We start from the raw sequence: 57671 nt of genomic DNA on the forward strand, positions 1-57671 counted from the left end.
AGCATTTGATCCGGATGTGGTCATTGCATTACCAACTGCTCAAATTGCTGTAATGGGTCCTGAGGCGGCTGTGAATGCAGTGTATTCAAAAAAAATTGAAGTGATTGAAGACCCTAAAGAGCGCATGCAGTTTGTGAAGCGAAAAATCGAAGAGTACAAAGAAGAAATCGATTTATACAAACTAGCATCAGAAATGGTCATTGATGATATCGTCGCTCCAAACGATCTACGCAACGTATTAATTCAGCGCTTTGGTTACTATAATTCCAAGCAAATGGTGTTACCATATCGAAAACATCCTGTGTATCCAGTATAATAATGTTAGCTGAAGGTCTGTCTTGAAGGCAGACCTTTTTAATTCGAAATAAATATGAGGTATAATAAATGCGTATCGAAATTATTGGAGCAGGTTCAGTAGGATTATTAATTGCAAGTTATTTAATAGAGCAGCAAACAGATGTGACTTTAGTGAAGCGCCAACAATACCAAAAAGAGCAAAGCATCGCACGCACAAATATTGATGGCAACATAACAAGCGATTTACATGTGTCAATAGCGTCTCGCCCTTCAAGTAAAGCTGATTTAATTATTGTGGCTGTTAAATATGGACAATTACAAGCTGTTTATCCAATGTTAGCGGATATTCCAGTGAATATCCCGATATTATTTGTCCAAAATGGATTGGCTCATTTTGAAGAGGCATTACAGTTACCGCAACAACAAATCGCGTTTAGCTCTATTCAATTTGGTGCACAAAAAATCGAGGAATTCCATGTTGCACATAAAGGAATAGGTGTGATGAAAGTTGCAGTAGCACGTGGAGATTTGACATCATTTACTTTTTTTAAAAAGTTTTCCAAAATGAATTTTCCAATCGATTTTGAGCAAGATGCAGAATTAATGCTTTTAGAAAAGGCATTGTTAAATTGCTTTATTAACCCGTTAACTGCTATTTTGCAATTAAAAAATGGACAATTAATAACCGAAAACAATCCTTTTCAATTGCTAAAAAATTTATATAATGAAGTAATGACGGTATTTCCACAATATGAAAAAATCATTCAATTTGGGCAAGTTGTAGCGCTATGTGAAAAGACAGCTGCAAATACCTCATCTATGTTGGGAGATCGCTTGGCAGGTAGAAAAACTGAAATTGATACAATCGTAGCGCCGATTTTGAAAAAGGCAGCCCTGCAAAATCAAACGATGCCGATGTTACAAACGGTATACTTACTTGTCAAAGCCTTTGAAGAGAGCGGTGAGAAAATGTGATCTTATTTCTTCAGTTCATGTTAGCGACCATTATTGTTTTTCCGATAATCGCTTTTTTGATTATGCTAATAGTTTGCCGGAAACTGAAATTTAATAAGCGTAAAGCGATAGGATTAGCAGCGGATGTGACGACATTGATTTTGTTATTTTCAGTCCCAATTGCTATTCGTAGCCTATGGGAGCTGTCGATTTGGATTCCGATGCTTGTCGTTTTGCTTGTTGTTGCAATAATCTTTACATATATGGATTGGCGAACAAAAAAAGAAATCGAAGTAAGGCCGTTATTAAAGAAGATTTGGCGTGTAGATTTTTTACTGCTAAGTTTGGCTTATTTCACAGTTTGGCTTGTTGGTATTACTCATTCCGTAATGATTTTTATGATGATTGAATAAGAGTATATTCTTTTGTTATGCCGAAATACTAGATACAATAGAACAGCAAGTTGAAAAGTGAAGGACTATTAGAACCGCGTAGAGTGAAGTAGAGGAGAATTTTCATGGAACTGGAACAAATCCAACCCCCAGTCAGCAATAAACTATTAGTAGACTATTGGTCAAATGATGCTGAAATTCATGCATTTTTTGATCATGTATATAATGATGAAGCATTTATCGCGCGTGCGGATTATTTACAACAACGAAATTATCGTACGGCAGAACTAGCACAAATTATTCGTGGATATATGGCGCCGTTTGGTATTTCACAACAAACTGAATCGCATTTACAGCAGCTAGAGCAAGGAGCGCTTGTTGTTGTTGGTGGTCAACAAACAGGGCTACTTACAGGCCCTTTATATTCTGTACATAAAGCGATTTCGGTTATATTATTAGCGAAAGAAAAACGTGTACAGCTAAATATAAATGTAGTGCCTATGTTCTGGATTGCGGGTGAAGACCACGATATCGAAGAAATAAATCATACGTATACAATCGTGGATGCACAAACAAAAAAGCGTGGCTATAGTGAGCGCTCAAAATATAAAACAATGGCCTCAACAACCGTTTTAAATCAAGAAGCATTAACACAATTCATTAAAACAACATTTAAAGATTTCGGTGAGACGGAATATACAGAGAGCTTATTAGCAAGTGTGTTAGCGCATGCTCAAAAAAGTACAACGTTTACGGATTTCTTTAGTCGCTTGATGAATGACTTATTTAAAAACCATGGATTACTTATGCTGGATGCTACTTATGCACCGTTCCGTGACTATGAAAAAGCGTATTTTGGAGCGTTAATCGAAAAAAATGAGGATATCGCATATGGGGTTGTCGCACAAGAGCAAAAACTAGCTGAAGTAGGATACAATAAACCAATTGAAGCGACGGAAAACAATGCAAACTTATTTTATGTAAAAGATGGCGAGCGCTTTTTATTAGAGCGTAAGGATACCCACTTTAGAAATGTATTAGCGCATGTGAACTTTACAAAACAAGAGTTATTGCAGCTTGCAAACGAAACACCACAAGCGTTAAGTAATAATGTTGTGACACGTCCATTGATGCAGGAAATGACCATTCCGGTGTTAGCCTTTGTTGGTGGACCGGGGGAGTTAGCGTACTGGGCCACATTGAAACCTGCATTCCATACATTAGATTTGCAAATGCCGATTTTTGCGCCACGTATCAATATTACGTTTGTTACACGCCAAGTGCAGGCATTGTTAAAGCAAAAAAATATGACTGTCGCAGATGTGTTAGATAGTAAAATTGACACGAAATTAGCTGACTTTATTGAAACGATTCGTGACGATGAATCTCGACAGTTTATCGAATCGATGCAACAGCAATTACAAGTGCAGTACGAGCAATTCCAACAACAATTTCAACAGCGCTATCAATTGAACGACTTACTTGAAAAAAATATGAATTATCATCTACGTCAGTTCCAATACTTGCAAGCAAAAATTGAACAGCAAAATATTGAACAGCATGGTGTAGCAATTCGCCAATATAATACACTGCAGGCGCAATTGTACCCAAATAAGGGGTATCAAGAACGTGTATATAGCCCATATGTATACCTAAATGAATATGGGGAGGCATTAATTGATGAGTTACTATCATTACAGATGAGTATTTCAGATCATCATAAAATTGTATATCTATAAAGGGTAAGAGTTATCTCATAGAGGGGTAACTCTTTTTTTATATCTTTTGACACCGAACTAATGTACTGGAATGAGTGCATTTTCGTGATTTCTTTTTATTGGTAGTGGATTACATGAAATAAGTGGTGGAAAGTGGGGGCATGTGGTACATTATTTAGTAAAGTGGGGTGAGTAGCATGTTCATGGGTGAATATCAACATTCAATCGATGCAAAAGGCCGTATGATTGTACCAGCAAAATTTCGTGAATTACTTGGCGAAACATTTGTACTGACACGCGGATTGGATCATTGTATTCTTGGATACCCTATGGATGAATGGCGAAAACTCGAACAAAAATTAAAAGATTTACCGATGACGAAAAAAGATGCCCGTGCATTTGCCCGCTTTTTCTTTTCTGGGGCAAGCGAGGTAGAACTCGACAAGCAAGGTCGAATTAACATTCCTTCTACCCTAATAAACCATGCTAATCTTGAAAAAGAGTGCATCATATTAGGAGTATCAAGTAAAATAGAGATTTGGGCAAAAGACGCTTGGGATTCATATTTGGATGAATCATCGGAGTCATTTAATGATATTGCAGAAAATTTAATTGGATTTGATTTTTAAGTTTAAGTTTAAGAGGTGCTTTAATAATGTTCGATCATACAACCGTATTATTGAAAGAAACTGTTGATGGATTGAACATCAACCCGGATGGTATTTATGTAGACTGTACTTTAGGTGGTGCAGGTCATAGTGAATATCTAGTAAAGCAATTGTCAAAAAAAGGTCGTTTGATTTGTTTTGACCAAGATACAATTGCAATTGAAAATGCAAAAGTAAGATTAGCGGATTATTTAGATCGTGTGACATTCGTACATTCAAATTTTCGTTACTTAAAAGAAGAACTATACAACTTGAATATTCATCAAGTAGATGGAATTTTATATGATTTAGGTGTTTCATCTCCACAGCTAGATACACCAGAGCGTGGCTTTAGTTATCATCACGATGCACCACTTGATATGCGAATGGATCAAACTGCAGAATTAACAGCTTATCATGTTGTAAACGATTGGTCTTATGAGGATTTGGTACGTATTTTTTTCCGTTATGGGGAAGAAAAATTTTCAAAACAAGTTGCACGTAAAATTGAACAAGCCCGCGAAATTGCACCAGTAGAAACAACGGGGCAGCTAGTAGAGCTCATTAAAGATGGTATTCCAGCTCCTGCGCGTCGTAAAGGTGGACATCCCGCAAAACGAATTTTCCAAGCAATCCGAATCGCTGTAAATGATGAGCTAGGCGCAGCTGAAGATTCGTTAGTAGATGCAATCGACTTATTAAAGATCGGCGGTCGCATTAGTGTGATTACATTCCATTCTTTAGAAGACCGATTAACAAAAACGCTCTTTAAAGAGGCTTCATCACTTCCAGATTTACCACCTGGATTACCGGTAATTCCAGACCATATGAAACCGGTACTTAAATTAGTAACGAGAAAGCCGATTTTACCATCAGATGAGGAGTTAGCTGCGAATAATCGTTCGCGTTCAGCAAAATTACGTGTCGCTGAAAAAATTAACGATAAAGGGCGTGGGTAAGTAATGGCCGTAAGAGTCCGCCAAACATATATTCAACAACAGCCTGAAATACTTGAACAAGAACAAAGGCAAATGCAGCAAGCCGTAAAGAAAAAGCCACAAGTGAAGTTTTTTACGGCAGGTGAAAAGTTTTTATTCATTATCTTTGCAGTGGTCGTAGCATCTTTCGCAATTTCCATATTACATATACAAGGTGAAATTCAAGCTGTAAGTATGGAAATCCAATCGATTGAACGAGAAATAATAGAAGTTAATAATAATAATGTTGATTTAAAAGTACGAGTTAGTGAGCTATCAACTCATGAGCGTATTTGGGAAAAAGCGAAAGAACTCGGTTTAACACTAAATGAAAAAAATGTGAAGGTAGTGCCGGGGGAATGAAAAAGAGAAAATTTCGTTACCAGTATGGGGCCTTTCTAATGTTTTTATTATTTGGAGGGCTCTTTTTACTGTTATATTGGCGTTTTGTATCCATTCAGGCTACAGGAGTTGTAAAAGGACACGAACTAGAAACAGAGGCGCTATCAAAATATGAATCGGGTTATGCCTTGTCTGCGGATCGTGGGAAAATATTAGATCGAAACGCAAATGTTATTGCAGAGGATACATTGAGCTATCGTCTAGTAGCGGTTATTTCAGAAGAGGCAACGGAAAATGAAAAAAATCCTAGACATGTTGTCGATACTGCCAAAACGGCGAGTGAATTAGCAAAGTATATCCCAATGGATGAGGATAAAATTTATGAGCGTTTAAATCCGAGTAAACAATTATATCAAGTAGAATTCGGGCTTGCAGGTCGAGGAATTAGCCACGATGTGAAAAAGCAAATTGAAGCACTGAATTTACCAGGGATTATTTTCTTTAGCGATAAAAAGCGCTACTATCCAAATGGCGTATTTGCCTCGCATTTAATTGGTTTTGCGTTGCGAGAAACCGATGAAGAAGGAAAATCGGAAGTAGTAGGAAAAATGGGGCTTGAATCCATCTACGATAAGCAACTGACAGGTACCGATGGCAAATTGACTTATCAACGTGATGCGCGAAACTATCTGTTGCCGAATAGTAATAATATCGTGCAAGAGGCGCAGCATGGTAATGACATTTATTTAACGCTTGATAAAACGATCCAAAACTTTTTAGAAGATGCAATGAGCCGAGTGAATACAAAATATACCCCTCAGTCCATGATTGGCGTTGTTGCAGACCCAAAAACGGGCGAAATTTTGGCCATGTCACAACGCCCGACATTTAATCCAGATACGCGTGAAGGGCTAGATGGCAACTGGTTAAATGATGTTGTAGAAAACACAATTGAGCCAGGTTCAACATTCAAAACCTTTACCGTAGCAGCAGCAATGGATTCGGATAATTGGTTTCCAAACGCAAAATATAAATCAGGTCAATATACAGTTTATAAAGATGTAATTCGAGACCATAACAGGTATGGTTGGGGAACGATTTCTTATTTAGAAGGTTTCCAGCGTTCATCTAATACCGCAATGACCAATTTACTTGATGTAATGGGCTGGGACACATTAGAAAAGTATTTAGATGATTTTGGTTTCGGTCAAAAGACAGGGATTGATCTACCGAATGAGGCAAGTGGGATTATCAACTCACGCTATCCAATTGATAAGTATACAACGACATTTGGTCAAGGTTCTACGGTGACGCCAATTCAGCTAATTCAGGCATTATCAGCTATCGCAAATGACGGTAAAATGATGCAGCCATACGTCATCGATAAGATTGTGAATCCAAATACGGGTGAAGTCGTTATGAATTCGGAGCCTGTAGAGAAGGGGCAACCAATTAAAGCAGAAACTGCGAAAAAAATGCGTGAATTACTAGCTTCTACTATTTACGGTGAAGCTGGGAACGCAAAACGCTTCCAAATTGAAGGTTATGAAGTGGCAGGGAAAACAGGTACGGCCCAAATGCCAAAAGCAAATGGGCGTGGTTACGACTGGGGTAAAAATGAATTCTTGTATTCGTTTTTAGGTATGGCACCAGCGGACGACCCGCAATTAATTGTTTATATTGCAGTTGCGAAACCGAAATTAGGTGCAACAGAGGCTGGTTCTGACCCAGTGTCACAAGTATTTAATTCCGTTGTGCAAAACAGTTTAAAATATATGAACATTAATCCAACTGATACAGCAGAGGTAAAAAAGAAGGAATTAGCCAATTATGTTGGTGAACATTCAGATTCAATTATTACCGAACTAGAAGCAGATGGTCTGCATCCAGTGCTAATTGGAGAAAGTGGCGAAATTACTGAGCAATTTCCGGCACAAGGGAAAGTGTTAACGCAAGGTGGCATAGTCTTTTTAAAGACAGCTGGCGCGATAACTGTACCATCTTTTGAAAAGTGGTCATTACGTAATTTACTCGTATATAAATCTTTATCTAATTTACCAATCGAAATATTTGGTGAGGGCTTTGTCGAAAGTCAAAGTGTGTCACAAGGTACGATAATTTCTGATGGTGCACCAATTGTCGTTAAATTAAAAACACCCGAAGAACAGTATTTAACTCCGCCTGCAGAGGATATGGAGTTAGAAGACGAGATTGTTGAAGGGGAAGAACAACAACTACCAGAAGAATAAAACGCTTAGAATACAACCATTCCTTAAGACATACGCTGTTGTTAGTGAGGTGTTTTAATGAAATGGGTACAAAAAAGTTCTAAAAATCGATTAACATGGATCGCCATCGCATTTGTATTATACGGCGTGGCGATTTTTGTTAAATTATTGTATGTTCAAATTGTTCAATATGACGAATTGTCAACATTGGCAAAGGAAAACTGGGACCGAGAAATACCTTTTAATGCAGAGCGCGGTGAAATAGTTGACCGTAATGGCGAAGTAATCGTTACGAATGCTTTAGCACCAACTTTGTATTTTATGCCTGCGCAAAATGAAAACAAGGAACAAGTTGCGGATGCCATTAGCGAAGTGTTGAACAAAGATCGAACACAAGTTTTAAAAAAGCTTCAGCAGCGGATAAACCTTGTTAAACTTGCACCCGAAGCAAAAAACATTACCTATGATGAAGCAATTACATTGCAGCAAATGCAAATACCAGGACTTTATAGTGGGATTGATTATGTAAGAGCGTATCCTAATGGAAATTTATTGTCGCGGTTTTTAGGGTTCACTGGCGTCGACAACCAAGGCTTAGCAGGGATTGAATATGAGTATAATGATATATTAACAAGCTCTAGCGCGGCTATTCGATTATATACTGACGCAAAGGGAACTCCACTTGATCATGTTGATGATGAATGGAAAGACGGTAAAGATGGTGCTACATTACAATTAACGATGGATATCGAAATTCAGAAAATTGTTGAAAGAGCATTATCTCAAGCAATGCTACAATACGACGCTGACCAAGCTCTTGCAATTGCTATGGATCCAAATAGTGGTGAAATTTTAGCACTATCATCGTTCCCAACGTATGACCCGACAAATTTTTCTGAAGTCGATTCAAGCATTTATAACCGTAACTTACCAGTGTTTATGTCGTATGAGCCAGGCTCAACCTTTAAAATCATTACATTAAGCGCAGCGATTGAAGAAGGTGTGGTCGATATGGAACATGATGAGTTTTATGATCAGGGGTATACGATGGTCGAAGGGGCAAAATTACGCTGCTGGAATCGATCTGGACATAAACATCAAACCTTTTCTGAAGTTGTACAAAATTCATGTAATCCAGGCTTTGTAGAGCTCGGACAACGTCTTGGTCCTGACAGATTACTCGATTATATACACCGATTCGGCTTTGGGAAAAAAACAGGCTCGAATATTGCTGGTGAGTCTTCGGGGATTCTATTTTCAAGAGAAGGCTTTGGTCCTGTAGAGCAGGCTACAACGTCCTTTGGGCAAGGAATATCAGTTACTCCGATTCAACAAATGCAAGCAGTAGCGGCAGTCATTAATGGTGGTACATTATATCAGCCGTATGCGGTATCAAAAATTGTGGATAGTCAAACAAAAGAAGTCATTAAGGAGCAACAGCCAATTGCAAAAGCACAGGTAATCAGTGAGGAAACATCTGAGCAAGTGCGTCATGCTTTAGAATTGGTTGTAGCAAATGGTTCTGGGCGTCAGGCATACCGTGATGGTCTACGGATTGCAGGGAAGACAGGTACAGCACAAAAGGTAGAAAATGGACGCTATAAAGAAGGCGATTATATCGTGTCATTTATCGGGTTTGCACCTGCAAATGACCCTAAAATTCTTGTTTATGTAGCGATAGATCATCCGAAAAGCGCCTTACAATTTGGTAGTGTTATTGCTGCGCCAATCGTTGGTCAGATTATAGAAGATGCGGCACCGATTCTACAAATCGAAAAACAAACGGAGCAAATCGAGCGACGTTATGTTTGGGGTGATGAACTAACAGAACGTATCCCAAATTTTGTTGGACTTAAAAAAGATGAAGTCGTTGATAAATTACATCCTTATAAAATTGTGTGGCACGGTGAAGGTAAGAGCGTCATTCAGCAAATTCCTAGCGAAAACAGTCGAATTTTGCAGAATGACACAGTCCATTTATATTTAGGTGATTAAATTGCAATTCAACCTTTAAAAATCCAACTAAAAGAACTATTATAGTGAATGACGTTTTTGTAACGATATAGTAAAAAAATATTGAAACATACGACGCCAACGTATTTCAAACAGAAGTTTTAAAGGAGATTTTTTATGACACTATCAACAACATTGACCATACTCGTTTCTTCGTTTTTAGTAACGGTCATTTTAGCGCCAATCGGTATTCCGATTTTGCGTCGATTGAAGTTTGGCCAAAGCATCCGTGAGGAAGGCCCTCAATCACATTTGAAAAAAGCAGGCACACCGACAATGGGTGGCTTAATTTTCATATTAGCAATCATTGTTTCGACAATCGTTGTGGCGATGATTTTTGATTTATTTACAACACAAACCGTTGTACTATTACTTGTTTTAGTTGGATTTGGTGTCATTGGCTTTTTAGATGATGGTTTAAAAGTAATTTTTAAACGTAATTTAGGATTAACGTCATTACAGAAGCTCATCGGACAAATTGTTCTTGCAGTGGCAGCATTCTTATTATTACGTTTAGGTTCATTTGATACAACAGTCGGAATTCCATATACGGATATCTCAATTGATTTAGGTGTACTATACGTAGCATTTTTAATTTTCTGGCTTGTTGGGTTCTCTAACGCAGTGAATTTAACAGACGGGCTAGACGGTCTTGTTTCAGGTACAGCCTCTATTGCGTTTGCAGCATTTGGTGTGATTGCATTATTTAATGAGCAAGCAGATATCGCATTATTTGCATTTGCCGTTACAGGTGCATTATTAGGTTTCTTAATTTTCAATGCAAATCCTGCGAAAGTTTTCATGGGTGATACTGGTTCGTTAGCTCTTGGTGGTGCACTAGCGATGATTTCTGTCCTTGTGAAGCAAGAGCTATTGCTACTATTGGTCGGCATAGTATTCGTTGTTGAAACATTATCCGTTATTTTACAAGTAGGTAGCTTCAAGTTACGTAAAAAGCGTATTTTCAAAATGAGTCCAATTCATCACCATTTTGAATTGTCAGGATGGTCTGAATGGAAAGTCGTAATCGTATTTTGGTCAACAGGTTGTATCGTAGCACTTATTGCAGTATTAGCGGAGGCGTTATTATGATTCAGTATGAAGGATTACAGTCTAAAAAAGTTTTAGTATTAGGATTAGCTAAAAGTGGTGTCGCAGCTGCAGAGCTTTTACATGAGCTAGGAGCGTTTGTAACAGTAAACGATGCTAAACCATTTGATGCTAATCCTGAAGCGCAAGAGCTATTATCAAAGGGAATTACCGTTATTTGCGGTCGTCATCCAGAAGACTTATTAGATGAGGGCTTCGAATTTGTAGTAAAAAACCCAGGGATTCCTTATACAAACCCAATCGTGGCAGATGCAGTTGGGCGAGGGCTACCGGTACTTACGGAAGTAGAGCTTGCATATTTAGTAAGTGAAGCGCCGTTTATCGGTATTACAGGTTCAAATGGTAAAACAACCACGACGACTATTATTTTTGAAATGCTACAACAAGGCAATTTAAAGCCGTTAATCGCAGGGAATATTGGAACGGTTGCATGTGGCGTTGCTGCAGAAGCAAAAGCAGATAATGTTATCGTAACGGAATTATCGTCGTTTCAACTAATGGGAACACGTGATTTCCGTCCACGCATTGCAATTTTAACTAACCTTTATGAAGCACATTTAGATTATCACGGAACATTTGAAGAATACGCCGAAGCAAAGTTCTGCGTAACAAAAAATCAAACAGCTGAAGACTATTTTATCTATAATGCAGACCAACAAATTGTCGTTGATTATGCTAAAAAATCAAAGGCACAACTTGTACCATTTACTACGAAAGGTCGTTCAGAAACGGGCATTAGTGCAGACGCTGAAACCATCTACTGGCAAGGTGAAGCCATTTTAAACCGTGTTAATATCGTTTTACCCGGCAATCATAACTTAGAAAATATTTTATGTGCAGTAGCTGCGGCTAAATTATCAAACTGTCCAATCGAAGCAATTGAAAACGTTCTTGCAACATTTGTAGGTGTGCGTCATCGTACACAATTTGTTCGTGAATGGCAAGGCCGTAAAATGTACAACGATTCAAAAGCGACAAATGTATTGGCTACGAAAAGTGCATTAACAGCATTTACAGCGCCGATTGTGTTATTAGCAGGCGGTTTAGATCGTGGTCATTCATTTGAAGAGCTACGTGAAGAAATGAAAGGTGTTAAAGGTGTAGTTGCATTTGGTGAAACGGCGTTACGCTTTATCGAATTTGCGAAGTCTTGTGGCGTTGAAAATATTGTCCGTGCAATTGATGTAGAAGATGCTGTTGGCTATGCTGCAAAAATGTCAGCAGACGGCGATATTATTTTACTATCTCCTGCATGTGCAAGCTGGGATCAGCATGAAAGCTTCGAAATTCGAGGCGACTTATTTATCGAACGTGTAATGAAACTTTCTTAAAGAAAGGATAGCGACACTGTCACAGCACTTAAAGGGATATTTTTTCGTCAGTGCCTTTTTGTTATCGATTATTGGTATTGTTTTTATTTATTCAGCCGGAACATATTGGGGTGAGGTACATTATTTTGGACAAACCCCGTTTTATATCAAACAGGCAATCTATTTTGGAGTAGCACTCGTTTGCTGCATAACGGTCATGAATATTCCAGCATTTCAAAATCCGAAATTGTGGGCCGTTTTTTATATTGTATCCCTTGTATTATTAGTTGCTGTATTAATACCTGGGATAGGTATCGTACGAAATGGCTCACAAAGCTGGATTGGCGTAGGGGCATTAACTGTTCAGCCAGCTGAACTTGCTAAAGTGACAACTCTTACGTATTTAAGTGCGATATTATCTAAGCGAAAAACATATGAACGTGTAGTTCAAATCCGACATTTTGCCGTTATTTTTATGCCGGTATTTCTAATTATGCTGCAGCCGGATTTTGGGGCCGTGTTTATATTAGTTGTTGTGGCGTTTATATTGCTTTTTATTGCGAAATATCCGATTCGTTTATATGTTGCATTAATAGTAATTGGAATGGCAGGACTTGCGGTGTTAATTGCTGCGGCACCGTATCGTTTAAAGCGGATTGAAGCTTTTATCAATCCATGGGCCGATCCTTTAGGAAGTGGATTTCAGGCGGTACAATCACTTTTTGCAATCGGACCTGCAGGGTTATTTGGACATGGGTTATTAAAAAGTAGACAAAAGTATTTATATTTGCCTGAACCGCAAAATGACTTTATTTTTGCCATTATTTTAGAAGAAATAGGGCTTGTTGGCGGATTAGGATTGCTGCTTATTTTTGCGTGCTTTTTAATAACAGGCTACCGTTTAGCGCTTCGTTGTAATGAGGCATTTCATTTTTATGTAATATGCGCATTAACAACAATTATTGCAGTGCAAGCATGTCTAAATGTGGGGGTAGTGATTAATTTATTACCAGTAACAGGCGTAACGCTACCATTTATCAGCTATGGAGGTACGTCGTTAGTTGTTGTGTGGTTGACTGTGGCGCTCATTTTAAATTTTTCAAGTGAAGAAAGGAGGAAAAATGATGGAAAAAGTGATTGATATTACAGAACGTGTACCCGCCATGAAAAAAAGAAGAAAAAGAAGAACCAATTTTAAGTTTGTTGCTTTAATCACAGTTTTCCTCCTAATCATTTTAGTACTGCTTTATTTTCAATTACCTTATAGCAATATAAAAAAAATTGACATTAAAGGTGCAGAACTTCGAGAAGAGGCATTCTATTTGCAACAGTCTACGTTGCAAATAGATGACTCATTATGGGGATTCAAAACGTCTGAAGTGGAACAAACTATTGCTGAAAATGAATGGATTAAATCTGTTCATGTAAAACGAAAATTTTTAAATGATGTAGAAATTACAATTGATGAATGGCACAAGGTAGCATACATTTCAAAAGATGGCGAGTTTTATCCGATGCTTGAAAATGGTGTGATATTTAATGAGGTTAATGAAATCACACCAATTGACGCGCCGATTTTTTTGGATTTTGAAGATGAAGCACTTCGTAAAAAGCTTTTAACGCAACTAGTTAAGTTAAAGCCAGAAGTACTGTCACTCATTTCTCAAATAAATTCCAATTCAACAGAAGCCGACCCATATGCCATTACATTATTTATGAATGATGGCTATGAAGTACGAGCTGATGCCAATACATTGGGGGAAAAGTTAAATTATTATCCTTCAATCATTGCACAAATTGAGCAACAAGAAGGGTTTGAAAAAGGGATAATTGATATTGAAGTGGGTTCGTATTATCGTCCTTTTTCAGATGAGTATTCACTAATTGGTGATGTTAAAGCGGAGTCTGAGGAAGGGGGGCAAGAAGAAAATCAAAATGATGAACAACAAGAGCAACAAACAGGGGAAGAATAAGTCATCTTTGTTTTCACGTAAATATTTGATGTTATTTATTGTATGTATCATTACCGGATTTATTATTGGGTTTTCGTATAATTTATCTAAGGATAAGCGTACCTTGAGCTCAGCCTCCTCACAATACGAGAAAGAAAATCAGTATATGGAAGAATTAATAAGCCAAAAAGAACGTAGTAAAGAGCTTGTAAATGAGCTTGCCGAACTTGAAGAAAAAATACGCACATATGAGAAAAAGTACTCTTCCAATGAAGCAGATTATGAACAAAATATACAAGATGCCGAACAGCTTAGATTATTACTAGGCTTATCAGCGGCTGTTGGTAAAGGCATCAAAATTACACTACAAGATGGCGATTATAATCCACAATCGACGAATCCGAATGAGTATATTGTCCATGAAAGTCACATTTTCAAAGTATTAAATGAGCTAAAAATTGCGGGAGCAGAGGCAATTTCGATAAACGGCCAACGCTTGAAGACCAATTCTTATATTAGCTGTAATGGCCCTGTAATTACGATTGATGGTCAGCAATACCCAGCACCCTTTGTCATTGAAGCAGTTGGCAATCAGGATGCATTAATTTCTTCGTTAGAGTTAACGGGTGGTGTGTTTGATCAACTATTAAATGAACAAGTTGTCGTGACAATTGAGCGCAGCAGTTTAGTTGAAATGGCAACAATCAATGAAGATTAAAGTAGTGAAAAATCATTCGGAGGGGTCATGATGACGAAAAAAATGTACCGTAATATAACGATTATCTCGTTCATCATTGGTTTTATGTTAGCGGTACAATACAATACTGTTCAAAACCCAACCGAACGAAATACAGTAGATATATGGGAAATTCGCCAGCAATTATCGGAAGAAAAAGAGCGACATTTAGATTTACTAACTACGATTGCGGAAGTGACGGAAACAGTTAATAAATATGAGGATGCCGAGTTCGATAATCCAGAGCTACTTTTACAGCAAACAGTGGATAACTTGAAGGCGCAGGCAGGGATTTTACCGATAAAGGGTCCCGGTGTTACGCTTTCAATTGAACCGGCTGCCGAATTGCTACAATTTGGATATGAAATAAAGCCCATTTCACCAGAATTGTTGATCCGACTAATCAATGAATTATATCGATATAACGCTCAGGCGATCGAAATTGGAGGGAAACGGCTAACATATAATAGTGCTATCCGTGATATCAATGGAAAAACAATGGTGAATAGTGAGCCACTCGATGATCTTAATGTCGAAATTAACATTATTACACAATCATATGATCAAGCTGAAAAACTAAAAAACCATTTATTAGCTTCATCATTTCCAGAGCAATTTTATATTGATAATCTCGTTTTAAATGTCCATGAACCTTCTGAAAATATACGCATTAATTCAACGGTTGATGTCAAAAAGAGCAACTATTTATTAGAGAAGTAAAAGGGGATGCGAATATGTGGTTACCACTTTTAGGGTTGATTTTTGGCGTGGTATTAGGAATTTTTACAAATATTCAAATTCCATCTGTTTATGAAAACTATTTGTCAATTGCTGTACTAGCAGCACTTGATACGATGGTTGGAGGAATTCGTGCTCAATTACAACAGGTTTACGATGATAAAGTTTTTATTTCGGGCTTTTTCTTTAATATACTTTTAGCAGCAGGACTTGCTTTTTTAGGTGTTCATATTGGAGTAGACTTGTATTTAGCGGCAATTTTCGCGTTTGGTGTACGTCTTTTCCAAAATATTGCTGTAATTCGACGTATCTTATTAACAAAGTTAGAAAATAGACGAATAAAAAAAGGTGAAAACTAGTAACAATCACGTTAAAATATCATTACAATTTATTGATTTACTTAGACAATCACATGATTTTACAATAGAATGAACTATAGGGAGTAATTCGAAGGAGGTGCAGAATTTTGAATCATCAAGAAATTTATGTTTCGCTCGATATTGGTTCGTCTTCTATTAAAGTATTGATCGGGGAAATGAGCGATGATCAATTGCACGTAATTGGTGTAGGGCATGTTAAATCAACAGGAGTTCGTAAAGGGGCCATTGTTGATATTGATGCAACCGTACAATCAATTAAAAAAGCGGTAGACCAGGCTGAGCGTATGACGGGTATTAAAATAGATGAAGTAATTCTCGGAGTACCTGCAAACCAAACGCTTTTACAATCTGTAAAAGGTGTGGTAGCAGTTAATAGTGAAAACCGTGAAATCACAGATGATGATTTGGCACGTGTAATAGACTCTGCACAGGTAATGTCTATTCCACCTGAACGAGAGCTAGTAAACTTAATTCCTAAACAATTTATCGTAGACAATTTAGATGAGATTAAAGATCCACGCGGTATGATAGGAATTCGTTTAGAAATGGATGCAGCAATGATTACTACATCTAAAACGCTAGTACATAATGTGTTGCGTTGTGTAGAACGTGCTGGCCTCCAAATTCGTGAAATTTATTTGCAACCGTTAGCGGCAGGAACGTTTGCTTTAACGGAAGACGAAAAGAATCAGGGGACGGCATACATCGATTTAGGTGGTGGTTCTACTACAATTGCGGTATTCCAAGATGGATTGTTAACGAATACAGCAGTAATTCCAGTTGGTGGAGATCATATTACAAAAGATTTATCAATCGTTTTAAAGACACCAACAGAGCAAGCTGAAAAAATCAAAAAACAATATGGACATGCCTTTTATGATGATGCTTCTGATGAACAACTATTCGAAGTACCAGTTGTCGGAACAGATTCAACAGATCAATATAGTCAACGCTATATTTCTGAAATCATCGGTGTTCGTTTAGAAGAATTATTTGAACTTGTTTTAGACGAACTTGCTCGCATGGGCATTCAAGATTTACCTGGTGGTATTGTAATTTCAGGTGGGGTAGCACAGTTAGAAGGTATTGCTCAGCTCGCACGTCAAATGATGCTAACGCGCGTACGAATTTATACGCCGGATTATATCGGTGTTCGTGAACCGGCATTCACAACTTCGGTTGGTTTAATTCGTCATGCGTATGCAGATGACGAATTTTATGGACATAGCGAGCCAGTAAATGCGATACCGTATCCTACTCAACCAGCTCCTTCTAAAAAGCAAGCTGCTAATGTATCGGAGAGAGTAGATAGCGCTAATGCTAATAAAGTAAGTGTTATTGATCGCGCAAAAAACATATTAAATAAATTTTTCGATTAAGACGAAAAGTATGACGTGAACAATTAGGAGGAGAACTGTATGTTAGAATTTGAAACGGGTATGGACCAACTAGCCGTAATTAAAGTAATCGGCGTTGGTGGTGGCGGTAATAACGCTGTTAACCGTATGATTGAACATGGTGTTCAAGGTGTAGATTTTATCGCTGTAAACACAGATTCACAAGCTTTGAACTTATCAAAAGCTGAATATAAATTACAAATTGGTGGCAAATTAACGCGTGGTCTTGGCGCTGGTGCAAACCCTGAAGTAGGTAAAAAAGCAGCAGAAGAAAGCCGTGAACAATTAGAAGAAGTACTAAGAGGTGCCGATATGGTATTCGTCACTGCTGGTATGGGTGGCGGTACTGGAACTGGTGCAGCGCCTGTAATCGCTTCTATTGCACGTGAATTAGGCGCATTAACTGTAGGGGTTGTAACACGCCCATTTACATTTGAAGGTCGTAAACGTCAAACTCAAGCGATGGGCGGCATTTCTACAATGAAGGAAGCCGTAGATACACTGATTGTTATTCCTAATGATAAGTTATTACAAATCGTTGATAAATCTACACCGATGTTAGAAGCGTTCCGTGAAGCGGATAACGTTTTACGTCAAGGTGTACAAGGTATTTCAGATTTAATCGCAACACCTGGTTTAATCAACCTTGACTTTGCCGATGTAAAAACGATTATGTCTGATAAAGGTTCAGCGTTAATGGGAATCGGTATTGCTTCAGGTGAAAATCGCGCTATAGAAGCAGCGAAAAAAGCTATTTCATCTCCACTTTTAGAAACATCAATTGATGGTGCTAAAGGGGTTATTATGAACATTACTGGTGGCGTAAACTTAAGTCTTTACGAAGTACAAGAGGCAGCAGATATCGTTCAATTAGCTTCTGATGAAGAAGTGAATATGATTTTCGGTTCGGTAATTAATGACAACTTAAATGACGAAATTATTGTAACGGTTATTGCGACAGGGTTCTCTGATGATTTTACTGCGCCAAAACCACAGCCGGTTCGTCCGTCGTTAGGTGCACGCCAGCAAGCTGCGACGCACCAAACACCCCAACCGCAGCCATCTACTCGTGCTCAAGAATCAGTACAACAAGAGGTTCCACGTCAGCAACAACAAACGAACTATCAACAAGAAGATGCTTTAGACATTCCAACATTCTTACGTAATCGTCGTAATCGATAAGTTTTTCTTTTAAACTAGTGCAACGCTTAAAAGCGGTGCGCTAGTTTTTTTGTTGTCTATTTTTTGATTGCTATAACTGTCGAAAAGATTCAGAAGATTAAATAAATTGTCAAACGATTTCTTAAAATAGGTGAGCTTGTTTGACAAAAAGCGCAACCCTACATTTGCTAGTCTTATTAGCAGGAGGACAAAGCATGTATGCAGAGTGGATACTGTTATTTAATTTTCTTATAAATGTGGCGCTTTTAAAATTCATAGAAGCAATGACTTCTTCAACGATTCCAATATGGAGATTAGTAGTAAGTGCATTTAGTAGTGCGCTCATTGCGATCGTATTTTATGGTCATATACTTAGCATCTTCCTTTGCTTTATTGTGCTTATTGGTATTGCGTATTCTTTTCGCTTCACAGCACTTTTACTGTATGGTCGCTGGCTTGTTGTAGCGACGCTATTAGTAGGCGGCTTATTAACAGCGTTGCAACCCTTATTAAGTTCAGATGCATTTTTTGTATATATTTTGCTGTGTGTTGGCATAGTATGTAGTAGTTTACTAGCATTTAAACTTGGTTGGATGAAAAAGCTACAACAAATTGTGCAGCAACGATTTATTACACCATGTACCGCACAGTTTCTTCATGAACAATGGGAGCTCGTTGCCTACATCGATACCGGCAACGAATGCGTAGAACCAATTAGCCTAGCACCTGTTCATTTTATCGCATTTGATGCGGTGCAATCATCAATGACACCTGAGTTAAGAAATGGGTTACTTGCGTGGGATGAGGCGCGGCCATATGAGTTGTCAATGTTTGCAACACAGCATCAAAAATACATTCGAATGGTGGCCATTTCAACTGTACAAAAAACGACTACATTTGTTCCAGCGTTTCGCATGACGCTTACAATTCACGAACACACTTATGTGAATCATTATGTTGTTTTTACGAAAAGTGCGACAAAGTTTCCACAAAGTGCACATCTGATTGCACATGTTTCTGTTCTAACCAATTCATAAGGGAGGCTCGATATTGTTACAAAAACTAAAATCATGGATTGTTAAACTATTTAGCTATTTTACGAAAAAAGGGACATACTATATAGGAGGACATGATTCATTGCCAATTCCATTAACACGAGAAGAAGAAGTTGTTGTCGTTGAAGCTTTTATGAATGGGGACTTACACGCGAGAGATATGCTGATAGAACGTAATTTACGTTTAGTTGTTTATATTGCAAGACGTTTTGATAATACAACGACACCAATCGAGGATTTAATAAGCATTGGTTCGATCGGGCTAATTAAAGCAATTGAAACTTTTAATTTAGACAAAAATATTAAGTTAGCGACTTACGCATCTCGCTGCATTGAAAATGAAATATTAATGCATTTACGTAAGACAAGCCGCATGAAGGGGGAAGTGTCTTTTGACGAACCGCTCAATGCTGATGCAGATGGCAATGAATTATTACTGTCCGACATTTTAGGGACAGAAGAACATATAATTACAATGGATGTTGAACGAAAAATTGAACGCCAGCATATGTTTATGGCGATCAATCAATTAACACCACGTGAAAAATATATTATGGAGTGTCGCTTTGGTTTAAATGGTAAAGAAGAAATGACACAAAAGGAAGTGGCGGATCACTTAGGTATTTCTCAGTCATATATTTCGCGTTTAGAAAAGAAAATTATTTTAGATTTACGTGAATATTTAAATGAACCAATTGCGTAATACTGGCTAATTTTGGCGTGCATAGTGTAACTAATTCCGGACAAACTGATGTTAATCATGAAGTTCGAAAGGTGAAATGCTATGCGGACGAAAGTAGAATTATGTGGTGTTGATACTTCAACCTTACCAGTTTTAAAACCTGAGGAAATGAAGCAATTATTTATTCGATTACAACAAGGAGAGCTGTATGTACGTGACGAGCTTGTCTTTTGTAATTTACGGCTTGTGTTAAGTATTGTAGGTCGTTATGCGTATCGAGGGGAACAGGCAGATGATTTGTTCCAGGTGGGTTGTATAGGCTTATTGAAGGCGATTGATAACTTTGATTTAAAACATAATGTACGTTTTTCAACGTACGCAGTGCCAATGATTATGGGGGAAATTCGCCGCCATTTACGTGACCATCATGCTTTACGTGTATCACGTTCACTACGAGATATTGCTTATAAGGCGATGCAAGCAAAGGAACGTTATATTGCTGAGCATTTACGTGAACCGACAATTGAGCAGCTAGCACAGGAAATCGAGATGAAAAAAGAGGATGTGCTATTTGCACTTGATGCGATTCAAGATCCGATGTCACTGCAAGAACCGATTTATTCGGATGGCGGCGATGCTATCTATATGATGGATCAAATTAAAGATAAAGTAACGGAAGAACAATGGGTAGGTACGATTTCGCTACAGGAGAGCATGAAGCGTTTGAATAGTCGTCAAAAGATGATTATTGAAAAACGATTTTTCCTCGGTGAAACACAAACTGAAATTGCTCAAAGCTTAGGGATATCACAAGCACAAATTTCTAGATTAGAAAAAAGCGCGGTTGAATTATTACAGCGGGATTTTCGTTAAAGTTTTTGAAAGAGGGACTGTCCGTGATAAGGGCTGTCCCTTTTAGTTCATAGAAAGGATGGGAACATGAGGTTTTCTTCTGTACAGGAAAAGGAGATTATTGATTCTGTTAGTGGGAAATTTATCGGGTATATTGTAGATGCAGAAATTGACGAGGCGCGTGGAGAAATAGTAGCACTAATTATTTCTGCACCAAAAAAGTTTTACCACTTATTTCAAGGGGAAGAGACAGTTAAGAAGATAGCCTTTAGTCATATTCTCACAGTAGGAAAAGATGTTATATTAGTGAAAACCCATGATGAATAGGTCAGCCTATTCATTGTAAATTGCCACTACGCTTGTTACAATGAAAGAAACTGTAGTAAAGTTGGGAAAAAAGTGGCAAAAATCGAAAATAATTTAGAAGTTATTCAACAACATATAGAACAGGCAAAGCAACGTGGAAAAGTACAGCAGCAGGTAAATATTATCGCTGTGACAAAAGAGGTAGATGTAGCGCGCACGAAAGAGGCTATTGCTGCCGGCTTAACTCATATAGGGGAAAACCGTCCAGAAGGTCTCTCAACTAAATTACAAGCAATTGATGCAAATGTTTTTTGGCATTATATAGGTTCATTACAAACTAGAAAAGTAAAGCAAGTAATCGACCAAATTGATTACTTGCATTCATTGGATCGTTTAAGTTTAGCACAGGAAATTGAAAAAAGAGCTTCAAAAAAAGTGAAATGTTTTGTACAGGTAAATGTTTCGGGTGAAGATTCAAAGCATGGCTTAACGAATGAGCAAACAATAGAATTTGTAAAACAATTAGAGCAATTTTCGAAGATTGAAGTAGTTGGCTTAATGACAATGGCTCCTTTTACTGAAGAAGAAACCGTCATTCGAAATGTGTTTAAACTATTAAAACAATTGCAACAACAAGTGTCCGAGTTAAACATTCCGAACGTACCTTGTACAGAGCTTTCGATGGGGATGTCAAATGACTATGAAATTGCAGTCGAGGAAGGCGCAACATTTGTCAGAATAGGAACGGCTCTTGTTGGCTAAGGAGGATGTAATATGAGCATAAAAAATATTTTTGATAAATTCTTTTATTTAGAAGACATCGAAGAAGATCAAGCTCCGGATCAAGCGCAAGCAACGCCATCAAAGCAAGTTCCTAAAGCTACACCACAAGATGCATATTATCAAGAGGCAGTTCAAAAACAACAAACACAGGTGATTCAAAACCGTATGAAAAAAGAACGAAAAGTAACTCAACAGCGTAATGAAGTAATTATGCAACCTAACATTCAAAATAGTAATAATGTTGTAAGCCTTCAAGCTGCAGCATCATCTAAAAATTCGAAACTAGTATTAATAGAGCCACGTGTTTATGCAGAGGCGCAAGATATAGCTGAGCATTTAAAGCAAAGGCGTGCGACAGTTGTGAATTTACAGCGCATTGACCGCGATCAAGGAAAGCGAATTATCGACTTTTTAAGCGGAACAGTATACGCTTTAGGTGGAGATATTCAACGTATCGGTAATGACATTTTCTTATGCACACCAGAAAACGTAGAAGTATCCGGAGAAATTTCGAATTTAACATTCGAGTAATTTAGTAATAGAGAGGTAATTAAATGATCATTTTTGGAGTTGTAAAAACAATATTTATAATTTACCGTTATATGCTGATTGGTTACATATTAATGTCTTGGGTGCCAGCGCTACAAGAGTCAGCAGTTGGACGTTTCCTAGAAAAAGTATGTGAACCATATTTAGGCTTTTTCCGTAAGTTTATCCCGCCAATTGGCATGATTGACATTTCACCAATCGTTGGATTATTCGTACTATATTTCATCGAACGCGGTGTATATAACGTTTTAATCTTCTTACTATAAGACACGTAAAACCCCTTCACGTCAAACATGTTGGGGTTTTCTTTGTCAATAATTAAATTTGGAAATTAAATGGAATGCAACGACACTGAATATAATAGAAAGTAGGCTTAATATGCAGCATTTAATACAGCATTTTCGTAAAGATGAGCAGCCATTTATCGAACAGGTTGTCGGTTGGCAACGTGAGGTAGAGGACCGTTATGCTCCAAAACTAACGGATTTTTTAGACCCAAGGCAGCGCTTTATTGTCGAATCGATAATTGGTCAAAATGCCGACCTACTTATTTTTACGGCAGGTGCCTTTGAAGAAGCAGAACGCAAGCGTATGCTCATTGCACCATCCTATTTTGAGCCAACGGAAGACGATTTTCAAATTGGTGTCTACGCGATAAACTATCCGGCAAAATTTGTACAATTACGTCATCCAGATGTACTCGGAGCATTATTGTCAATTGGATTAGACCGTAGTAAATTTGGGGATATTCGCTTAGAAGAAAATACAGTGCAATTTGCTTTAGCCTCTGAAATTTCTGATTATGTACGTGCTAATCTATCGAGTATTGGTAAAGTGAAGGTACATGTTGAACAAGTCGATTTAATAACCTCACTTATTCAAAATGAGGAACGATGGATTGAAAATTCTTATACGGTGTCTTCCATGCGTTTAGATGTTGTCTTAGCAACTGTAGCTAATATTTCACGCCAAAAATCACAAAATTTGATAACTGCAGGCAAAGTAAAAGTAAACTGGACTGTGCGTGAAGTAGTGGCATTTGAGCTACAAGAGGGCGATATTGTATCTGCTAGAGGATTCGGTCGCATGAAGGTCATTATGACAGAAGGACGAACAAAAAAAGATAAAATACGCTTACAAGTAGGACGTTTAGAGCAAAAAGCATAAGTTTCGAGGACTTTTTAAGAAAACATGATGTTATTCGATTAAGAAACGTTTATAATGTGTTGTAACAATGTACATGTAAAGGAGAGTAGAACGATATGCCATTATCACCTCTTGATATACATAATAAAGAATTTACACGTGGCTTCCGTGGCTATGCAGAAGACGAGGTAAACGAATTTTTAGATCAAGTAATCAAAGACTATGAAATTATTTTACGTGAGAAGAAAGAGCTTGAAGATCAAGTACAAACAATGATCGAAAAAATGAATCATTATAATTCATTGGAAGATACATTGCAAAAATCAATCGTTGTCGCGCAAGAGGCTGCTGATGAGGTACGTCGCAACTCTCAAAAAGAAGCAAAATTAATAGTTAAAGAGGCAGAAAAAAATGCTGATCGCATTATTAACGATGCATTAACAAAAGCCAGAAAAGTAACAATTGAAATTGACGAATTAAAAAAGCAATCGAAAGTGTTCCGCAACCGCTTCAAAATGTTAGTAGAAGCACAATTGGATTTATTAAATACAGGCGATTGGGATCATTTATTAGAATATGATGTGGATTTAACAGATATTCAAGACCAGCACCGTTCCGATGAAGATGAAGCTGCGTCAACAGATAGTACTCCATCCTATTAAGTAATCGTACTTGACATTTCGCGGTGCGATTTCTATACTGAAGAATAATGAAATGATATATAAAACGCATAAAGCTTTGATGGAGACAGTACATTTGGCATGGCCGCTTAGCGATTCGAGGATGGTGAAAGCTCGAACAAAACAAGCTAAATCGAAAATCACTCCTGAGCTAAATAGCTGAATGAAGTTAATAAGCCCCTGGCAGATGTCACAGATTTTTAAAGAAAGTTTTTTTAGTAAACTCAAAAAAATCTGGACGCTATTACGCCGAGGCGTAATTGATTAAGTAAGCTATTTCGTGTCACACGACGTTACAGTGTCTAATGAGGCGAATATTTCGCGAAATTAGGGTGGTACCACGAGACTAATGCTCCTCGTCCCTTTTACTGGGATGAAGGGGCTTTTTTATTTTGAAAAGCATCTCACCCTAGTTCGAGCATACAACTTCAATAAATTTAGGAGGACTTTTACATGGTAGAGTACAAAGAGACGTTATTAATGCCAAAAACAGATTTCCCTATGCGCGGAGGCTTACCGACTAAAGAACCGCAAATTCAAGCACAATGGGATGAAATGGATATTAACAAATTAGTAATGGCGCGCACAGAAGGTAGCCCAGAATTTATATTACATGATGGACCTCCTTATGCAAACGGTGATATCCACGTAGGGCATGCATTAAATAAAGTAATTAAAGATATGATTAACCGCCAAAAAACAATGTCGGGTTTCCATGTGAACTATGTGCCAGGTTGGGATACACACGGTTTGCCAATCGAGCAAGCATTAACGAATAAAGGCGTTAAGCGTAAAGAAATGTCAATTGCTGAGTTCCGTGAGCTTTGTGAAAAGTATGCGTACGAGCAAATTGAAAATCAAAAAGGTCAATTCCGTCGCTTAGGTGTACGCGGAGACTGGGAAAATCCATACATCACATTAAAGCCTGAATTCGAAGCGCGCCAAATTGAAGTATTTGGTAAAATGGCAGAAAAAGGCTATATTTATAAAGGCTTAAAACCGGTATATTGGTCACCATCTTCTGAGTCAGCATTAGCAGAAGCAGAAATCGAATACAAAGATGTTGAATCTTATTCAATCTACGTAGCATTCGGCATTAAAGATGCAAAAGGTGTCGTACCTCAAGATGCAAAATTCGTTATCTGGACAACAACACCTTGGACAATTCCAGCGAACTTAGGGATCTCAGTAAACCCTGAATTTACGTATGTTGTGGCTGAAGTTGCGGGTGCAAAATACATCGTAGCAAAAGAGTTACTTGAAAAATTATCAGTAACATTTGGTTGGGAAGATGTACAAATCGTTCAAGAAGTAAAAGGGCAAGAACTTGATTTAATCGTAGCAGAGCACCCAATTTACAAACGTGATTCATTAGTGATGGTTGGAGAGCACGTAACTTCAGATGCTGGTACTGGCTGTGTACACACAGCACCAGGTCACGGTGAAGACGACTATAACGTTGGTAAACAGTACGGCTTAGAAGTTTTATCACCTGTAGATAACGGCGGTTGCTATACAGATGAAGCACCAGGCTTTGAGGGCTTATTCTATGAAAAAGCAAACCCTATCGTAATCGAAAAGATAAAAGAAGAAGGGGCATTACTAAACGTTTCAAAGTTCAGCCATTCATATCCACATGACTGGCGTACAAAAAAACCAGTTATTTACCGTGCAACACCACAATGGTTTGCATCAGTAGAAATGTTCCGTGGCGAATTATTAGAAGCGGTAAAAGCGACAGAATTCACACCTGCATGGGGTGAAACACGTCTTTACAATATGATTCGTGACCGTGGCGACTGGGTAATCTCTCGTCAACGTGCATGGGGTGTGCCAATTCCGATTTTCTATGCCGAAAATGGCGACCCAATCATCACACCAGATACAATCGCGCACGTTTCGAAATTATTCCGTGAGCACGGATCAAACATTTGGTTCCAAAAAGAGGCAAAAGAATTATTACCAGAAGGTTTTACACATGAAGGTAGCCCGAATGGTAAATTTACAAAAGAAAACGACATCATGGATGTTTGGTTCGACTCAGGTTCATCACACCAAGGTGTACTTGTGGAGCGCGGCATGAAATATCCAGCTGACCTTTATTTAGAAGGTTCTGACCAACACCGTGGCTGGTTCAACTCTTCATTAATTACATCTGTTGCAATTAATGGCTATGCACCTTACAAAGGCTTATTAACACATGGTTTCGTACTTGATGGTGAAGGCCGTAAAATGTCGAAATCATTAGGGAATACGATCGATCCATTAAAAGTAATGGAACAATATGGTGCAGATATCCTACGTATGTGGGTAGCATCAGTAGACTATACAGGTGACGTTCGTATCTCAATGGATATGTTAAAACAAGTTTCAGAGACATACCGTAAAGTACGTAACACATTACGTTTCTTACACGGAAACGTAACAGACTTCAATGATGCAACAGACCGCGTTGCTTACGAAGACTTACGTGAAATGGACCAATATATGTATATGCGCTTACAAGATGTAGTGAAAACGATTCTTGCAGCATATGACCGTTACGACTTCTCAACAGTGTATACAACTGTGAATAACTTTGTAGCGATTGAACTTTCTTCATTCTACTTAGATATTGCAAAAGATGTTGTGTACATTGAAGGAACGGACAATAAAGCACGTCGCGCAATGCAAACGGTAATGCATGATACATTAATGGCGTTAGTGAAATTATTAACACCAATTATTCCTCATACAACAGAAGAATTATGGGGCTACATGGAGTTCGAAGGTAAAGAAGCTTCTGTTCAATTAACAGATTTCCCAGAGGTTGATGAACAAGCAAACTTCGAACAATTACGTGCAAAATGGTCAAAAGTGATTGCTGTGCGTAATGAAGTGCTAAAAGCGTTAGAAGAAGCTCGTAATGCCAAAACAATCGGTAAATCATTAGAAGCAAAAATCTCTGTTTATGCAGATGCTGAAACAGTAGAAATATTAAATGATGCAACCATCGACTTTGCTCAACTTTCAATTGTGTCACAATTTGTTATTGCAGGTGGTAAAGAATCAGCTCCTGCTGAAGCGCTAACTTTAGAAAAAACAGCTTTAGTTGTTGAAAAAGCAGACGGAGAAAAATGTGAACGCTGCTGGACAATTTCAGAAACGGTTGGTTCTGATGAAAAGCATGCTACATTATGTAAACGTTGTGCCGATGTCGTAGAAAATTATTACGTATAAAAAATTGGAACGCTGTTGCCTTTTGGTAACGGCGTTCTTTCAAACCTTTTATATTTTCAGAAAAGAAAGTTTTTTAAAGGGGGCGTTGTAGTGGAGCATACAGAACAAAAAGCGTATACACCAGATACCTTTTTACAAGGTGTGAAAGATTGTATTCCAACATTGCTCGGCTATATTAGTATTGGCGTTGCGTTCGGTGTTGTCGGTATTGCATCTGGAATTTCTGTTTTCGAAGTGTTTTTACTTTCAGTACTTGTTTATGCAGGTTCAGCGCAGTTTATTTTTTGTGGACTATATTTAGCTGGAGCTCCTCTATCGGCTGTTATCGTGACGATTTTTATTGTGAACTTAAGGCATTTATTAATGTCTTTAACGATTGCACCGTATTTTACGAAATATTCGATGCTGCGTAATATCGGTTTTGGGACACTGCTAACAGACGAAACTTTTGGAGTATCTGTTGTAACGGCGGGGAAAGAAGGACGTCTAGGTGGGAAATGGATGGATGGCCTCAATGTGACTGCATATACAACATGGATTGTAGCTTGTACAGTTGGTGGGATTATTGGGCAATGGCTGCCAGATCCAGAAAAGTGGGGCTTAGACTATGCACTTGTTGCGATGTTTGTTGCATTGCTTGTGTTAACGCTGCAGAGCATTCCAAAGGAAAAAATAATGCATTATCTAAAGTTAATTGCGGTCATGGTCGTCAGCATGTACGGGATGCTGTATTTCATGCCGGGGCATTTAGCGGTGCTACTTTCAACGATAGTTGTGGCAACGATTGGAGTGGTAACTGAAAAATGACGACAACAATTGCGATGGTATCATTAATAGCGGGCTGTGCATTGGTAACATGGATTCCACGTATTTTACCTTTTGTGATAGTAAAAAATATGAAAATGCCAGACATTGTACTGCGCTGGCTAGCGTACATACCGGTTTGTATTTTATCTTCTCTTGTCATTGATGGATTTTTTCATAAGCAGCAATCTTATGTAACAATTGATTGGTTAAATGTGGGGGCGTTTATTCCCACTTTAGTTGTTGCACTTTTAACGAAAAGTTTATCGAAAACGGTAGTGGCAGGTGTTGTAACAATGGCAGTTATGCGCTTTTTATTTGTTTGAAATTTTCTCGACTTACTTAACAAATTGTTGGGTAGGTCTTTTTGTATAGGATATTGGAAATTTTATAGAGTATTAGTTTATGCTATAATATTCTGAAGTTAAACAATGAGATTTAATTAATAGTATAAGTTGACTAAAAGGGAGTAATAATATGGATTTAATTTGTTCTGCTATAACTAAATCGAAGCAAGCAAAGCAGGCAGTAGATGAGCTTGCGCTAACAATACATAAAGATCCTGCATTGTTGTTATTTTTTGCGAGTACAGCCTATTCATTTGATGAGTTGGTATCATGTTTTACGAACAAATTTCCGAAAAGCCAAATTGTAGGTGTTACGACAACTGGTGAAATAGGACCAACAGGATTTGACGAATTTAGTCTAAGTGTACAAAGTTACGCATCACAGATAGGTGAATTTCAAGCGACATTAATGACAGACATTGCAAAGTATCCGATTTTTGAGCGTCAAAAGCTTGTTACCACTGCAAAACAGCTAGGTATTCCGCTACATTCGAAAAATATTGAAAATGAAGGACTAGCGTTTGTTTTTCCTGTGGGCTTACAGGCTGGTGAGGAAAAAATGCTGTCCGTTGTGAATTCAATTTTTGAACAAGATGGTTTTCCGATTTTTGGTGGGACGGCAGGTGATGATGCAAAATTTGAAGCGACCTATGTTAGTGTAAATGGTGAATTTACTACAACAGGAGGAGCAGTCATTTTTATAAAGCCATCTGTTGATTTTTATATTATTAAAGAAAATAACTTTGAAAGTATGGGTAAGAAAGTAAAAATTACAAAGGCTGACCCAGAAAAACGAATTGTTTATGAAATGAATGGTAGACCAGCAGCCGAAGTATATGCACAAGCGTTAGGAGTGTCGGTAACTGCGTTAGATAAGAATTGGGCGCTGCATCCATTAGGCAGAAAGTTAAACAATGATTTTTATAATGCATCGCCATTTATGTTAAGGGAATCAGGTGCAATTGAATTTTATTGCCAAGTATATGAGGGGGCAACACTAGAAATATTGCAACCGCGTGATGCGATTGTAGAAATGGAAAAAACAATCGACAATTTTACAAATCATTTTACGCAATTAAATGGTGTATTAGCATGTAACTGTATTTTACGAAAGCAGCAATTTCAACAAGAGCATCTAATGGAAAAGATGAATGCCCGCTTAAAGAAATTGCCGAATTTATGCGGATTTTCAAGTTATGGAGAGCAATTAAATAAATCACAGCTTAACCAAACAATGCTGTTAATTGGCTTTGGAAAATTACGAGCGGAGTGAATAATATGTTGAAAAGATGGTTTGAAAAAGGACAAGTCGTTGAGCAAGTGAATGAGGAAATTGAGAAGCTAACACAGGCAGAACGTACACAAATTATTGAAGGTGTAGAGGAACTACTGCACTTATTAAAAAAAGCAAATGCAAAAAATACCGAAGATGATAGTTTATTTTTGGAACGTATTACAGTAATTTCAGAGTCGCTACAACAGGATCAGAAAATGCTTGATTTTACATATGAGAGTGCGCATACAATTGTACAAGAAACAGAAGAAATACAACAAATTACAGCTTCAGTTGAATCTCAAGTTGAGCATAATAATCAATTGATTCAAGAGGGGCGTAACCAGATGGATGCGCTATATAGCCAAATGGAAAAGGTACGCCAAATTTTTACGATTGTCGGTGTATCCATTGGTGATTTACAACAGGATACGAAGGAAATTCAAGATTTCGCTCAATTAATTGGTGCAATTGCGGACCAAACGAATTTGTTAGCTTTGAATGCCTCCATTGAAGCGGCGCGTGCGGGAGAGCATGGTAAAGGCTTTGCAGTGGTGGCAGCAGAGGTACGTAAATTAGCGGAACAAAGTAAACAAGCTCTCGAACAGATTAATGGAAAAGTGACAGAAATTGTACGACATATGGAGCGTGTTGCAGCTAGCGTACAGCAAGAGCAAAAAACAGTAGATTTTACGCAACAAATGTCTGCAGAAACACAGCAATATTTTGTGAGAATCGAACAGTCTGAACAGCAATTAGCGAAAAGTATGCAAGAGATTCAGCAAACGACAGAACAAACATTAAATCAAGTGATGACATTACAAGATGTATTAGAGAAAATTGTGTATTCGTCTCAAAATTCTATGCAGCATATCGAACAGCTTTATGGTTTTTCTGAAACAAAGTCATATAACGCAAATGACATGATTTCCTATATCATTCAAGTAAAAAAATTAGTGGAAGCACTAAAAAATAATCGACTGTAGTGATCACAAATTTCTCATGCTAATATTATCGTTTCATCGTGTAATTATGTTAAAATAGGAAAGATATATCGTAAACGGAGGATTGGCTGTGTATAAATATTACGGATTAGCAGTGTTTGCAGTCATTTTGGATCAATGGACAAAGTGGCTAATCGTTAAAAATATGGAGCTTGGGGAACGTATTAGTATATGGGACCCATGGCTAGGCATTTTATCGCATCGTAATCGTGGTGCGGCTTGGGGTATGCTAGAAGGACAAATGTGGCTATTTACAATTGTGACAGTTGCTGTAATTATCGCAATTATTTACTTTAATCATACAGAAGCAAAAGGAAAACCAATGTACCATGTGAGCTTAATGTTTCTTTTAGGCGGGGCTGTCGGTAACTTTTTAGACCGTTTATTCCGTGGCGAAGTTGTAGACTTTGTTGATGTGCTCATTCCGGGCATTAACTATCACTTCCCAATCTTTAATGTTGCAGATGCAGTACTAACAATTGCTGTAATCATGCTCTTTATTACGATTATTTTTGAGGAAAAAATGAATAAGAAAAAGGTGAAATAATGGCAGTAGTCACGTTAACAATGGAGGATTTTGCTGGGGAACGTATTGACAAAGCCCTTTCTTCTATGGAAGCTTCATGGTCACGTTCGCAAATTTCGAACTGGTTAGATGAAGAGCGCATTTTAGTAAACGGCGTAAACGTCAAAGCAAAATACAAAGTAAAGCTAGGGGACGTTGTAGAAGTAGAAGTTCCTGAAGTGGAAGATTTAGAAATCGTTCCAGAAGATTTAAATTTAGAAATCGTGTATGAAGATGCGGATGTATTAGTTGTAAACAAACCTCGTGGCATGGTTGTACACCCTGCACCAGGTCATGCAACAGGCACGCTAGTAAATGGTTTAATGTATCATTGTAAAGACTTATCAGGAATTAATGGTGTCGCACGCCCAGGTATTGTACACCGTATTGATAAAGACACATCGGGTTTATTAATGGTAGCTAAAAATGATGTTGCGCATGAGGGGCTGGTGAACCAGTTAGTCGAAAAGTCCGTTACACGTAAATATACAGCGCTAGTTCATGGGCATATCGCACATGAAAAGGGCACAATTGATGCACCAATTGGACGTGACCAAAAAGATCGTCAAAAGCAAGCGATTGTAGATAACGGCAAACATGCGGTAACACATTTCCAAGTAATGGAGCGTTTTGGGGAATTTTCATTAGTAGAATGCCGATTAGAAACGGGCCGTACTCACCAAATCCGTGTACACATGAACTACATTGGCTACCCGTTAGCAGGAGACCCAAAATACGGACCAAAGAAAACGATTGATTTTGGGGGGCAAGTACTACACGCAGGTGTACTAGGATTTGTGCACCCTGTTACAAAAGAGTATCTAGAATTTAGCGCACCATTACCAGCTGACTTCCAAGAGCTATTAACGGAGTTGCGTAAATAATATAAACATCGAAATTTTACCTCAGAGTAAAGTTTCGGTGTTTTTTCGATATCAGACAATTTAAACTTTTTGTTTTTGTTGTCCGACCTTTAACTTGACTGTTGACTTAAGCTAAAAAGAAGCATATACTGACAACAGTGAACGAAGAGCTTGACGAGAGCAAGCAAGTAGTCACCTTATAAAATTACATAATGTTCACCTTTAAAGGCAGTCCAGAGAGACTGAAAAGGGAAAATGTGAAAGGCTTTACGGATTTTTGTGCGCAAAAATTTACGTATGCGATTTTTCAACATGACTTTTTCAACCCTCTAGATGATCTAGAGGGTTTTTTATTTGGAAATTTGTACCCAAGTGAACATGATAAATTTATGGAAGGAGAACAACCATGCAACAAACTTCGGTATTACTAGATGGACCCTCAATGAATCGTGCTGTTACACGAATTGCGCACGAAATTATTGAACGAAACAAAGGCATTGATGAAGTAATTTTAGTCGGGATTAAAACTCGTGGAGCCTATTTAGCGAAACGATTAGCCGATCGAATTGAAACGATTGAAGGTAAAGCGATTCGAACAGGTGAGTTAGACATTACGTTATATCGCGATGACTTATCAACAAAGCAAGTCAATGATCAAGCGCTAGTACAGCAAGTAGATATTGAATATCAAGTAAGTAACCAAAAGATTGTTTTAGTTGACGACGTACTTTATACAGGAAGAACAGTACGTGCTGCACTCGATGCAGTGATGGATTTAGGGAGACCTTCCCAAATTCAGTTAGCCGTATTAGTCGATCGAGGTCACCGTGAGTTGCCAATTCGAGCAGATTATGTTGGAAAAAACGTTCCGACAGCTGGTCATGAACGCATTGTCGTCAACTTAGAAGAAGTAGATGGACAAGATATTGTAAAGATTGTAAAAGAAGATTAAAAAGAGCATAGAAAGAAAAGAGGAAACGGAATGTCTTCTAAAGCAGTATTAGATATTAATGACAAACCAAGTGCCGTACAACTTGTTACACTTAGTTTGCAACATTTATTTGCTATGTTCGGTTCAACCATTTTAGTACCAACATTAGTTGGGTTAGAACCTTCAATCGCATTATTAACTAGCGGTATCGCAACAATTATTTTCTTATTAATAACACAATTTAAAGTTCCTGCCTATTTAGGATCTTCATTTGCTTTCATTTCACCAATTATTACTGTGGCAGGCTTAGATGCTTCGGGTATGGCCATCAACCCAGGTAATGCAATGATTGGGGCAATGGCGGTCGGGGTTGTTTATGCGATTGTTGCACTACTAATCCGAATGACCGGTTACAAATGGTTAATGGCTTTATTACCACCAATTGTTGTAGCACCCGTAATTATCGTTATAGGTTTAGGTTTAGCAGGTACAGCAGTAGATATGGCGATGAACGTAAATGGCGAATATAACGGATTACATTTTTCAGCTGCGTTAGTAACTTTATTCACAGCAATCATTTTCAACGTATACTTTAAAAATATTTTAAGCGCAATGCCAATATTATTAGGTTTAGTTGTCGGTTATCTATATTCGTTAGCAATTGGGATTGTTAACTTTGCCCCAGTTAAAGAAGCAAGCTGGTTTGCATTACCGAAGTTCTTAATTCCTGGTGTTGACTATGATTTCACGATTACAGGTACGATTTTACTGGCAATGGTTCCAGTTGTAATTGTAACGATTTCTGAACATATCGGTCACCAATTAGTATTAGGGAAAGTAGTAAACCGTAACTATGTGAAAGATCCAGGTTTAGACCGCTCGCTATTAGGAGATGGTTTAGGAACATTAGTTAGTGCGTTAATCGGTGGTCCACCAAAAACAACTTACGGTGAAAACATTGGTGTACTAGCCATTACACGTGTCTATTCGGTATATGTAATCTTTGGAGCTGCAGTTGCCGCGATTATTATTTCTTTCTTCGGTAAAGCAATGGCGATCATTTCAACAATACCTGTATCCGTTTTAGGTGGTATCTCTATTCTATTGTTCGGTATTATCGCATCAAGTGGTTTACGGATGTTTGTAGATAACAATGTAGATTTCGGGAACAACCGTAACATGGTAATTGCATCGGTAATTTTAGTAATCGGTATCGGTGGCGCGAAAGTTGAATTCGGTTCACTCGTTGTATCTGGGATGGCATTAGCAGCTATTATCGGAGTATTATTAAACTTAATCTTACCTGGCCGTGATAAGACGGTAGAAGATTTTGACTAACTTTATAAGCAGTACCTTTTAACATTGTCCAGAGAGGCAATAAAGGGTAAGGCAACTTAGGCGGATAGTGAAAAACGATCACGCTTAGCTTGTCACACCCTTTAAACCTCGCTCTGTGAATTAGCGAGGTTTTTTTAGTGGATATGAATGTAACAACTTTTCATTAAAATACACATTTTGCTAAAGTGTATTTTCAAAATCGGAGGCGCGAGCATGAAAAATTTATTATCGATGGAACATTTATCGAATGAGGAAATCATAGCGATTTTAGATCGAGCACAAGACTTCGAAAACGGAATGGAGCCTAATTTAAAACACTCTTACAATGTAGCAAATCTTTTCTTTGAACCAAGTACTCGTACAAAAACAAGCTTTGAAATGGCTGAGCGACGCATTGGCTGTACAGTAATTCCATTCGATGCAGGCTTTTCAAGTACGACAAAAGGTGAAACGATGTATGACACAGTCAAAACATTAGAAATGATTGGGATTGACGCAGTGATTATTCGTGATAAGGAAGATGAGTATTACAACGAATTACTAGAGGGAATTAACTGTGCGGTCATTAACGCAGGAGATGGTGCAGGTCAGCATCCATCGCAAAGTCTACTAGATCTTTATACGATTCGCAAAGAGTTTGGGAAGTTCGAAGGTTTAAATATTACAATTGTCGGTGATATTTCACATAGCCGTGTCGCAAAATCAAATGCGACTGCACTAACGTGCTTAGGTGCAAATGTACGATTTTTATGTCCACCAACGTGGGCGGGAGATTTTGAAGCAGCACATAGTTGGGATGAAGTGTTAACAGATAGCGATGTCATCATGTTGTTACGTATTCAGCACGAACGTCATTCAGTAAGTAAAAATTTCTCGAAAGAAAGCTATCATGAAGAATTTGGTTTAACACCGGTGCGTGAAAAGCAAATGAAAGATGGGGCAATCATAATGCACCCTGCACCAGTAAATCGTGATGTTGAAATTGCGGATGAATTAGTCGAATGCGAGCGTTCAAGAATTTTTGAACAAGTTCGAAATGGCGTGTTTACACGAATGGCTATCGTAGAAACAATTTTGAAAGGAAGAGAATAAATGACAACAGTACTTCAAAACGTAAAACTAATAAATGAACAAGGTGAATTAGTAGTTTCTTCTATTATAATGGAAGACGGAAAAATTGTTTCAATCGGTGGAGACATTCCAACGGGAGCCGAAGTAATTGACGGTAAAGGTCACTTCGCTTCACCAGGTTTTGTAGATGTCCATACACATTTACGTGAACCAGGTTTTGAGCATAAAGAAACGATTGCAACAGGTACAGCTTCAGCAGCAAAGGGTGGCTTCACAACGATTTGTGCGATGCCAAACACAAAGCCAGTACCAGATTCAATCGAAAATATGCAATTAATTAATGGCCTAATTAAAGACAGTGCAGTCATTCGTGTATTACCATATGGCTCGTTAACAAAAGACATTTCAGGCGAAGTGCGCACAGATATGGCAGAGCTAAAAGCAAATGGCGCAGTAGCATTCTCAGATGACGGTGTAGGCATTCAGCTTGCTTCAACAATGTACGAGCAAATGCAACAGGCGGCGAAATTAGACGCAGTTGTTGTTGCACATTGTGAAGATAACTCATTAATTTATGACGGCGTTATGCACGAAGGTACGCGTAATAAAGAGCTTGGCTTACCAGGTATTCCATCAATCTGTGAATCAGTTCAAATAGCGCGAGATGTACTATTAGCGGAAGCTGCAGGTGCTCGTTACCACGTATGTCACGTATCAACAAAAGAATCAGTACGTGCTGTGCGTGATGCAAAAGCTGCAGGTATAAAAGTTACAGCAGAGGTTTGTCCGCACCACTTACTATTAGAAGAAATGGACATCCCATCAGATGATGCAAACTGGAAAATGAACCCACCATTACGAGCATTAGATGATAAAGATTCATTACACGCAGCATTATTAGATGGAACAATTGATTGTATCGCAACAGACCATGCACCACATACAGTAGAAGAAAAGTGCTGTGGTATGGTGGGTGCACCATTCGGGATTGTAGGCTTTGAAACAGCATTCCCATTACTATACACGAGCTTTGTAGAAACAGGGAAATGGACATTAAAGCAATTAGTTGATTGGATGAGTGTAAAGGCAGCCGAAATTTTCGACTTACCATATGGTACATTAACGGTTGGAGCTTCAGCGGACATTGTATTAATCGACCTTGAAAAAGAGCAAATGGTTGATGCAGAAGGATTTGTATCAAAAGGCCGTAACACACCATTTAACGGATGGGTTGCAAAAGGTTGGCCAGTAGTAACTATTTTCGAAGGCAATATCGTATATCAGGAGGCAGAATAATGAAAAAGCGTTTATTAATTTTAGAAGACGGCACAGTATTTACAGGTACAGCATTCGGTAGTGAACAAGCTAGCCAAGGTGAAGTCGTGTTCACGACAGGTATGACAGGCTACCAAGAAACATTATCTGACCCTTCTTTCTACGGTCAAATCGTAACATTAACATACCCATTAATCGGTAACTACGGGATTAACCGTGACGACTTTGAATCAATTGCGCCAGCTATCCGTGGTTTCGTTGTTCGTGAATTAGCGGATCAACCATCAAACTGGCGCTCAGATATGACATTAGATGAATATTTAACATCACAAAATATTCCTGGTATCGAGGGAATTGATACTCGTAAATTAACACGTATCATCCGTACAAAAGGTGCAGTACGCGCGATTTTAACGGAAGCAGATGCAGACGTAGATGTAGAAAAAATCGTAGCAGAGCTTCAAAATACACCATTCATTACACATCATGTACGTGAAGTATCGCCAAAAGCAGCTTATCCATCACCAGGTCGCGGTAAACGTGTTGTGCTATTAGACTTCGGTATGAAGCACGGGATTTTACGCGAACTAAATAAACGTGATTGTGATGTAATCGTTGTTCCTTACAACACAACAGCAGAGCAAATTTTAGCAATGCATCCAGATGGCATTATGCTATCAAACGGTCCTGGTAACCCAGAAGATGTAACAGAAGGTATCGAAACGATCAAAGGTTTAATCGGAAAAGTGCCAATGTTCGGTATTTGCTTGGGCCACCAACTGTTCTCATTAGCATGTGGTGCAAAATCGTTCAAATTACCATTCGGTCACCGTGGCGGAAACCACCCAGTAAAAGATTTACGTACAGGTCGTACAGACTTAACATCTCAAAATCATGGCTATGCAATTGACATTGAGTCATTAAAAGATACAGATTTAGAATTAACTCACGTTGCACTGAACGACGGTACTTGTGAGGGCGTACGTCATAAAAAGTACCCAGTGTTTACAGTACAATACCACCCTGAAGCTTCACCTGGCCCTGAAGATTCAAATCACTTATTCGACGAGTTTATTGAAATGATGGAAAAAGAAGCAGCGAAGGAGAATCAACATGCCTAAACGTACAGATATTGAAACTATTTTAGTAATCGGATCAGGTCCAATTGTAATTGGACAAGCAGCAGAGTTTGACTATGCAGGAACGCAAGCGTGTCTTTCATTAAAAGAGGAAGGCTATAAAGTAATTTTAATTAACTCAAACCCAGCGACAATTATGACAGATACAGAAATCGCAGATAAAGTATACATCGAACCAATTTCATTAGAGTTCGTATCACGTATTTTACGAAAAGAGCGTCCAGATGCGATTCTTTCAACTTTAGGTGGTCAAACAGGTCTTAACATGGCAATCGAACTTGATGAGTCAGGTATTTTAGATGAGCTAGGGATCGAAATTTTAGGGACTAAATTAGATGCGATCCATAAAGCTGAGGACCGTGATTTATTCCGTAACTTAATGTATGAGTTAGGTGCACCAGTTCCTGAGTCTGACATTATTCACAACCTGGACGAAGCAAAAGCATTCGTTGCTAAAATCGGTTACCCAGTAATCGTACGTCCTGCATTCACACTTGGTGGTACTGGTGGCGGTATTTGTTACAATGACCAAGACTTACAAGAAATCGTTACTTCAGGTCTAAAATATTCACCAGTAACACAATGCCTACTTGAAAAATCAATTGCAGGCTTCAAAGAGATTGAATATGAAGTAATGCGTGACGCAGCAGACAACGCAATCGTTGTTTGTAACATGGAAAACTTCGACCCAGTAGGTATCCATACAGGGGACTCAATCGTAGTAGCACCAACACAAACATTATCTGACCGCGAAAACCAAATGCTTCGTAATATCTCACTTGATATTATTCGCGCACTAAAAATCGAGGGTGGCTGTAACGTACAATTAGCGTTAGACCCATACTCATTCCAATACTATGTAATCGAAGTAAACCCACGTGTATCGCGTTCTTCAGCATTAGCATCAAAAGCAACGGGTTACCCAATCGCGAAATTAGCAGCGAAAATTGCAGTTGGTTTAACATTAGATGAAATTAAAAACCCAGTAACAGGTTCAACGTTTGCTTGCTTCGAGCCAGCACTTGACTATATTGTAGCAAAAATCCCACGTTGGCCATTCGATAAATTCGAATCAGCAAAACGTAACTTAGGTACACAAATGAAGGCAACAGGTGAAGTAATGGCACTTGGCCGTACATTTGAAGAAGCCTTATTAAAAGCGGTTCGTTCATTAGAAACTGGCCATGTTCATATTGAAATGAAAAATCCAGATGAATTAAGCGATGCTTGGATTGAAAAACGTATTAAAAAAGCGGGCGACGAGCGTTTATTCTTCATCGGTGAAGCAATTCGTCGTGGTGTAACAGTAGAACAAATCCATGAGTGGTCTGCCATTGACTTATTCTTCTTAACAAAATTAAAGAAAATTGTCGATATGGAATCAACTTTAGTAGAAAACAAAGGCGACAAAGACGTATTACGCACAGCAAAACGTCTAGGCTTTGCAGATAAAAAAGTAGCACAATTATGGAATATGACAGAAAGCGAAGTATACACATTCCGTAAAGAAACGGGCATTATCCCAGTGTATAAAATGGTCGATACATGTGCAGCGGAATTCGAGTCAAACACACCATACTTCTATGGCACATATGAAGATGAAAACGAATCAATCCGAACAGACAAACCATCTGTTGTTGTACTTGGTTCAGGTCCAATTCGTATCGGTCAAGGGGTAGAGTTCGACTACGCAACAGTTCACTCTGTATGGGCGATTCAAGAAGCAGGCTATGAGGCAATCATTATTAACTCAAATCCAGAAACAGTATCAACAGACTTCTCAATTTCAGATAAATTATACTTTGAGCCATTAACAATTGAAGACGTTATGCACATTATCGATTTAGAGCAACCAATCGGTGTAGTAGTTCAATTCGGTGGTCAAACAGCGATCAACTTAGCGGATAAGTTAGAAGCAAATGGCGTGAAAATTTTAGGTACATCATTAGAAGACATTGACCGTGCAGAAAACCGTAATAAATTCGAAGCGGCATTACAGCAATTAGATATTCCACAACCACCAGGGGACACAGCTACTTCAGTACAAGGCGCAGTTGCAATTGCTGAAAAATTAGGCTTCCCAGTATTAGTACGCCCTTCTTATGTATTAGGTGGACGTGCGATGGAAATCGTCTACAATATGGATGAATTAGTGCACTACATGGAGCACGCGGTAGAAGCATCTCCAGACCACCCGGTATTAGTTGACCGTTACTTAACAGGGCAAGAAATCGAAGTAGATGCAATTTGTGATGGCGAAAATGTGTTAATCCCAGGTATTATGGAACACGTGGAACGCGCGGGGGTTCACTCAGGTGACTCGATCTCTGTATACCCACCACAAAAATTAACAGATGCGCAAAAGCAAACACTTGTAGACTATACGACGCGTTTAGCAAAAGGTCTGGGCATTATCGGCTTAATGAACATTCAGTATGTAATGAGCGAGGGGAATATTTATGTAATCGAAGTTAACCCACGTTCTTCACGTACAGTACCGTTCTTAAGTAAAATTACGAACATACCAATGGCAAATATCGCAACAAAAGCGATTCTTGGCCAATCAATCGTAGAACAAGGATACCCAACTGGCCTAGCACCTGAAAAAGCGGGCGTATTTGTAAAAGTACCGGTATTCTCATTTGCAAAATTACGCCGTGTAGACATTACATTAGGACCTGAAATGAAATCAACAGGTGAAGTAATGGGGAAAGATGCAACTTACGAAAAAGCTTTATACAAAGGTTTCGTAGCTGCAGGTATGGAAATTAAAACACATGGTACAATCCTGTTTACAGTATCAGATAAAGACAAAGAAGAAGCGGTTAGCTTAGCAAAACGCTTCTCTACAGTGGGCTACCGAATTGTAGCAACAGAAGGAACTGCAAATTTATTCGAAGCAAATGGCGTTAAAACAGACATCGTTGAAAAAATCGGTGGCAAAGGAAAAACATTATTAGACATGATTCAAAACGGAGAAGCGCAATTAGTTGTTAATACGTTAACAAAAGGTAAACAACCTGCGCGTGACGGATTCCGTATCCGCCGTGAGTCAGTAGAAAATGGTGTACCTTGCTTAACTTCACTAGATACAGCAGAAGCGATGTTACGTGTTATTGAATCAATGACATTTACAGCAGAAGAAATGCCAAAAGCGGAGGTAGTACACTAATATGATGCGTCAAGAGAAAATGATAGTAGTTGCGCAGGCACAAATTGCGACGAACATTTTCGAATTGACACTACAAGGGCAACTGGTTCAGGACATGACTCCTGGCCAGTTTGTTCATGTAAAAGTGTCAGATACATTCGAACCATTATTACGTCGTCCAATTAGTATTGCCAATGTCGATAAAGAAAAAAATGAATTTACTATGATTTACCGTGCGGAAGGGCGCGGAACAAAGTTTTTAGCAACAAACCGTGAAGGGCAAATGGTCGATGTATTAGGTCCATTAGGTAACGGCTTCCCAGTTGAAGCAGCTCAGCCTGGTCAAACTGCTCTATTAGTAGGGGGAGGAATTGGCGTACCCCCATTACATGAGCTATCAAAACAGCTGAATGCGCGCGGTGTGAAAACAATTCACGTATTAGGCTTCCAATCAGAAGATGTATGCTTCTACGAAGAGGAATTTACAGCATTAGGTGACACATACTACGCAACAGTTGATGGTTCAAAAGGAACAAAGGGCTTTGTCACTACGGTATTTGACGAAGTGAAGCCGGAGTTCGACATCTTTTATTCATGTGGCCCACTACCAATGCTACGTGCATTAGAAGGTTACTACTCTGAAAAAGAAGGCTATTTATCGTTTGAAGAACGTATGGGCTGCGGTATTGGTGCTTGCTTCGCGTGTGTATGTGATACAACGGACAAGATTGAAAAAGACTATGTAAAAGTGTGTTCAGACGGGCCAGTATTCCCGAAAGGAGTTGTGGCATTATGAGCCGTTTAAATTTACAATTACCAGGATTAGAGTTGAAAAACCCAATTATGCCAGCGTCAGGTTGCTTCGGTTTTGGTCGCGAGTACGCGCAGCTTTATGATTTATCAAAGCTTGGTGCAATTATGATTAAAGCGACAACAGTCGAAACACGTAAAGGCAATCCAACGCCACGTGTCGCGGAAACTTCAGCAGGTATGTTAAACGCAATTGGTTTACAAAACCCAGGGATCGATAAAGTAATGGGCGAAGAGTTAAAGTTTTTAGAAGGCTACGATGTACCAATTATCGCAAACGTTGCGGGAACTGAAGTAGCTGACTATGTAGAAGTAGCGGAGCGTATTTCAAAAGCGCCAAACGTCAAGGCATTAGAATTAAACATCTCTTGCCCGAACGTAAAATGTGGCGGGATTCAATTTGGAACAGATCCAGCAACAGCAAAAGAATTAACGGCAGCAGTGAAGGCCGCTTCAAGTGTGCCTGTTTATGTAAAATTATCACCAAACGTAACGAATATTGTCGATATTGCAAAAGCGGTAGAAGCAGGTGGCGCGGACGGGATTACGATGATTAATACACTTGTTGGAATGCGTTTAGATGAACGTACAGGAAAACCAGTTATCGCAAATGGTACAGGTGGTTTATCAGGTCCGGCGATTAAACCGGTAGCCATTCGTATGGTTTACGACGTGTACAAAGCGGTCAATATTCCGATTATTGGTATGGGCGGTGTTACATGCGCACAAGACGTAATTGATTTCATGTCTGCAGGTGCCTCAGCAGTTGCGGTAGGTACAGCAAACTTTGTGGATCATTTCGTTTGTCCAACGATTATTGAACAATTACCGGGCGCTTTAGATGCGTTAGGAGTTGAACATATTTCTGAAATTATCGGAAGGAGCCATCGCTAATGTTAAATACAAAACCGATTATTGCCTTAGACTTCCCGGGGGAAAAGGATGTACTAAATTTTTTAGCGCAATTTGATGAGAAGTTATTTGTTAAAATTGGCATGGAATTATATATGCAGGAAGGTCCGTCGATTGTTGCCAAAGTAAAGGAACAGGGCCATGATATTTTCTTGGATTTAAAATTACATGATATTCCAAACACTGTGAAATCTGCGATGAAAGGCTTAGCACGCTTAGGTGTAGACTTAGTCAACGTACATGCTGCAGGTGGACGTGCCATGATGGAGGGTGCCCTTGAAGGCTTAGAGGCAGGAACAGATGCAGGCAAAACACGTGCTGCGTTAATTGCCGTTACACAATTAACATCAACAACAGAACAACAAATGCAACAAGAGCAAAAAATTTCGTTATCGCTGAACGAATCAGTTTTACAATATGCTCAGTTATCGAAACAAGCAGGTCTTAATGGGGTTGTGTGTTCTGTACATGAAGCAAACGCTATTCGTGAAATTTGTGGAGAAGATTTTTTACGTGTTACTCCTGGCATTCGTATGCTTGGTGGAGAAGCGCATGATCAAAAGCGTATTGCAACTCCTGATGGTGCAAAAAAAGACGGTTCATCATTAATTGTAGTAGGTCGTGCAATTACAGGTGCACAAAATCCTGTTACTGCATACAAGGAAGTTTGTAAATTATGGGAGGCAAAATAATATGTCATTACAAAAAGAAATCGCACACGCAATGTTACAAGTAGGAGCTGTTGAATTAAACCCAACAGAACTTTTCACGTGGGCTTCAGGTATTAAATCACCAATTTACTGTGATACACGATTAACTATTTCGGACCCAAAAATTCGTAAGCAATTAGCAAGTGGTTTAGCGTCTGTAATTCAAGAAAACTTTGCAGAGTGTGAAGTTGTAGCGGGTACAGCAACAGCTGGTATACCACATGCTGCTTGGGTTTCAGATATTTTAGAATTACCAATGGTATATGTGCGCTCAAAGGCAAAAGAACATGGCCGTGGTAACCAAATTGAAGGAAAATATGCAGCAGGTCAAAAAGTTGTTGTTGTAGAAGACATCGTTTCAACGGGCGGTTCTTCGATTACGGCGGTAGAAGCACTACGCGCAGTGGGTTGTGAAGTGCTTGGGGTTGTATGTGTGTATACATATAATTTACCAAAAGCAGAAGATGCATTTAATGTAGCAGGTGTGAAATATGTTTCTTTAACAAACTTTGATTATTTAATTGAAGCGGCAAATGAATCAGGTACCATTCAAGAGAATCAAATTCCTTTCTTAAAAAACTGGCATAAAGATTTAAAAGAGGGTAACTTGAAATAAATAAATATTAAAAATATTCAAAAACGTGTGAAGTATTAAAAAATATACTTTACACGTTTTTATTATAGTTATATAATTCCATTATAAAATTATTCAGTTTTTTTAAAATTGAAGTTTAATATTTTTACTGGATTTTAAACTTTCTTGAAAGAAAACAGCCCATATTGTTTATTATCTTTACAAAAATAATAATATAAGACTATTTTTTAAACTAAATTATCGGAAAATTTAAACTTTAAAGAATAGTTTGCTATTATTAAAAGAAAAATGTTAAATTAGAATAGTTAGAAAGTTTAATAATTGACATTAAAAAAAATTTATGGATAATTTAAAATGTAATGTAATAATTTACAAATTATTCACAAATTAGAGCTTGAGCTTTAGAAAAGTTTAACAAATAGATTGAGAATAGTAGAGCCGGTTGTGTGATTAAAGAAAGGAGCGATTATTTAGTGTCTACGACGAACGATTTATTAGAAATCCGTAATTTACGTACAAGCTTCAGAATTAAAGATACTTACTATCCAGCAGTAGACAATGTTTCATTAACGCTTCGTAAAAATGAGATTTTGGCTATTGTAGGAGAATCAGGTTGCGGGAAAAGTACTCTAGCAACATCGATTGTTGGTCTACATAATTCAATTTCAACAAAAGTTGAAGGTGAAATCCTTTACAACAATCAAAATTTAGTAAATTTAACAGAAGATCAATTTAACAAACTACGTGGAAATGATATCGGTTTCATTTTCCAAGATCCATTGTCAGCATTAAACCCATTAATGCGCATTGGTGAGCAAATTGAGGAAGGGTTAATTTACCATTCAAAATTAGCCAAAAAAGATCGTGAGAAACGCGTGCTAGAGTTATTAGATCAAGTAGGTATTCCACATGTAGAACGCGTTGCTCGTCAATTCCCTCACCAGTTATCAGGTGGTATGCGTCAGCGTGTAATGATTGCGATTGCTTTATCAGGTAAGCCAGCGATCATCATTGCCGATGAGCCAACAACGGCACTTGACGTAACGATTCAAGCACAAATTTTAGACTTATTAAAATCGCTTCAAGATGAAATTCAATCAGGCATTATATTAATTACACATGACTTAGGGGTAGTTGCTGAAGTAGCTGACCGTGTTGCAGTAATGTATGCAGGTCAAGTAATCGAAGAAGCACCCGTTACGGAATTATTTAGAAATCCGAAGCACCCTTATACAAGATCATTATTAAATTCAATTCCACAAACACATAGTGAGAATGAAAAATTAGAAGTCATTCAAGGCATGGTTCCCTCGTTAATGAAGTTAGATCGTGAGGGGTGTCGTTTTTCTCCACGTATTCCGTGGATTCCTGCATCAGCACACGAAGCAAGCCCACAGCTTCACGAAATTGCACCAGGGCATCTTGTACGCTGCACTTGCTGGAAAGAGTTCCACTTTGAAGACGAGGAAGGGAGCGTAAATCTATGAGTTTCATGCAAGTTAAAGATTTAAAAGTTCACTATCCTATTCGAGGTGGATTTTTCAATACAGTAGTTGACCATGTATACGCTGTTGATGGTGTAACAATGGACTTTGAACGAGGCAAAACTTATGGTTTAGTAGGGGAGTCTGGTTCTGGTAAATCTACAACAGGTAAAGCGATTATCGGTTTAGAAAAAATTACGTCAGGTAACATCGTTTATGAAGGGCAAGATGTAACAAACTCTCGCCGTAAACGTGATTCAGCTTATAACCGTGATATCCAAATGATTTTCCAAGACTCGCATTCTAGTATGAATCCTCGTAAACGTGTACTAGATATTTTAGCAGAGCCAATTCGTAACTTTATGAAAGTGACGCCGCAAGAAGAACGTAAACGCATCAATGAATTACTTGCGATTGTCGGTATGTCAGAGGACGTATTATTAAAATATCCACACGAATTCTCTGGTGGTCAAAAGCAACGTTTAGGGATTGCGCGTGCTGTAGCATGTAACCCAAAAATGATCATTGCCGATGAGCCAGTTTCAGCACTTGATTTATCCGTTCAAGCACAGGTTTTAAACTTTATGAAGGATATTCAAGAGCAATATGGAATTAGTTATTTATTCATCTCACACGATTTAGGGGTTGTTCGTCACATGTGTGACCACATCTCGATTATGTACAAAGGCCGATTTGTAGAAACGGGTAAACGTGAAGATATTTACACGAATCCACAACACATCTATACAAACCGTCTATTATCTGCAATTCCTGATATTGAACCAGAAACACGTAATGAACGTAAGTTAGAGCGCCAACGTGTCGAGGCAGCATATCGTGAAGAACAGCATAAATATTATGACAAGGATGGAAAAGTATATCCTTTAAAAACAGTTTCAGATACGCATAAAGCAGCCATGTCTGAAGACGAAAAGGAGGGTGCTTAGTATGTGGAAAACAATCGTTCGACGTACGTTAATTATGATTCCGCAGCTATTTATTTTAAGCCTCCTAATCTTCATATTAGCGAAGCAAATGCCTGGGGATCCATTTACAGGTTTAATTACACCAGAAACTGACCCGAACGTAATTGAAGAATTACGAATTAAAGCAGGTTTCTATGATCCGTGGTACGTACAGTACTACAACTGGATTGCCAACGCAGTCCAAGGGGACTTTGGTCAATCGTATACATTTAAAAAGCCGGTTGCCGATATTATCGGTGAACGTGCGATGAATACGTTTTTACTATCTTTGCTTAGTGTAATTTTCTTATATGCATTAGCCATTCCACTTGGCGTATTAGCAGGACGTTACCAAGAATCGTTCTTAGATAAAACAATCGTACTATACAGCTTTATCTCTTATGCGATTCCAACGTTCGTATTATCATTAATTTTCTTATACGTCTTTGGTTATCGCCTCATGTGGTTCCCAACGAGTGGAACAGTAAATATAGGACTCGATCCAGGAACATGGGCATATTATTGGGATAAGTTCTACCACTTGATTTTACCAGCGGGAACTTATGCATTACTCGGTACAACAGGTATTATCCAATATTTACGAACAGAAATAATCGATGCGAAAACAATGGATTATGTAAAAACAGCGCGTAGTAAAGGGATTCCAATGAAAAAAGTGTATTCACGACACATCTTCCGTAACTCATTACTTCCAATTGCAGCGTTTTTAGGTTTCACAATTACAGGTTTACTTGGTGGATCGATTTTCATCGAGAACGTATTTGCATACAATGGTATGGGTAAATTATTTATCGAATCAATTTCAGGGCGTGACTACAGTGTAATTACTGCATTAGTTATGTTATATGGCTTCTTAGCATTATTAGGTAGTCTATTATCCGATATTATTTTAAGTATTGTCGATCCGCGTATCCGCATAGACTAATCAATTAATAATGACTAAGGAGAGGTGATTTTAATCATGGAAAACAAAAAAGAACAAACAGTAGCAAAATTAGAATCTCAAAGCTCTCCGCCAACAGGTATTCAAGTAATATTGCGAGAGTTTAAAAAAGATAAATTAGCACTAGGCTCATTAATATTCATCGTACTATTAATGGTGGCAGTTTTAGTATTATCGGTCGTTATCGATCAAGCAGCTGTAATGAAAATTCAATTATTAGAGCGTTTCACTGAACCGGGTGTTCGTGGCTATATTCTGGGGGCTGATGAGGCTGGACGAGATATGTTCGGTCAGTTAATCATTGGTGCAAAAAACTCTATATTAATTGCAGTGGCCATTACAATTATAGCAAACTTTGTAGGTATTGGTCTTGGTATTATCATGGGTTACTACGGTGGATTTATCGATAATTTCTTTATGCGTATTATTGATTTCTTCATCACTTTACCAACAACAATGATCATCATCGTTGTTGTAACAATCGTTCCATCATATGGAATTTTGGATTTAATCTTGATTATCGCAGCATTTCAATGGATGGGGACGGCCCGACTTGTGCGTTCAAAAGCGCTTTCGGAAGCACGTCGCGACTATATTAGTGCCTCTAAAACAATGGGTACAAGTGATTTCGCGATTATGTTTAAAGGGCTATTACCAAACTTAAGTTCTCTATTAATCGTGGAAGTTACACTTAGCTTTGCTGGTAACGTAGGGATTGAAACGGGTCTTTCATTCTTAGGTTTTGGTTTACCACCGTCAACACCAAGTTTAGGAACTTTAGTAAGTTATGCCATGAACCCGATAATATTATCGAGTAAATGGTGGGTATGGTTACCTGCATCGATCTTAATATTAGTGATGATGCTTGGTATAAATTATGTCGGTCAAGCGTTACGACGCGCAGCTGACGCAAAACAACGTTTAGGATAAAAAAAGGGAGGAAAAACGAATGATGAAAAAGAAAGGCTTAATGCTTACAACTGTATTTGCATCTGCTTTAGCACTTGCTGCATGTAATGGTGACGACAAAGAAACAACAACTGAAAAACCAGCAGGAGACAGCACTAAATCAACTACTGAAGAAAAACCAAAAGATGAAGGTACTTCTACTGCAGAGACGCCAACATTACCTATGAATGTTGAAAACGAAGGGGACGTTATCGATGGCGGTACTTTAAAATTCGCTTTAGTAACAGATTCTCCATTCTCGGGTATTATGTTAGCTGAATTATATGAAAATGCATATGATGCAGATGTTATGGACTTCATGACGAACTCAATTTTCGATACTGATGGTGACTTCTTAATCACAGATGAAGGTATCGCGAAATTAGGCGTTGATGCTGATAACAACAAAGTAACGATTACAATCCAACATGACGTTAAGTGGTCTGATGGTACGCCATTAACTGCTGATGACATCATTTATTCTTATGAAATCATTGGTCACCCTGATTATACGGGTATCCGTTATGACGGCGACTTCCAAAACATCATCGGTGCTGCTGAATATAAAGCAGGTACTGCAGATACAATTTCTGGTATCAAAAAAATCGATGATAAAACTGTAGAAATCTCGATGACAAAAGTGTCTCCAGCAATCTATTCTGGTGGTGACGGGTTATGGAGCTATGCAGCACCTAAACACCAATTGAAAGATATTCCAGTTAAAGATTTAGTTTCTTCTGAAGCGGTTCGTAAAAACCCTGTAACTTTAGGACCATTCAAACTTGATAAATTAGTAGACGGTGAGTCTGTACAGTATGTTGCAAATGAAAACTACTGGCAAGGCGCTCCGAAATTAGATAAAATCGTATTACAAGTAGTACCTTCTACTTCAATTGGTGAAGCATTACGTACAGGTCAATATGATATGGTATCTTCTTATGCAACAACTCAGTATGATGGTATTAAAGATTTAGAAAACATTTCAATTTTAGCTCGTCCAGAATTAGCATACTCTTACTTAGGATTCAAACTTGGTAAATGGGATTCTGCTACTAACAAAAACGTAACGGACGAAAATGCAAAAATGAATAATAAGCAATTACGTCAAGCAATCGCTTATGCTATGGACATTGAATCAGTAACTGAGAAATTCTACCAAGGCTTACGTTCTCGTGCAACTTCTTTAATTCCACCAGCATTCTCTACATTCCATGACAATACGTTAACTGGATACAACTATGATCCAGAAAAAGCAAAAGCTTTATTAGATGAAGCTGGCTATAAAGACGTTGATGGCGATGGTATTCGTGAAGACGCTAAAGGTGAAAAATTTGCAATCCGTATGGCGGGTATGTCTGGTTCAGATACTGACGAAGCAATCGTAGAATACTATCGTCAAAACTGGAAAGATGTAGGTTTAGATGTACAGTTAACAACTGGTCGTTTAATCGAGTTCAACAGCTTCTATGATAAAGTAAAAGCTGACGATGCTGAAATCGATATGTGGATGGCTGCTTGGGGTACTGGTACAAACCCATCTCCACTTGGATTATATGGCGAGGAATCTGCATTCAACTACAGCCGTTATGTAACACCTGAATTAGAAAGCTTATTAGTTGCTATCGACTCTAAAGAGGCAATTGATCCAGCTGTACGTGCGGGTGCATTCCGTGCATGGGAAGATTATATGTTCGAACAAGCTACAACAGTTCCAACATACTTCCGTACAGAAATCATGCCAGTCAACAAGCGTGTTAAAAACTATGACGCTTCGTATGCTAACCTTACGCAATGGCATGAAGTTGAGTTAACAGCTGAAGAGCCAATTAAATAATTGGTCAATTATGAAACCACTTAGGATTATCCTAGGTGGTTTTTTTAGTGTAAAAGGGCTTATTCAGAAAGTGATTTCTGGACAGGCCCCTTCCTATTAAAGTTGAAATTTACGTACAAGTTGGAAAGTTTTGTGCATTTTGGTTAAGTTCTATCGATACATTGTTAACTTGTTCCGTTATAGCGGATTATCCCCCACTTATAGAAGTAGGGGGCTTCTGTACCTGTCGCTTTTTTTTGCTACAAAAAGATTTTGCTAAATCAACTCGAAATATGTAAGTTTATACATCAGTTTAATCAAACAATTTAATGGGTGTGATTCTTTTATAAACTTGAAAAATTAAATATTTCCCTGAAAAGTTATTATACAAAATTTAGTATTTTGTGGAGGATTTTTCTATTTTATGTAGAAATTTAATATGTCGGCAAAAATGATGGATACATATAATTATTTTTGTTTTAGCGACGTTGCTCTAATTTCGGAGCTGACAATACAAAGGGAATAAAAAAGAGGAGGAGAAGAAATGGATGCAACTTTAAATGCAAGAATTCGTCACAGCGCACTTGAGGGTAAAGTCGTATCTGCTGAAACAGCAGCTTCATGGATTCAAGATGGTATGGTTGTTGGTATGAGTGGCTTTACACGCGCAGGGGATGCAAAAACAGTACCATTAGCGCTAGTTGAACGAGCGAAAAATGAAAAATTCCAAATCGATGTTTACACAGGCGCATCATTAGGTCCTGAAGTGGATCAATTAATGGCTGATGCAGGTATCATTCGTAAACGTGCACCATATCAAGGGGACCCAGCAATTCGCAAACTAATTAATACAGGACAAGTTTTGTATTCAGATATGCACTTATCACATAACGCAGAGTTAATTCGCCAAGGGATTATCGGACCAATTGACTTTGCAATTATTGAAGCAACTGCAATTACAGAAGATGGTATGATTATTCCGACAACATCAATCGGAAATTCACCAATTATTGTACAAATGGCGAAGGAAATTATTATTGAATTAAATCCAGAACAGCCAAATCTAGAAGGTATTCATGATATTTATTTACCAGGACCACAGGGCGACCGTGATCCGATTCCATTACTAACAGCAAGTGATCGTATCGGTACAACTGGAATTCCAGTAGATATTAGTAAAATTAAAGGCATTGTCCATTCAACGATTAAGGATGCACCGTCATTAATTGTGCAGCCTGATGAAGAAACAGAGCAAATTGCGCAGCACTTATTAACGTTTTTACGTGATGAAATTACTGCAGGGCGCTTACCGAAAAACTTATTGCCATTACAATCAGGGGTTGGTTCAGTAGCAAATGCGGTATTAAATGGCTTTTTAAATTCTGAATTTGAAGAGCTAGAAATTTATTCGGAAGTTTTACAAGATGCGGTATTCAATTTACTTGATGCGAACAAAGTAAAAATCGCTTCTGGTACGTCAATTACATTAAGCGAAGAATGTGGCAATAAAGTATATGGCGATATCGGACAGTACAAGGATCGTTTAGTATTGCGTCCGCAAGAAATTTCCAACCATCCCGAAGTAATCCGTCGAATCGGAATTATTGCAATTAATACAGCGCTTGAGACAGATATTTACGGAAACGTGAACTCAACACATGTTAACGGGACACATATGATGAACGGTTTAGGTGGTTCAGGAGACTTTACGCGTAATGCACGCTTAGGAATTTTCGTAACGAAATCATATGCGAAAGGTGGAGACATTTCGTCAATCGTGCCAATGGTTGCGCACCATGACCATACGGAGCATGATGTTGATGTAATTGCAACAGAGCAAGGTATTGCCGATTTACGCGGAATGGCACCAAAAGAGCGTGTAAAAGCGATTATTGAAAACTGCGTACATCCTGACTTTAAAGAGGCATTGTGGGATTATTACAACGGTGCAGTTGAAAAAACAGGTAACGCACATACACCACATGATTTAGAAAAAGCATTGTCTTGGCATGTGAGTTACCAAAAAAATAAAACGATGAAGCAATAATATAAAAGCGCACTCTAAAAACCTACTAGAGTGCGCTTTTAACTTGCTTCAGAAAATTCTTATTGTACCATAAGCAAAGCGTCAGGTACAGAAGTCATCCACTTCTATTGGTAGGGGATAAATACCAGGTATGTCTTTCATTCCGTAGGGGTTTAACCCCCGATTGAATCAAGTTAAAGCCCCTGGCGGATGTCACAGATTTTTATAGGAATTTTTCGAGTGAACTCGAAAAAAATCTGGACGCAATTACGCCGAGGCGTAATTGATTGTTTATTTTTTTAGCTGCATAACAATGGCTTCATCTGGAGTGACGAAGAGTGTTTTTTGCTCGAAATAAATGACAAAGCCAGGTTTCGAACCACTAGGCTTTTTCACATGTCGTATTTCTGTATAGTCTACTGGTACAGAGGCCGATTCACGAGCCTTACTGAAGTACGCACTTAACATCGCCGCTTCTTTTAATGTTGTCTCATCTGGATGTTCTGAATGGATGACAACGTGTGAGCCAGGGATATCTTTTGTGTGTAACCAAATTTCGTTACGCTTGCCGATTTTGAATGTTAAATAATCATTTTGCTTATTATTTTTACCGACAGAAATAAGTGTACCTGTAGAAGAAATGAATTTCTCAGGCTCAGGTTTTGTCGGTTTCTTTTTGCGTTTCGCATGGCGTAAACGCAGTAGCCCTTGCTCTGCTAGTTCTTCACGAATTTCTTCAATATCGGCAGGGGATGCTTGTTGTACTTGCTGTGCTAACATTTCTAAATAGTTAATGTCATCTGTTGTTTTTTCCTGTTGCTCTTCAATCATAACAAGCGCTGTTTTTGCTTTATTGTATTTTGTGTAATAGCTTTGCGCGTTTTCAATAGGAGTTTTGCGCGGGCTAATCGGAATACGTATTTTTTCGGCGGTTTCACTGTAGTAATTTTCTACGTCTACATATTCCGCGCCTTTTGCAAAATTGTACAGGTTAGCCATTAATAGTTCTCCGTACAGTTGGAATTGCTCTAAATTTTGTGCACGTTCTAAATCTTTTTGTAGTTTTTTTTGTTTCAGTTTTAGTTTGTTCAATTCATTTTGTAACCAGCGTTCTAAATCGCCCGCTTGTTGTTTTACGCGATCACGCTCTGCACGTGCGAAAAAGACACGATCTAACAGCTCGCCAAGTGTATCATACTGTGTTTCTGTACCATTTAGATGTGTTAAATTTGTTGGCGAGAAATAACTTTTACCGTCTTGCTCCACGTATGTTGGACAAGCGGTTGTTATAATTTCATTCATAAATTGGCGCGCAGCTGTCACGGGCTCTTTCATTGTTAAACGATGTAATAACTCATTGGCATGCAATGGTGAAAAGCCAGCGAACTTTTCAATCAGTTCTTTTGCTACTAGATTTTGTGCGAATGTTTGTTTTAGTTCCTCATCGGATAAACTTGTCATAGATATTTTATCTTGCTTTGGTGGCTCGATGTAAGTCTGGCCAGGTAACACAGTACGATAGCTATTTACGGATGGAGGTAAGTGCTTTAAGCTATCGATAATTTTATTATTCTCGGCATCAATTAATAGTAAATTACTATGGCGCCCCATAATTTCGATAACAAGTTTACGTTTTATCGAATCACCAATTTCGTTTTTGCTGTCGATATCAAATGTAATGACACGTTCGAAGCCTTGCTGTGTAATGTCTGAAATAAACCCTCCCTCTATATGCTTGCGTAGTAGCATACAGAACATTGGTGGGTCTGCTGGGTTTTCGATTGATTGTTGTGTCGTATGTACGCGGGAATACGAAGGATGAATCGAAAATAAAAGTTTTGTGTTTGCACCGGCAGCGCGTATTTGTAAAACTACTTCAAGCGCGTTTGGTTGATAAATTTTAGTAATGCGTCCAGATGTGAGCGTTTGTAATTCTTTGCTCATCGAACGGGTAAATAATCCGTCAAATGCCATTGTTTATTCCTCTTTCGTTTCCATAAATTCATTGTGCATTTATCATACCATTTTTTAGCGATAATGCTGTAGATATATGAAGTGTCTATTCTTTTGATCGATAAAATAGAAATGAATTATAAAAATTTCCCTCTCGGTTGGTACGAAATGTAGGGATGATTTAAATCGGTAACGAAAATTGATAGAACATATGCTATAATTGTTTCAATATGCAAAGAAGGATGTGACGAACCTTGGTACGTAGTATGACCGGTTTCGGCAGGGGGGTCACAACAACGAAAAAATTTCAACTTACGGTTGAAATTCGTGCTGTGAATCATCGTTTTTTAGAATTGAACACAAAGTTTCCAAGAGAATGGATGGAAGCAGAAGTTCTTGCAAAAAAAATGTTGTCGGATGCAGTTTCTCGTGGGAAAATAGATGTTATCATTTTTCTAAAAGAACTAAAGGATGCCGAGCAGACAATTCAAATAAATTGGCCGCTACTTAATGCATTTTTACGAGCAAAAGAGGAGCTTGCACAGTCCGTTGCAATGGAAGAAAAATGGACAATGCAAGAAATCGTCAGTCTTGAGCAAGTGCTACAGATTGAAAAAATGGAACTTGAACAAACGCAAATTTTAGAAGCAGTGCACACAGCATTAACAGAAGCTATTGCCAATTTACTTACGATGCGTGAGCGTGAGGGCGGGCAATTACAGCAAGTTATGCTGCAATATAAAGCTGAGCTTGAAACAGAAATTGCACAAATTCGGACGCATGCACCAGTGGCAGTTGATAAGTATCGTGAACGTTTAGTGAATCGTTTACAAGATATTGCAAGTGGACAAGTAATGGAAGATCGCTTATTAACAGAAGTGGCGATTTTTGCGGAGCGTATTGATATTACCGAAGAACTGGATCGTCTAGAGAGTCATTTTGGTCAATTAGTAGAGACATTAACTGAGCAAAATGCAATTGGTCGTAAATTAGACTTCATCATGCAAGAAATGAATCGTGAAATAAACACCATTGGTTCGAAAAATCAGTCGACGATTTGTTCTGCGGCAGTAGTGCAAGCAAAAACAATTTTAGAAAAAATGCGAGAACAAGTTCAAAATATTGAATAACAAAAGGAGTTACATATGAATAAACACCGTGGATTATTAATTGTTTTATCTGGTCCATCAGGCGTTGGTAAGGGAACAGTTCGAAAAGAGCTATTTTCTCAGCCTGACACAAATTACGAATATTCGATTTCGATGACAACGCGTAATCCTCGCGAAGGTGAAGTAGATGGTGTAGACTATTTCTTTAGAACACGTGAGGAATTTGAGGCGCTAATTAAACACGGAGGCTTGCTAGAGCACGCAGAATTTGTAGGAAACTACTATGGTACGCCGCTCGCTTATGTTCAAGAAACATTAGATGCTGGCCGTGATGTATTTTTAGAAATCGAGGTGCAAGGAGCAGCTCAAATTCGTGAAAAGGCGCCAGATGCGTTGTTTATTTTTTTAGCACCACCAAGCATTACCGAGCTAGAGCAACGTTTAGTTGGTCGCGGCACAGAAACAGAAGACGTAATCGCACGACGTATTGCAACAGCTCGTGAAGAAGTTGAAATGATGTCACTTTACGATTATGTTGTCGAAAATGACCAAGTTCAAAATGCATGTGATAAAATAAATGCAATCATAGTAGCGGAACACTGCCGTCGTGAACGTGTAGAAAAACGCTACTTGTCAATGTTGAGAGGAGAATAAAAACAATGTTATACCCATCAGTAGATAAATTAAAAAAACAAATCGATTCTAAATACTCTTTAGTGAGCTTAGCATCAAAACGTGCGCGTCAAATGCAAGAAGAAGGCGGCGAACAGTTAGACAAATACGTTTCGTATAAACCAGTAGGTAAAGCGTTAGAAGAAGTTGCTTCTGGCAAATTACGCAAAGTTCAGCAAGACGCTTCAACAGTTTACGAAGACGAAATCTAACTTGTTTCAGCAATTTTCGTTTGTACCATAAGTAAAGTGATAGGTACAGAAGTCCCCTACTTCTATAAGTGGGGTTCAAAACCGGCTGAATAGTGGAACTCAGGCTAAGGACGCCGCATCGTGCGGCAACGCCTAAGTGACCAACATCGTGTCGGCCCATGCCCGGCGGATGTCACAGATTTTTTTCAAGCCTGCTTGAAAAAAATCTGGACGCAATTACGCCGAGGTGTAATTATACAGTAAAAATATGTGTTGAGTTAGAGCTCCCTTAGAATCTTTCTTAGGGAGCTTATCCTTTGAAAAGGCGGTTATGATGATGAAAAAAAACAATGTATTATTGTGTGTTTCAGGCGGCATTGCCGTATATAAAGCAGTGGCACTCGTTAGTAAGTTATCGCAGGCTGGAATGAACGTAAAGGTGATTATGACAGCTTCGGCTAGGGAATTCGTGACGCCGCTAAGTTTTCAAGTGATGTCAAAAAATGATGTGTTTTTTGATACGTTCGATGAAAAAGACTCTAATGTTATTGCACATATTGATTTAGCCGATTGGGCGGATTTAATTATTGTAGCACCTGCGACAGCCAATATAATTGCAAAAATGGCACACGGGATGGCAGATGATATGGTAACAACGACATTGCTTGCGACAACTGCACCTGTTTGGGTGGCGCCTGCCATGAATGTGCATATGTACGAGCATCCAGCAGTATTACGAAATATTCAACAACTGCATGAAGATGGCATTCGCTTTATCGAACCGTCTGAAGGGTTTTTAGCATGTGGTTATATTGGAAAAGGGCGCTTAGAGGAGCCTGAAAAAATTACTGCACTTGTTGTGAAGCATTTTACTGAACAACGAAGTGATGGGCAATGAAGTTTGCGCAAGTCATTGTCGATGTATCGGCCTATCCGGTAGATCGTCCGTTTGATTACGTTATTACAACAGAGTGGGAAGAATTGATCGATATTGGTTGTCGTGTGAAAGTACCATTTGGACCGCGAAATGTGCTCGGTTTTGTTGTCGGTATTTCGGAGCAATCGGATGTACCTGTTGAAAAAATGAAGGCAGTAGCACAAGTGCTGGACATTGAATCAATTTTAACCCCTGAA

At 38.4% G+C, this 57671-nt stretch carries 55 protein-coding genes, 1 pseudogene and 1 other annotated feature (2 of these 57 running past the window's edge); of the genes and pseudogenes, 55 read left to right on the plus strand and 1 reads right to left on the minus strand.

All coding sequences use genetic code 11. The annotated features are described in order from the left end of the window. The 50 genes from LZ480_RS02905 to LZ480_RS03150 all read left to right on the plus strand — a co-directional run. Positions 1 to 316: the 3' end of an acyl-CoA carboxylase subunit beta gene (locus LZ480_RS02905; RefSeq protein WP_241367879.1), read on the plus strand. Its footprint begins 1220 nt before the window's first position; the window shows 316 of its 1536 coding nt (coding positions 1221–1536); the start codon falls outside the window, past its left edge; it ends in the stop codon at positions 314 to 316. A gap of 68 nt (positions 317 to 384) precedes the next feature. Continuing rightward, positions 385 to 1272: a ketopantoate reductase family protein gene (locus LZ480_RS02910; RefSeq protein ID WP_241367880.1), complete on the plus strand. Its 888-nt coding sequence runs from the start codon at positions 385 to 387 to the stop codon at positions 1270 to 1272. Beyond that, positions 1269 to 1664: a DUF3397 domain-containing protein gene (locus tag LZ480_RS02915; RefSeq protein ID WP_241367881.1), complete on the plus strand. Its 396-nt coding sequence runs from the start codon at positions 1269 to 1271 to the stop codon at positions 1662 to 1664. Before LZ480_RS02910 ends, LZ480_RS02915 begins: the two co-directional genes overlap by 4 nt. 104 nt (positions 1665 to 1768) lie before the next feature. Continuing rightward, the gene (gene bshC / locus LZ480_RS02920) at positions 1769 to 3382 is read left to right on the plus strand and encodes a bacillithiol biosynthesis cysteine-adding enzyme BshC (protein ID WP_241367882.1); all 1614 of its coding nucleotides are present in this window, start codon (positions 1769 to 1771) and stop codon (positions 3380 to 3382) included. Between the two features lie 176 nt (positions 3383 to 3558). Then, positions 3559 to 3990 carry a division/cell wall cluster transcriptional repressor MraZ gene (gene mraZ, locus LZ480_RS02925; RefSeq protein ID WP_241367883.1) on the plus strand — a complete coding sequence of 144 codons (432 nt, stop codon included), beginning with the start codon at positions 3559 to 3561 and terminating at the stop codon, positions 3988 to 3990. Between the two features lie 26 nt (positions 3991 to 4016). After that, positions 4017 to 4967 (plus strand): 16S rRNA (cytosine(1402)-N(4))-methyltransferase RsmH, encoded by a 951-nt coding sequence (rsmH, locus tag LZ480_RS02930; protein ID WP_241367884.1) that lies wholly within the window; start codon positions 4017 to 4019, stop codon positions 4965 to 4967. 3 nt (positions 4968 to 4970) lie between these two features. Beyond that, positions 4971 to 5348, plus strand: coding sequence for a cell division protein FtsL (gene ftsL / locus LZ480_RS02935; protein ID WP_241367885.1), 378 nt, complete (start codon positions 4971 to 4973; stop codon positions 5346 to 5348). A gap of 38 nt (positions 5349 to 5386) precedes the next feature. Continuing rightward, the gene (locus LZ480_RS02940) at positions 5387 to 7576 is read left to right on the plus strand and encodes a penicillin-binding transpeptidase domain-containing protein (protein WP_241367886.1); all 2190 of its coding nucleotides are present in this window, start codon (positions 5387 to 5389) and stop codon (positions 7574 to 7576) included. Positions 7577 to 7633: 57 nt separating this feature from the next. Beyond that, complete coding sequence (locus LZ480_RS02945) at positions 7634 to 9550, plus strand: penicillin-binding transpeptidase domain-containing protein (RefSeq protein ID WP_241367887.1); 1917 nt, start codon at positions 7634 to 7636, stop codon at positions 9548 to 9550. Positions 9551 to 9685: 135 nt separating this feature from the next. Further along, positions 9686 to 10660: a phospho-N-acetylmuramoyl-pentapeptide-transferase gene (gene mraY / locus LZ480_RS02950; RefSeq protein WP_241367888.1), complete on the plus strand. Its 975-nt coding sequence runs from the start codon at positions 9686 to 9688 to the stop codon at positions 10658 to 10660. Continuing rightward, positions 10657 to 12009 carry a UDP-N-acetylmuramoyl-L-alanine--D-glutamate ligase gene (gene murD / locus LZ480_RS02955; RefSeq protein WP_241367889.1) on the plus strand — a complete coding sequence of 451 codons (1353 nt, stop codon included), beginning with the start codon at positions 10657 to 10659 and terminating at the stop codon, positions 12007 to 12009. Before mraY ends, murD begins: the two co-directional genes overlap by 4 nt. A gap of 7 nt (positions 12010 to 12016) precedes the next feature. After that, the gene (gene ftsW, locus LZ480_RS02960) at positions 12017 to 13129 is read left to right on the plus strand and encodes a putative lipid II flippase FtsW (RefSeq protein WP_332844016.1); all 1113 of its coding nucleotides are present in this window, start codon (positions 12017 to 12019) and stop codon (positions 13127 to 13129) included. Further along, on the plus strand, positions 13113 to 13961 hold the full coding sequence (locus LZ480_RS02965) for a cell division protein FtsQ/DivIB (RefSeq protein WP_241367891.1): 849 nt from the start codon (positions 13113 to 13115) through the stop codon (positions 13959 to 13961). The genes ftsW and LZ480_RS02965 overlap by 17 nt, the downstream gene beginning before the upstream one ends. A 145-nt stretch (positions 13962 to 14106) precedes the next feature. Next, a complete protein-coding gene (locus tag LZ480_RS02970) occupies positions 14107 to 14658 on the plus strand; it encodes a DUF881 domain-containing protein (RefSeq protein ID WP_408641584.1) in 552 nt (183 codons plus the stop codon). Positions 14659 to 14688: 30 nt separating this feature from the next. Beyond that, entirely contained in the window at positions 14689 to 15396 is a 708-nt protein-coding gene (locus LZ480_RS02975) for a DUF881 domain-containing protein (RefSeq protein ID WP_241367892.1), read from the plus strand. Between the two features lie 14 nt (positions 15397 to 15410). Continuing rightward, positions 15411 to 15773: a small basic family protein gene (locus LZ480_RS02980; RefSeq protein ID WP_241367893.1), complete on the plus strand. Its 363-nt coding sequence runs from the start codon at positions 15411 to 15413 to the stop codon at positions 15771 to 15773. A gap of 107 nt (positions 15774 to 15880) precedes the next feature. Beyond that, entirely contained in the window at positions 15881 to 17173 is a 1293-nt protein-coding gene (gene ftsA / locus LZ480_RS02985; RefSeq protein WP_241367894.1) for a cell division protein FtsA, read from the plus strand. A gap of 39 nt (positions 17174 to 17212) precedes the next feature. Then, positions 17213 to 18373 carry a cell division protein FtsZ gene (ftsZ, locus tag LZ480_RS02990; protein WP_241367895.1) on the plus strand — a complete coding sequence of 387 codons (1161 nt, stop codon included), beginning with the start codon at positions 17213 to 17215 and terminating at the stop codon, positions 18371 to 18373. Positions 18374 to 18567: 194 nt separating this feature from the next. Beyond that, positions 18568 to 19389 carry a sigma-E processing peptidase SpoIIGA gene (locus LZ480_RS02995; RefSeq protein WP_241367896.1) on the plus strand — a complete coding sequence of 274 codons (822 nt, stop codon included), beginning with the start codon at positions 18568 to 18570 and terminating at the stop codon, positions 19387 to 19389. Positions 19390 to 19402: 13 nt separating this feature from the next. Further along, positions 19403 to 20110 carry an RNA polymerase sporulation sigma factor SigE gene (gene sigE / locus LZ480_RS03000; RefSeq protein WP_241367897.1) on the plus strand — a complete coding sequence of 236 codons (708 nt, stop codon included), beginning with the start codon at positions 19403 to 19405 and terminating at the stop codon, positions 20108 to 20110. 81 nt (positions 20111 to 20191) lie between these two features. Next, positions 20192 to 20962: an RNA polymerase sporulation sigma factor SigG gene (sigG, locus tag LZ480_RS03005; protein ID WP_241367898.1), complete on the plus strand. Its 771-nt coding sequence runs from the start codon at positions 20192 to 20194 to the stop codon at positions 20960 to 20962. Positions 20963 to 21028: 66 nt separating this feature from the next. After that, positions 21029 to 21268 carry a PRC-barrel domain-containing protein gene (locus LZ480_RS03010; RefSeq protein WP_241367899.1) on the plus strand — a complete coding sequence of 80 codons (240 nt, stop codon included), beginning with the start codon at positions 21029 to 21031 and terminating at the stop codon, positions 21266 to 21268. A 72-nt stretch (positions 21269 to 21340) separates the two neighbouring features. Further along, the gene (locus LZ480_RS03015; RefSeq protein WP_241367900.1) at positions 21341 to 22009 is read left to right on the plus strand and encodes a YggS family pyridoxal phosphate-dependent enzyme; all 669 of its coding nucleotides are present in this window, start codon (positions 21341 to 21343) and stop codon (positions 22007 to 22009) included. Between the two features lie 12 nt (positions 22010 to 22021). Beyond that, positions 22022 to 22561 (plus strand): cell division protein SepF, encoded by a 540-nt coding sequence (locus LZ480_RS03020; protein WP_241367901.1) that lies wholly within the window; start codon positions 22022 to 22024, stop codon positions 22559 to 22561. Between the two features lie 23 nt (positions 22562 to 22584). Next, complete coding sequence (locus tag LZ480_RS03025; RefSeq protein ID WP_241367902.1) at positions 22585 to 22845, plus strand: YggT family protein; 261 nt, start codon at positions 22585 to 22587, stop codon at positions 22843 to 22845. 112 nt (positions 22846 to 22957) lie between these two features. Next, positions 22958 to 23746: a YlmH family RNA-binding protein gene (locus tag LZ480_RS03030; protein WP_241367903.1), complete on the plus strand. Its 789-nt coding sequence runs from the start codon at positions 22958 to 22960 to the stop codon at positions 23744 to 23746. 95 nt (positions 23747 to 23841) lie between these two features. After that, positions 23842 to 24387: a DivIVA domain-containing protein gene (locus LZ480_RS03035; protein WP_241367904.1), complete on the plus strand. Its 546-nt coding sequence runs from the start codon at positions 23842 to 23844 to the stop codon at positions 24385 to 24387. 67 nt (positions 24388 to 24454) lie between these two features. Beyond that, positions 24455 to 24772, plus strand: a binding site (T-box leader). A gap of 86 nt (positions 24773 to 24858) precedes the next feature. Beyond that, on the plus strand, positions 24859 to 27624 hold the full coding sequence (gene ileS / locus LZ480_RS03040; RefSeq protein WP_241367905.1) for an isoleucine--tRNA ligase: 2766 nt from the start codon (positions 24859 to 24861) through the stop codon (positions 27622 to 27624). 90 nt (positions 27625 to 27714) lie between these two features. Beyond that, positions 27715 to 28431, plus strand: coding sequence for an AzlC family ABC transporter permease (locus tag LZ480_RS03045; protein ID WP_241367906.1), 717 nt, complete (start codon positions 27715 to 27717; stop codon positions 28429 to 28431). Further along, positions 28428 to 28754, plus strand: a complete 327-nt coding sequence (locus LZ480_RS03050; protein WP_241367907.1) for an AzlD domain-containing protein — start codon at positions 28428 to 28430, stop codon at positions 28752 to 28754. Before LZ480_RS03045 ends, LZ480_RS03050 begins: the two co-directional genes overlap by 4 nt. A 151-nt stretch (positions 28755 to 28905) precedes the next feature. Beyond that, the gene (locus LZ480_RS03055; RefSeq protein WP_241367908.1) at positions 28906 to 30048 is read left to right on the plus strand and encodes an FIST signal transduction protein; all 1143 of its coding nucleotides are present in this window, start codon (positions 28906 to 28908) and stop codon (positions 30046 to 30048) included. Between the two features lie 5 nt (positions 30049 to 30053). Next, positions 30054 to 31034: a methyl-accepting chemotaxis protein gene (locus tag LZ480_RS03060; RefSeq protein ID WP_241367909.1), complete on the plus strand. Its 981-nt coding sequence runs from the start codon at positions 30054 to 30056 to the stop codon at positions 31032 to 31034. An 88-nt stretch (positions 31035 to 31122) separates the two neighbouring features. After that, complete coding sequence (lspA, locus tag LZ480_RS03065; protein ID WP_241367910.1) at positions 31123 to 31599, plus strand: signal peptidase II; 477 nt, start codon at positions 31123 to 31125, stop codon at positions 31597 to 31599. After that, positions 31599 to 32501 (plus strand): RluA family pseudouridine synthase, encoded by a 903-nt coding sequence (locus tag LZ480_RS03070; protein ID WP_241367911.1) that lies wholly within the window; start codon positions 31599 to 31601, stop codon positions 32499 to 32501. Before lspA ends, LZ480_RS03070 begins: the two co-directional genes overlap by 1 nt. 385 nt (positions 32502 to 32886) lie before the next feature. Beyond that, a complete protein-coding gene (gene pyrR, locus LZ480_RS03075) occupies positions 32887 to 33432 on the plus strand; it encodes a bifunctional pyr operon transcriptional regulator/uracil phosphoribosyltransferase PyrR (RefSeq protein WP_241367912.1) in 546 nt (181 codons plus the stop codon). A gap of 30 nt (positions 33433 to 33462) precedes the next feature. Continuing rightward, a complete protein-coding gene (locus tag LZ480_RS03080) occupies positions 33463 to 34749 on the plus strand; it encodes a solute carrier family 23 protein (RefSeq protein ID WP_241367913.1) in 1287 nt (428 codons plus the stop codon). A 213-nt stretch (positions 34750 to 34962) separates the two neighbouring features. After that, the gene (locus LZ480_RS03085; RefSeq protein ID WP_241367914.1) at positions 34963 to 35841 is read left to right on the plus strand and encodes an aspartate carbamoyltransferase catalytic subunit; all 879 of its coding nucleotides are present in this window, start codon (positions 34963 to 34965) and stop codon (positions 35839 to 35841) included. Beyond that, complete coding sequence (locus LZ480_RS03090; protein WP_241367915.1) at positions 35842 to 37116, plus strand: dihydroorotase; 1275 nt, start codon at positions 35842 to 35844, stop codon at positions 37114 to 37116. Further along, positions 37116 to 38216, plus strand: a complete 1101-nt coding sequence (locus LZ480_RS03095) for a carbamoyl phosphate synthase small subunit (RefSeq protein WP_241367916.1) — start codon at positions 37116 to 37118, stop codon at positions 38214 to 38216. The genes LZ480_RS03090 and LZ480_RS03095 overlap by 1 nt, the downstream gene beginning before the upstream one ends. After that, positions 38209 to 41406, plus strand: coding sequence for a carbamoyl-phosphate synthase large subunit (carB, locus tag LZ480_RS03100; protein ID WP_241367917.1), 3198 nt, complete (start codon positions 38209 to 38211; stop codon positions 41404 to 41406). Before LZ480_RS03095 ends, carB begins: the two co-directional genes overlap by 8 nt. A gap of 1 nt (position 41407) precedes the next feature. Next, positions 41408 to 42181 carry a dihydroorotate dehydrogenase electron transfer subunit gene (locus LZ480_RS03105; protein ID WP_241367918.1) on the plus strand — a complete coding sequence of 258 codons (774 nt, stop codon included), beginning with the start codon at positions 41408 to 41410 and terminating at the stop codon, positions 42179 to 42181. Continuing rightward, the gene (locus tag LZ480_RS03110; protein ID WP_241367919.1) at positions 42178 to 43089 is read left to right on the plus strand and encodes a dihydroorotate dehydrogenase; all 912 of its coding nucleotides are present in this window, start codon (positions 42178 to 42180) and stop codon (positions 43087 to 43089) included. Before LZ480_RS03105 ends, LZ480_RS03110 begins: the two co-directional genes overlap by 4 nt. After that, positions 43089 to 43799: an orotidine-5'-phosphate decarboxylase gene (gene pyrF, locus LZ480_RS03115; protein WP_241367920.1), complete on the plus strand. Its 711-nt coding sequence runs from the start codon at positions 43089 to 43091 to the stop codon at positions 43797 to 43799. The genes LZ480_RS03110 and pyrF overlap by 1 nt, the downstream gene beginning before the upstream one ends. A gap of 1 nt (position 43800) precedes the next feature. Then, positions 43801 to 44433, plus strand: a complete 633-nt coding sequence (gene pyrE / locus LZ480_RS03120) for an orotate phosphoribosyltransferase (protein WP_241367921.1) — start codon at positions 43801 to 43803, stop codon at positions 44431 to 44433. Between the two features lie 452 nt (positions 44434 to 44885). After that, the gene (locus tag LZ480_RS03125; protein ID WP_241367922.1) at positions 44886 to 45899 is read left to right on the plus strand and encodes an ABC transporter ATP-binding protein; all 1014 of its coding nucleotides are present in this window, start codon (positions 44886 to 44888) and stop codon (positions 45897 to 45899) included. Then, positions 45896 to 46843 (plus strand): ATP-binding cassette domain-containing protein, encoded by a 948-nt coding sequence (locus LZ480_RS03130; protein WP_241367923.1) that lies wholly within the window; start codon positions 45896 to 45898, stop codon positions 46841 to 46843. The genes LZ480_RS03125 and LZ480_RS03130 overlap by 4 nt, the downstream gene beginning before the upstream one ends. Before the next feature lies 1 nt (position 46844). Beyond that, complete coding sequence (gene opp4B / locus LZ480_RS03135; protein ID WP_241367924.1) at positions 46845 to 47807, plus strand: oligopeptide ABC transporter permease; 963 nt, start codon at positions 46845 to 46847, stop codon at positions 47805 to 47807. Between the two features lie 36 nt (positions 47808 to 47843). Then, positions 47844 to 48755, plus strand: coding sequence for an ABC transporter permease (locus LZ480_RS03140; RefSeq protein WP_241367925.1), 912 nt, complete (start codon positions 47844 to 47846; stop codon positions 48753 to 48755). A 19-nt stretch (positions 48756 to 48774) separates the two neighbouring features. After that, the gene (locus tag LZ480_RS03145) at positions 48775 to 50607 is read left to right on the plus strand and encodes an oligopeptide ABC transporter substrate-binding protein (protein WP_241367926.1); all 1833 of its coding nucleotides are present in this window, start codon (positions 48775 to 48777) and stop codon (positions 50605 to 50607) included. A gap of 523 nt (positions 50608 to 51130) precedes the next feature. Continuing rightward, on the plus strand, positions 51131 to 52633 hold the full coding sequence (locus LZ480_RS03150; protein ID WP_241367927.1) for a succinate CoA transferase: 1503 nt from the start codon (positions 51131 to 51133) through the stop codon (positions 52631 to 52633). A gap of 270 nt (positions 52634 to 52903) precedes the next feature. Here LZ480_RS03150 and LZ480_RS03155 read toward each other — a convergent pair whose 3' ends face one another. After that, complete coding sequence (locus tag LZ480_RS03155) at positions 52904 to 54586, minus strand: Rqc2 family fibronectin-binding protein (protein ID WP_241367928.1); 1683 nt, start codon at positions 54584 to 54586, stop codon at positions 52904 to 52906. Between the two features lie 233 nt (positions 54587 to 54819). Here LZ480_RS03155 and LZ480_RS03160 point away from each other — a divergent pair, with 233 nt between their 5' ends. The 5 genes and pseudogenes from LZ480_RS03160 to priA all read left to right on the plus strand — a co-directional run. Further along, positions 54820 to 55695, plus strand: coding sequence for a YicC/YloC family endoribonuclease (locus LZ480_RS03160; protein WP_241367929.1), 876 nt, complete (start codon positions 54820 to 54822; stop codon positions 55693 to 55695). A gap of 15 nt (positions 55696 to 55710) precedes the next feature. Next, the gene (gene gmk / locus LZ480_RS03165) at positions 55711 to 56328 is read left to right on the plus strand and encodes a guanylate kinase (protein WP_241367930.1); all 618 of its coding nucleotides are present in this window, start codon (positions 55711 to 55713) and stop codon (positions 56326 to 56328) included. A gap of 5 nt (positions 56329 to 56333) precedes the next feature. Then, a complete protein-coding gene (rpoZ, locus tag LZ480_RS03170; RefSeq protein ID WP_241367931.1) occupies positions 56334 to 56558 on the plus strand; it encodes a DNA-directed RNA polymerase subunit omega in 225 nt (74 codons plus the stop codon). 316 nt (positions 56559 to 56874) lie between these two features. Further along, a pseudogene (gene coaBC / locus LZ480_RS03175) lies at positions 56875 to 57423 on the plus strand (bifunctional phosphopantothenoylcysteine decarboxylase/phosphopantothenate--cysteine ligase CoaBC); the annotation flags it as partial. A gap of 8 nt (positions 57424 to 57431) precedes the next feature. Beyond that, positions 57432 to 57671, plus strand: the beginning of a protein-coding gene (gene priA, locus LZ480_RS03180; protein ID WP_241367932.1) for a primosomal protein N'. It continues 2169 nt past the right edge of the window; only the first 240 of its 2409 coding nucleotides appear in the window; the start codon lies at positions 57432 to 57434; its stop codon lies off the right edge, out of view.

The organism is Solibacillus palustris (assembly GCF_022549215.1).
GTDB classification, from domain to species: Bacteria; Bacillota; Bacilli; order Bacillales_A; family Planococcaceae; genus Solibacillus; species Solibacillus daqui.

What these genes read in the sequence shown, in the direction of transcription:
- LZ480_RS02910 (WP_241367880.1), top strand. Translation starts at nt 385, where the DNA reads ATGCGTATCGAAATTATTGGAGCAGGTTCAGTAGGATTATTAATTGCA.
- bshC (WP_241367882.1), top strand. Translation starts at nt 1,769, where the DNA reads ATGGAACTGGAACAAATCCAACCCCCAGTCAGCAATAAACTATTAGTA.
- mraZ (WP_241367883.1), top strand. Translation starts at nt 3,559, where the DNA reads ATGTTCATGGGTGAATATCAACATTCAATCGATGCAAAAGGCCGTATG.
- rsmH (WP_241367884.1), top strand. Translation starts at nt 4,017, where the DNA reads ATGTTCGATCATACAACCGTATTATTGAAAGAAACTGTTGATGGATTG.
- ftsL (WP_241367885.1), top strand. Translation starts at nt 4,971, where the DNA reads ATGGCCGTAAGAGTCCGCCAAACATATATTCAACAACAGCCTGAAATA.
- LZ480_RS02940 (WP_241367886.1), top strand. Translation starts at nt 5,387, where the DNA reads ATGTTTTTATTATTTGGAGGGCTCTTTTTACTGTTATATTGGCGTTTT.
- LZ480_RS02945 (WP_241367887.1), top strand. Translation starts at nt 7,634, where the DNA reads ATGAAATGGGTACAAAAAAGTTCTAAAAATCGATTAACATGGATCGCC.
- mraY (WP_241367888.1), top strand. Translation starts at nt 9,686, where the DNA reads ATGACACTATCAACAACATTGACCATACTCGTTTCTTCGTTTTTAGTA.
- murD (WP_241367889.1), top strand. Translation starts at nt 10,657, where the DNA reads ATGATTCAGTATGAAGGATTACAGTCTAAAAAAGTTTTAGTATTAGGA.
- LZ480_RS02965 (WP_241367891.1), top strand. Translation starts at nt 13,113, where the DNA reads ATGGAAAAAGTGATTGATATTACAGAACGTGTACCCGCCATGAAAAAA.
- LZ480_RS02970 (WP_408641584.1), top strand. Translation starts at nt 14,107, where the DNA reads ATGGAAGAATTAATAAGCCAAAAAGAACGTAGTAAAGAGCTTGTAAAT.
- LZ480_RS02975 (WP_241367892.1), top strand. Translation starts at nt 14,689, where the DNA reads ATGACGAAAAAAATGTACCGTAATATAACGATTATCTCGTTCATCATT.
- LZ480_RS02980 (WP_241367893.1), top strand. Translation starts at nt 15,411, where the DNA reads ATGTGGTTACCACTTTTAGGGTTGATTTTTGGCGTGGTATTAGGAATT.
- ftsZ (WP_241367895.1), top strand. Translation starts at nt 17,213, where the DNA reads ATGTTAGAATTTGAAACGGGTATGGACCAACTAGCCGTAATTAAAGTA.
- LZ480_RS02995 (WP_241367896.1), top strand. Translation starts at nt 18,568, where the DNA reads ATGTATGCAGAGTGGATACTGTTATTTAATTTTCTTATAAATGTGGCG.
- sigG (WP_241367898.1), top strand. Translation starts at nt 20,192, where the DNA reads ATGCGGACGAAAGTAGAATTATGTGGTGTTGATACTTCAACCTTACCA.
- LZ480_RS03010 (WP_241367899.1), top strand. Translation starts at nt 21,029, where the DNA reads ATGAGGTTTTCTTCTGTACAGGAAAAGGAGATTATTGATTCTGTTAGT.
- LZ480_RS03020 (WP_241367901.1), top strand. Translation starts at nt 22,022, where the DNA reads ATGAGCATAAAAAATATTTTTGATAAATTCTTTTATTTAGAAGACATC.
- LZ480_RS03025 (WP_241367902.1), top strand. Translation starts at nt 22,585, where the DNA reads ATGATCATTTTTGGAGTTGTAAAAACAATATTTATAATTTACCGTTAT.
- LZ480_RS03030 (WP_241367903.1), top strand. Translation starts at nt 22,958, where the DNA reads ATGCAGCATTTAATACAGCATTTTCGTAAAGATGAGCAGCCATTTATC.
- LZ480_RS03035 (WP_241367904.1), top strand. Translation starts at nt 23,842, where the DNA reads ATGCCATTATCACCTCTTGATATACATAATAAAGAATTTACACGTGGC.
- ileS (WP_241367905.1), top strand. Translation starts at nt 24,859, where the DNA reads ATGGTAGAGTACAAAGAGACGTTATTAATGCCAAAAACAGATTTCCCT.
- LZ480_RS03050 (WP_241367907.1), top strand. Translation starts at nt 28,428, where the DNA reads ATGACGACAACAATTGCGATGGTATCATTAATAGCGGGCTGTGCATTG.
- LZ480_RS03055 (WP_241367908.1), top strand. Translation starts at nt 28,906, where the DNA reads ATGGATTTAATTTGTTCTGCTATAACTAAATCGAAGCAAGCAAAGCAG.
- LZ480_RS03060 (WP_241367909.1), top strand. Translation starts at nt 30,054, where the DNA reads ATGTTGAAAAGATGGTTTGAAAAAGGACAAGTCGTTGAGCAAGTGAAT.
- LZ480_RS03070 (WP_241367911.1), top strand. Translation starts at nt 31,599, where the DNA reads ATGGCAGTAGTCACGTTAACAATGGAGGATTTTGCTGGGGAACGTATT.
- pyrR (WP_241367912.1), top strand. Translation starts at nt 32,887, where the DNA reads ATGCAACAAACTTCGGTATTACTAGATGGACCCTCAATGAATCGTGCT.
- LZ480_RS03080 (WP_241367913.1), top strand. Translation starts at nt 33,463, where the DNA reads ATGTCTTCTAAAGCAGTATTAGATATTAATGACAAACCAAGTGCCGTA.
- LZ480_RS03085 (WP_241367914.1), top strand. Translation starts at nt 34,963, where the DNA reads ATGAAAAATTTATTATCGATGGAACATTTATCGAATGAGGAAATCATA.
- LZ480_RS03090 (WP_241367915.1), top strand. Translation starts at nt 35,842, where the DNA reads ATGACAACAGTACTTCAAAACGTAAAACTAATAAATGAACAAGGTGAA.
- LZ480_RS03095 (WP_241367916.1), top strand. Translation starts at nt 37,116, where the DNA reads ATGAAAAAGCGTTTATTAATTTTAGAAGACGGCACAGTATTTACAGGT.
- carB (WP_241367917.1), top strand. Translation starts at nt 38,209, where the DNA reads ATGCCTAAACGTACAGATATTGAAACTATTTTAGTAATCGGATCAGGT.
- LZ480_RS03105 (WP_241367918.1), top strand. Translation starts at nt 41,408, where the DNA reads ATGATGCGTCAAGAGAAAATGATAGTAGTTGCGCAGGCACAAATTGCG.
- LZ480_RS03110 (WP_241367919.1), top strand. Translation starts at nt 42,178, where the DNA reads ATGAGCCGTTTAAATTTACAATTACCAGGATTAGAGTTGAAAAACCCA.
- pyrF (WP_241367920.1), top strand. Translation starts at nt 43,089, where the DNA reads ATGTTAAATACAAAACCGATTATTGCCTTAGACTTCCCGGGGGAAAAG.
- pyrE (WP_241367921.1), top strand. Translation starts at nt 43,801, where the DNA reads ATGTCATTACAAAAAGAAATCGCACACGCAATGTTACAAGTAGGAGCT.
- LZ480_RS03130 (WP_241367923.1), top strand. Translation starts at nt 45,896, where the DNA reads ATGAGTTTCATGCAAGTTAAAGATTTAAAAGTTCACTATCCTATTCGA.
- opp4B (WP_241367924.1), top strand. Translation starts at nt 46,845, where the DNA reads ATGTGGAAAACAATCGTTCGACGTACGTTAATTATGATTCCGCAGCTA.
- LZ480_RS03140 (WP_241367925.1), top strand. Translation starts at nt 47,844, where the DNA reads ATGGAAAACAAAAAAGAACAAACAGTAGCAAAATTAGAATCTCAAAGC.
- LZ480_RS03145 (WP_241367926.1), top strand. Translation starts at nt 48,775, where the DNA reads ATGATGAAAAAGAAAGGCTTAATGCTTACAACTGTATTTGCATCTGCT.
- LZ480_RS03150 (WP_241367927.1), top strand. Translation starts at nt 51,131, where the DNA reads ATGGATGCAACTTTAAATGCAAGAATTCGTCACAGCGCACTTGAGGGT.
- LZ480_RS03155 (WP_241367928.1), bottom strand. Translation starts at nt 54,586, where the DNA reads ATGGCATTTGACGGATTATTTACCCGTTCGATGAGCAAAGAATTACAA.
- gmk (WP_241367930.1), top strand. Translation starts at nt 55,711, where the DNA reads ATGAATAAACACCGTGGATTATTAATTGTTTTATCTGGTCCATCAGGC.
- rpoZ (WP_241367931.1), top strand. Translation starts at nt 56,334, where the DNA reads ATGTTATACCCATCAGTAGATAAATTAAAAAAACAAATCGATTCTAAA.